General features: G+C 35.6%; 64 protein-coding genes and 3 pseudogenes (1 of these 67 only partly in view). 55 read left to right on the top strand and 12 right to left on the bottom strand.

All coding sequences use genetic code 11. The features are described from left to right. Nucleotides 1–290 (top strand): transposase (locus tag LQ188_RS24065; protein WP_230178613.1); only part of this gene is annotated, 290 nt, incomplete at its 5' end. A 633-nt stretch (nt 291–923) separates the two neighbouring features. On the opposite strand, the gene LQ188_RS24060 is transcribed toward LQ188_RS24065, so the two are convergent. Beyond that, a complete protein-coding gene (locus LQ188_RS24060) occupies nt 924–1,745 on the bottom strand; it encodes an STAS domain-containing protein (protein WP_101226128.1) in 822 nt (273 codons plus the stop codon). Nucleotides 1,746–2,021: 276 nt separating this feature from the next. Here LQ188_RS24060 and LQ188_RS24055 point away from each other — a divergent pair, with 276 nt between their 5' ends. The 7 genes from LQ188_RS24055 (at nt 2,022) to LQ188_RS24025 (ending at nt 9,387) form a co-directional block, all read left to right on the top strand. Beyond that, complete coding sequence (locus LQ188_RS24055) at nt 2,022–2,402, top strand: hypothetical protein (RefSeq protein ID WP_101226127.1); 381 nt, start codon at nt 2,022–2,024, stop codon at nt 2,400–2,402. A 58-nt stretch (nt 2,403–2,460) separates the two neighbouring features. Then, entirely contained in the window at nt 2,461–3,456 is a 996-nt protein-coding gene (locus tag LQ188_RS24050) for a LacI family DNA-binding transcriptional regulator (RefSeq protein WP_222620052.1), read from the top strand. A 193-nt stretch (nt 3,457–3,649) separates the two neighbouring features. Beyond that, complete coding sequence (locus LQ188_RS24045) at nt 3,650–5,098, top strand: sucrose-specific PTS transporter subunit IIBC (RefSeq protein ID WP_057277270.1); 1,449 nt, start codon at nt 3,650–3,652, stop codon at nt 5,096–5,098. A gap of 69 nt (nt 5,099–5,167) precedes the next feature. Further along, nucleotides 5,168–6,640: a sucrose-6-phosphate hydrolase gene (locus tag LQ188_RS24040; RefSeq protein ID WP_063574987.1), complete on the top strand. Its 1,473-nt coding sequence runs from the start codon at nt 5,168–5,170 to the stop codon at nt 6,638–6,640. Between the two features lie 16 nt (nt 6,641–6,656). Further along, nucleotides 6,657–7,631, top strand: a complete 975-nt coding sequence (locus tag LQ188_RS24035; protein WP_063574988.1) for a carbohydrate kinase — start codon at nt 6,657–6,659, stop codon at nt 7,629–7,631. A gap of 220 nt (nt 7,632–7,851) precedes the next feature. Further along, nucleotides 7,852–8,349 (top strand): PTS glucose transporter subunit IIA, encoded by a 498-nt coding sequence (locus LQ188_RS24030; RefSeq protein WP_101226125.1) that lies wholly within the window; start codon nt 7,852–7,854, stop codon nt 8,347–8,349. Nucleotides 8,350–9,156: 807 nt separating this feature from the next. Then, entirely contained in the window at nt 9,157–9,387 is a 231-nt protein-coding gene (locus LQ188_RS24025; protein ID WP_057219378.1) for a hypothetical protein, read from the top strand. A 258-nt stretch (nt 9,388–9,645) separates the two neighbouring features. Here the strand turns inward: LQ188_RS24025 and LQ188_RS24020 are convergent, their stop codons facing one another. Then, the gene (locus LQ188_RS24020) at nt 9,646–9,861 is read right to left on the bottom strand and encodes a DUF3951 domain-containing protein (protein ID WP_230178611.1); all 216 of its coding nucleotides are present in this window, start codon (nt 9,859–9,861) and stop codon (nt 9,646–9,648) included. Nucleotides 9,862–10,149: 288 nt separating this feature from the next. Here LQ188_RS24020 and LQ188_RS24015 point away from each other — a divergent pair, with 288 nt between their 5' ends. From LQ188_RS24015 to LQ188_RS23985, 7 genes are all read left to right on the top strand, one after another. Next, a complete protein-coding gene (locus tag LQ188_RS24015) occupies nt 10,150–10,293 on the top strand; it encodes a MerR family DNA-binding transcriptional regulator (protein ID WP_290370146.1) in 144 nt (47 codons plus the stop codon). Between the two features lie 9 nt (nt 10,294–10,302). After that, the gene (locus LQ188_RS24010; protein ID WP_230178609.1) at nt 10,303–11,004 is read left to right on the top strand and encodes a GyrI-like domain-containing protein; all 702 of its coding nucleotides are present in this window, start codon (nt 10,303–10,305) and stop codon (nt 11,002–11,004) included. Nucleotides 11,005–11,030: 26 nt separating this feature from the next. Then, nucleotides 11,031–11,714, top strand: a complete 684-nt coding sequence (locus tag LQ188_RS24005; protein WP_034314427.1) for a DUF554 domain-containing protein — start codon at nt 11,031–11,033, stop codon at nt 11,712–11,714. 466 nt (nt 11,715–12,180) lie between these two features. Then, nucleotides 12,181–12,756, top strand: a complete 576-nt coding sequence (locus tag LQ188_RS24000; protein WP_101226031.1) for a TetR/AcrR family transcriptional regulator — start codon at nt 12,181–12,183, stop codon at nt 12,754–12,756. 110 nt (nt 12,757–12,866) lie between these two features. Beyond that, on the top strand, nt 12,867–13,733 hold the full coding sequence (locus tag LQ188_RS23995) for an alpha/beta hydrolase (protein ID WP_230178607.1): 867 nt from the start codon (nt 12,867–12,869) through the stop codon (nt 13,731–13,733). Next, nucleotides 13,730–14,788, top strand: a complete 1,059-nt coding sequence (locus tag LQ188_RS23990) for an alkene reductase (protein ID WP_230178605.1) — start codon at nt 13,730–13,732, stop codon at nt 14,786–14,788. The genes LQ188_RS23995 and LQ188_RS23990 overlap by 4 nt, the downstream gene beginning before the upstream one ends. Before the next feature lie 103 nt (nt 14,789–14,891). After that, nucleotides 14,892–15,884 carry an NADP-dependent oxidoreductase gene (locus LQ188_RS23985; protein ID WP_230178603.1) on the top strand — a complete coding sequence of 331 codons (993 nt, stop codon included), beginning with the start codon at nt 14,892–14,894 and terminating at the stop codon, nt 15,882–15,884. 141 nt (nt 15,885–16,025) lie between these two features. Here LQ188_RS23985 and LQ188_RS23980 read toward each other — a convergent pair whose 3' ends face one another. Then, on the bottom strand, nt 16,026–16,376 hold the full coding sequence (locus LQ188_RS23980; protein WP_230178601.1) for a helix-turn-helix domain-containing protein: 351 nt from the start codon (nt 16,374–16,376) through the stop codon (nt 16,026–16,028). Nucleotides 16,377–16,523: 147 nt separating this feature from the next. Between LQ188_RS23980 and LQ188_RS23975 the strand changes: the two genes are divergently transcribed. The 8 genes and pseudogenes from LQ188_RS23975 to LQ188_RS23940 all read left to right on the top strand — a co-directional run bounded on the left by LQ188_RS23975 (nt 16,524) and on the right by LQ188_RS23940 (nt 22,815). Further along, nucleotides 16,524–17,108 carry an NAD(P)H-dependent oxidoreductase gene (locus LQ188_RS23975; RefSeq protein WP_101226026.1) on the top strand — a complete coding sequence of 195 codons (585 nt, stop codon included), beginning with the start codon at nt 16,524–16,526 and terminating at the stop codon, nt 17,106–17,108. 213 nt (nt 17,109–17,321) lie between these two features. After that, nucleotides 17,322–17,765 (top strand): annotated as a pseudogene (locus LQ188_RS23970) (PhzF family phenazine biosynthesis isomerase); the annotation flags it as partial. 426 nt (nt 17,766–18,191) lie between these two features. Next, nucleotides 18,192–18,425, top strand: a complete 234-nt coding sequence (locus LQ188_RS23965; RefSeq protein WP_101226025.1) for a cyclase — start codon at nt 18,192–18,194, stop codon at nt 18,423–18,425. 245 nt (nt 18,426–18,670) lie between these two features. Then, a complete protein-coding gene (locus LQ188_RS23960) occupies nt 18,671–19,057 on the top strand; it encodes a DUF192 domain-containing protein (RefSeq protein WP_230178599.1) in 387 nt (128 codons plus the stop codon). A gap of 337 nt (nt 19,058–19,394) precedes the next feature. Continuing rightward, on the top strand, nt 19,395–20,153 hold the full coding sequence (locus LQ188_RS27050) for a type II CAAX endopeptidase family protein (RefSeq protein ID WP_363320616.1): 759 nt from the start codon (nt 19,395–19,397) through the stop codon (nt 20,151–20,153). A gap of 229 nt (nt 20,154–20,382) precedes the next feature. Then, entirely contained in the window at nt 20,383–20,592 is a 210-nt protein-coding gene (locus tag LQ188_RS23950; RefSeq protein ID WP_063235826.1) for a hypothetical protein, read from the top strand. 196 nt (nt 20,593–20,788) lie between these two features. Continuing rightward, nucleotides 20,789–21,517, top strand: a pseudogene (locus LQ188_RS23945) (DUF4272 domain-containing protein). Between the two features lie 500 nt (nt 21,518–22,017). Next, a complete protein-coding gene (locus LQ188_RS23940) occupies nt 22,018–22,815 on the top strand; it encodes a fumarylacetoacetate hydrolase family protein (protein ID WP_101226022.1) in 798 nt (265 codons plus the stop codon). 355 nt (nt 22,816–23,170) lie between these two features. Here the strand turns inward: LQ188_RS23940 and LQ188_RS23935 are convergent, their stop codons facing one another. Both LQ188_RS23935 and LQ188_RS23930 read right to left on the bottom strand, forming a co-directional pair. Continuing rightward, nucleotides 23,171–23,359, bottom strand: a complete 189-nt coding sequence (locus LQ188_RS23935) for a TetR-like C-terminal domain-containing protein (RefSeq protein WP_157831179.1) — start codon at nt 23,357–23,359, stop codon at nt 23,171–23,173. Between the two features lie 161 nt (nt 23,360–23,520). After that, nucleotides 23,521–24,517: pseudogene (locus tag LQ188_RS23930) on the bottom strand (zinc-dependent alcohol dehydrogenase family protein). Nucleotides 24,518–24,848: 331 nt separating this feature from the next. Between LQ188_RS23930 and LQ188_RS23925 the strand changes: the two are divergent. The 7 genes from LQ188_RS23925 to LQ188_RS23895 all read left to right on the top strand — a co-directional run bounded on the left by LQ188_RS23925 (nt 24,849) and on the right by LQ188_RS23895 (nt 28,903). Continuing rightward, nucleotides 24,849–25,388, top strand: a complete 540-nt coding sequence (locus LQ188_RS23925) for an N-acetyltransferase (RefSeq protein ID WP_230178597.1) — start codon at nt 24,849–24,851, stop codon at nt 25,386–25,388. Nucleotides 25,389–25,597: 209 nt separating this feature from the next. Then, nucleotides 25,598–25,855 (top strand): hypothetical protein, encoded by a 258-nt coding sequence (locus LQ188_RS23920; RefSeq protein WP_230178595.1) that lies wholly within the window; start codon nt 25,598–25,600, stop codon nt 25,853–25,855. A 64-nt stretch (nt 25,856–25,919) separates the two neighbouring features. Beyond that, nucleotides 25,920–26,402, top strand: a complete 483-nt coding sequence (locus tag LQ188_RS23915; RefSeq protein WP_230178593.1) for a GNAT family N-acetyltransferase — start codon at nt 25,920–25,922, stop codon at nt 26,400–26,402. 334 nt (nt 26,403–26,736) lie between these two features. Further along, nucleotides 26,737–27,180, top strand: coding sequence for a GNAT family N-acetyltransferase (locus LQ188_RS23910; protein WP_230178591.1), 444 nt, complete (start codon nt 26,737–26,739; stop codon nt 27,178–27,180). A 23-nt stretch (nt 27,181–27,203) separates the two neighbouring features. Then, nucleotides 27,204–27,734, top strand: a complete 531-nt coding sequence (locus LQ188_RS23905) for a PepSY-associated TM helix domain-containing protein (protein WP_230178589.1) — start codon at nt 27,204–27,206, stop codon at nt 27,732–27,734. Between the two features lie 14 nt (nt 27,735–27,748). Then, nucleotides 27,749–28,171 carry a FosM family fosfomycin resistance protein gene (gene fosM, locus LQ188_RS23900; protein ID WP_101226015.1) on the top strand — a complete coding sequence of 141 codons (423 nt, stop codon included), beginning with the start codon at nt 27,749–27,751 and terminating at the stop codon, nt 28,169–28,171. A gap of 36 nt (nt 28,172–28,207) precedes the next feature. Beyond that, nucleotides 28,208–28,903 carry an amino acid racemase gene (locus LQ188_RS23895; RefSeq protein WP_230178587.1) on the top strand — a complete coding sequence of 232 codons (696 nt, stop codon included), beginning with the start codon at nt 28,208–28,210 and terminating at the stop codon, nt 28,901–28,903. 181 nt (nt 28,904–29,084) lie between these two features. On the opposite strand, the gene LQ188_RS23890 is transcribed toward LQ188_RS23895, so the two are convergent. Then, entirely contained in the window at nt 29,085–29,801 is a 717-nt protein-coding gene (locus tag LQ188_RS23890; RefSeq protein WP_101226013.1) for a DUF4386 domain-containing protein, read from the bottom strand. Between the two features lie 534 nt (nt 29,802–30,335). On the opposite strand from LQ188_RS23890, the gene LQ188_RS23885 reads away from it, so the two are divergent. The 5 genes from LQ188_RS23885 (at nt 30,336) to LQ188_RS23865 (ending at nt 34,461) form a co-directional block, all read left to right on the top strand. Beyond that, nucleotides 30,336–30,950: an undecaprenyl-diphosphatase gene (locus LQ188_RS23885; protein WP_230178585.1), complete on the top strand. Its 615-nt coding sequence runs from the start codon at nt 30,336–30,338 to the stop codon at nt 30,948–30,950. Between the two features lie 450 nt (nt 30,951–31,400). Next, entirely contained in the window at nt 31,401–31,910 is a 510-nt protein-coding gene (locus LQ188_RS23880) for a DinB family protein (protein ID WP_230178584.1), read from the top strand. Between the two features lie 333 nt (nt 31,911–32,243). Then, complete coding sequence (locus LQ188_RS23875) at nt 32,244–32,417, top strand: hypothetical protein (protein WP_169803995.1); 174 nt, start codon at nt 32,244–32,246, stop codon at nt 32,415–32,417. 381 nt (nt 32,418–32,798) lie between these two features. After that, nucleotides 32,799–33,326: an RNA polymerase sigma factor gene (locus LQ188_RS23870; protein WP_230178583.1), complete on the top strand. Its 528-nt coding sequence runs from the start codon at nt 32,799–32,801 to the stop codon at nt 33,324–33,326. Next, complete coding sequence (locus LQ188_RS23865; RefSeq protein ID WP_230178582.1) at nt 33,310–34,461, top strand: DUF4179 domain-containing protein; 1,152 nt, start codon at nt 33,310–33,312, stop codon at nt 34,459–34,461. The genes LQ188_RS23870 and LQ188_RS23865 overlap by 17 nt, the downstream gene beginning before the upstream one ends. Before the next feature lie 354 nt (nt 34,462–34,815). On the opposite strand, the gene LQ188_RS23860 is transcribed toward LQ188_RS23865, so the two are convergent. The 4 genes from LQ188_RS23860 to LQ188_RS23845 all read right to left on the bottom strand — a co-directional run bounded on the left by LQ188_RS23860 (nt 34,816) and on the right by LQ188_RS23845 (nt 37,413). Then, nucleotides 34,816–35,355 (bottom strand): hypothetical protein, encoded by a 540-nt coding sequence (locus LQ188_RS23860; RefSeq protein ID WP_230178581.1) that lies wholly within the window; start codon nt 35,353–35,355, stop codon nt 34,816–34,818. 90 nt (nt 35,356–35,445) lie between these two features. Continuing rightward, the gene (locus tag LQ188_RS23855; protein ID WP_230178580.1) at nt 35,446–35,856 is read right to left on the bottom strand and encodes a cupin domain-containing protein; all 411 of its coding nucleotides are present in this window, start codon (nt 35,854–35,856) and stop codon (nt 35,446–35,448) included. Between the two features lie 33 nt (nt 35,857–35,889). After that, nucleotides 35,890–36,636 (bottom strand): SDR family oxidoreductase, encoded by a 747-nt coding sequence (locus LQ188_RS23850; RefSeq protein ID WP_101226007.1) that lies wholly within the window; start codon nt 36,634–36,636, stop codon nt 35,890–35,892. A gap of 18 nt (nt 36,637–36,654) precedes the next feature. Continuing rightward, a complete protein-coding gene (locus LQ188_RS23845; protein WP_101226006.1) occupies nt 36,655–37,413 on the bottom strand; it encodes a carboxymuconolactone decarboxylase family protein in 759 nt (252 codons plus the stop codon). A gap of 222 nt (nt 37,414–37,635) precedes the next feature. Here LQ188_RS23845 and LQ188_RS23840 point away from each other — a divergent pair, with 222 nt between their 5' ends. The 6 genes from LQ188_RS23840 (at nt 37,636) to LQ188_RS23815 (ending at nt 42,085) form a co-directional block, all read left to right on the top strand. Next, entirely contained in the window at nt 37,636–38,181 is a 546-nt protein-coding gene (locus LQ188_RS23840) for a TetR/AcrR family transcriptional regulator (protein ID WP_230178579.1), read from the top strand. Nucleotides 38,182–38,828: 647 nt separating this feature from the next. Beyond that, complete coding sequence (locus LQ188_RS23835) at nt 38,829–39,473, top strand: hypothetical protein (RefSeq protein WP_101226004.1); 645 nt, start codon at nt 38,829–38,831, stop codon at nt 39,471–39,473. Between the two features lie 169 nt (nt 39,474–39,642). Continuing rightward, nucleotides 39,643–39,873 carry a hypothetical protein gene (locus LQ188_RS23830; protein WP_230178578.1) on the top strand — a complete coding sequence of 77 codons (231 nt, stop codon included), beginning with the start codon at nt 39,643–39,645 and terminating at the stop codon, nt 39,871–39,873. Between the two features lie 313 nt (nt 39,874–40,186). Next, on the top strand, nt 40,187–40,927 hold the full coding sequence (gene map, locus LQ188_RS23825) for a type I methionyl aminopeptidase (RefSeq protein WP_101226155.1): 741 nt from the start codon (nt 40,187–40,189) through the stop codon (nt 40,925–40,927). A gap of 202 nt (nt 40,928–41,129) precedes the next feature. Then, nucleotides 41,130–41,390, top strand: coding sequence for a CPCC family cysteine-rich protein (locus LQ188_RS23820; protein WP_101225720.1), 261 nt, complete (start codon nt 41,130–41,132; stop codon nt 41,388–41,390). A gap of 254 nt (nt 41,391–41,644) precedes the next feature. Further along, on the top strand, nt 41,645–42,085 hold the full coding sequence (locus LQ188_RS23815) for an SRPBCC family protein (RefSeq protein ID WP_089364937.1): 441 nt from the start codon (nt 41,645–41,647) through the stop codon (nt 42,083–42,085). A gap of 377 nt (nt 42,086–42,462) precedes the next feature. Here LQ188_RS23815 and LQ188_RS23810 read toward each other — a convergent pair whose 3' ends face one another. Together LQ188_RS23810 and LQ188_RS23805 are read right to left on the bottom strand one after the other, a co-directional pair. Next, a complete protein-coding gene (locus LQ188_RS23810) occupies nt 42,463–42,666 on the bottom strand; it encodes an alpha/beta-type small acid-soluble spore protein (protein WP_034304517.1) in 204 nt (67 codons plus the stop codon). Nucleotides 42,667–43,638: 972 nt separating this feature from the next. Then, entirely contained in the window at nt 43,639–43,989 is a 351-nt protein-coding gene (locus LQ188_RS23805) for a cytochrome c (protein ID WP_101225722.1), read from the bottom strand. 540 nt (nt 43,990–44,529) lie between these two features. Here LQ188_RS23805 and LQ188_RS23800 point away from each other — a divergent pair. The 14 genes from LQ188_RS23800 to LQ188_RS23735 form a co-directional block, all read left to right on the top strand. Next, nucleotides 44,530–44,748, top strand: a complete 219-nt coding sequence (locus LQ188_RS23800) for a twin-arginine translocase TatA/TatE family subunit (RefSeq protein WP_034312681.1) — start codon at nt 44,530–44,532, stop codon at nt 44,746–44,748. A 54-nt stretch (nt 44,749–44,802) separates the two neighbouring features. Continuing rightward, a complete protein-coding gene (gene tatC / locus LQ188_RS23795; RefSeq protein WP_101225723.1) occupies nt 44,803–45,525 on the top strand; it encodes a twin-arginine translocase subunit TatC in 723 nt (240 codons plus the stop codon). Nucleotides 45,526–45,568: 43 nt separating this feature from the next. Further along, the gene (locus tag LQ188_RS23790) at nt 45,569–46,339 is read left to right on the top strand and encodes a gluconate 2-dehydrogenase subunit 3 family protein (RefSeq protein ID WP_101225724.1); all 771 of its coding nucleotides are present in this window, start codon (nt 45,569–45,571) and stop codon (nt 46,337–46,339) included. A gap of 18 nt (nt 46,340–46,357) precedes the next feature. Continuing rightward, nucleotides 46,358–48,073, top strand: coding sequence for a GMC family oxidoreductase (locus LQ188_RS23785; RefSeq protein WP_230178576.1), 1,716 nt, complete (start codon nt 46,358–46,360; stop codon nt 48,071–48,073). Nucleotides 48,074–48,249: 176 nt separating this feature from the next. Continuing rightward, on the top strand, nt 48,250–48,510 hold the full coding sequence (locus LQ188_RS23780; protein WP_230178574.1) for a hypothetical protein: 261 nt from the start codon (nt 48,250–48,252) through the stop codon (nt 48,508–48,510). Nucleotides 48,511–48,708: 198 nt separating this feature from the next. Continuing rightward, a complete protein-coding gene (locus LQ188_RS23775) occupies nt 48,709–50,109 on the top strand; it encodes an MFS transporter (protein WP_230178572.1) in 1,401 nt (466 codons plus the stop codon). Nucleotides 50,110–50,254: 145 nt separating this feature from the next. Beyond that, nucleotides 50,255–50,419: a hypothetical protein gene (locus LQ188_RS23770; RefSeq protein ID WP_230178570.1), complete on the top strand. Its 165-nt coding sequence runs from the start codon at nt 50,255–50,257 to the stop codon at nt 50,417–50,419. Nucleotides 50,420–50,455: 36 nt separating this feature from the next. Beyond that, the gene (locus tag LQ188_RS23765) at nt 50,456–50,800 is read left to right on the top strand and encodes a DUF4181 domain-containing protein (RefSeq protein ID WP_230178568.1); all 345 of its coding nucleotides are present in this window, start codon (nt 50,456–50,458) and stop codon (nt 50,798–50,800) included. A gap of 240 nt (nt 50,801–51,040) precedes the next feature. Further along, nucleotides 51,041–51,439: a hypothetical protein gene (locus LQ188_RS23760; protein ID WP_101225729.1), complete on the top strand. Its 399-nt coding sequence runs from the start codon at nt 51,041–51,043 to the stop codon at nt 51,437–51,439. 413 nt (nt 51,440–51,852) lie between these two features. Beyond that, on the top strand, nt 51,853–53,235 hold the full coding sequence (locus LQ188_RS23755; protein ID WP_157831166.1) for a PLP-dependent aminotransferase family protein: 1,383 nt from the start codon (nt 51,853–51,855) through the stop codon (nt 53,233–53,235). 217 nt (nt 53,236–53,452) lie between these two features. Further along, nucleotides 53,453–54,655: a PLP-dependent aminotransferase family protein gene (locus LQ188_RS23750; RefSeq protein WP_101225731.1), complete on the top strand. Its 1,203-nt coding sequence runs from the start codon at nt 53,453–53,455 to the stop codon at nt 54,653–54,655. Between the two features lie 312 nt (nt 54,656–54,967). Then, a complete protein-coding gene (locus LQ188_RS23745) occupies nt 54,968–55,861 on the top strand; it encodes a DMT family transporter (protein ID WP_101225732.1) in 894 nt (297 codons plus the stop codon). A gap of 376 nt (nt 55,862–56,237) precedes the next feature. Further along, nucleotides 56,238–56,774, top strand: coding sequence for a sigma-70 family RNA polymerase sigma factor (locus LQ188_RS23740; RefSeq protein WP_230178619.1), 537 nt, complete (start codon nt 56,238–56,240; stop codon nt 56,772–56,774). After that, nucleotides 56,767–57,206, top strand: partial view of a DUF4179 domain-containing protein gene (locus LQ188_RS23735; RefSeq protein ID WP_202190657.1) — the 5' portion only. The gene runs 976 nt beyond the window's last position; the window shows 440 of its 1,416 coding nt (coding positions 1–440); the start codon lies at nt 56,767–56,769; its stop codon lies off the right edge, out of view. Before LQ188_RS23740 ends, LQ188_RS23735 begins: the two co-directional genes overlap by 8 nt.

Here is a 57,206-nt window from a genome sequence, read left to right as displayed (position 1 = left end):
AACTAGTTGCCTTCGCTGGAGTAGATCCAACTGTTCACTCATCAGGTAAGTTTACGGCAACCATTAATCGTATTACTAAAAGAGGTTCGAGCAGACTACGTCATTCTCTGTATCTTGCCGTACTATGTGGCATAAGAAGTTCAAGGAACAAAAAGCTTAAAGCCTTCTATGATAAGAAAAAATCAGAAGGAAAACCGGCCAAAGTGTCAATCGTTGCCTGTATAAATAAGTTACTTCATTGGATTTACGCTCTATTAAAGAGAAAAGAAACGTTCCTAGATTTAGCCTGATTAACGGTTTTGTGAAACAGAGAAAAATCCTTCCAAAAGGGTTTTGGAGGGTTATTTGGCATGGCCCAAAAAAGTATATCATAATGGAAATGAAATTTTTAGAGAAAGATATTGACATCCTATTAGCTGGTTTAGTTGCATAAGGAACACAAAAATGATCAATCTTATTTATAAAAGAATAATCCAATTAAATATTATAAGGGCATGTTTTGATTAATCTTTTTTCAAAACATGCTTTTTCTATTTATTCATTTATCAAAGTTTCTTGAATTAATTTGATCAAACTTTGTTTCAAATCTACATTAGTTAAGAAGGTTAGACCTAAATTTTGATTTAACTTTATAAAACAAAAAAGCCCCTCTCGATTATGAGAAGGTCCTTTTAAGTTGGAATAGTGGAATAGCTGGGTAATATTATTGTCTTCCAACCAAATACATTTTATACCAATTCAATAACGGGGCAGTTTAGTTGAAGAAGAAAACGAATTGATTGGTGTTGAATTAAATACCTAACTATATTTTTTTTACAAAGATGTAACTGCTAGGCAGAAAATAATAATTAGACAGTTGGTCAGAATATATTGAATAAGGAAAAAGAGTCGGCAAAGCGACCCTCTTCTAAGATTCTCCGTATTTAACTTATTAAGTATTTATTCAACGCTTGTTGTAAAGTTCCTAATGTTTGTGCTTTTTCATTTAATCTCATTCCTAAGCGTATCATATTGCTAGCGACTTCAGCTCTTAACCCGGTAATCACAGTGGTACATCCCATTAATGAAGTGCCGTCAATAATCTTCATTAAATGATCAATTACCTCAGTCTCCATTTTCATAATTCCAGATAAGTCCATAATCAATGTTTGAATACCTAATTTTCCAATCTCTATTAAAACTTTTTCCTCTAGAATATTCGTTCGGTAAAGATCAACCGCACCAATTAAAGGCAAAATACATATAGTGGGTGTTATTGGGATTATTGGCACAGAAAGATTTTCGACCAATTCTTTTTGAGCCATTATCAATGAATCTTTGTATTGAGAATATGTGATAAAAAAAACATTTAAAAACCTGTCTACTTCATTATTTATTTGTTTTTCTACCGAAAAAAATTCTTCATTTATAACGTGATTCGTTACCTCGTTATATTCTTGTAAGAACTTCCACAAAGTTCTTCGAATGGCTTGCACCCACTCTAATTTGAAAGTTAATGGTATTTCGTGTGTCGCCCAAGCTATACCTTCTTGTTTAGCAAATGATTGAAGCTCTTGTTCTTCACCCTCAATAATGTATCGAACCAGCTTACGGGCATTATTTATCAGGTCAATATTACCGATCATTAATATTTCTTCAATTTTGTCTTTCACATTAGATGCTTCGTTTAATAATGAATCTTCAAAATCCTCGTTATTTTCTTCGATGAATTTCATTAATTTATCTATATCAAGTGACGAAACCATAATTTAATCTCCTTTTTTTATTTATGCCCAAACATAAATGCCCTATTTTTATAATCACTAAACCCATTTACAAAAAAACTTCTAATTTAAAGGAAAATGGATGATATTTATGTTAATTAATATTGTGAAGATTTCTACTTAAACTATCGGGTGCGTTAGCTGAAGATCGGAGCTGTCTTTAAGGCAGCTTTTTCTTTATTACACCATCGGAGCAGGTTAGAACAATAAGTCCTATGGTATAATTCTGCTAATAGTTGAGTTTTCGGGGGTAAGTCAATGAATAATCAAGATTATTTTAATGATGAAAACTATACTGGTAATCACCTTCATGTAGATAATTGGAAATATGAGTTCACTCCATATATAGAAGCAATTGCTTGGGTAAGAAAAGACAGTTCAATGGACTTGTTTTTTAATGATTTCGCAGATGATAAGGAGTTTCAAGCGTTATTTAGTGATAAAGAATACTATTATAATGAACTTATGGGTGTATTTCTTGGAAGAGAGCTAAATAGAAAAGAAAGGATTTTTTCTCTCTTAATGGTTAGTTCTATTTATCATTGTATAAATGAAACCTCTTTACTAATTTCCATATTTCACACCCCCTACTTGGACGTGAATGCGTTTACACTTGAATTTGCAATGATAACGTTGTAATTTACTAAACATATTGGTGTATAATAAATAAATCCATATAAAGACGGAGATGAATGCTTTGGTTACAATTACTGATATCGCGAAGCTTGCCGGAGTTGCTAAGAGTACAGTTTCACGTTATCTAAATAATGGTTCTGTTAGTGAGGCAACGAAAAATAAAATCGAACGTGTGATAAATGAAACCAGCTATGCTCCTAATGCCTTCGCTCAAAGTTTAAAAGCAAAGAAAACTAATATAATCGGTACCATCGTACCGAGACTTGATTCGTATGCTTCTTCTCATACGTTAATTGGCATTGATGAACAATTAAGAGAACTAAATTATCAAATGCTGATCTCAAATACCGGTCAGGATTTAGATCGGGAAATTGAAAATATTTACACACTGGCTAAGCAAAAGGTTGCGGGAATGATTTTGCTTCCATCCCAAGTTACAGACGCCCATTTAGAGGCCTTCAAAGAGCTGCACTTGCCCGTTTTACTGGTTGGTCAGCAGCATGAAACAATTCACAGCATCATACACAATGATTATGAAGCAGCATATGATCTCGGAAAACATGTGCTGGAAAAAGGTCACCGTAAGATTGCTTTTTTGGGCGTAACAGGAAAAGATATTGCTGTAGGAGTCATGCGAAAAAAAGGATTTCAGCGGGCGATAGATGAAAAATCAGACTGTGAAGTAAGGTATTATGAAACAAGCTTCAGCATAACAGATGCATTAATCAATGTCCCCTCTATTATTGAGGAATTCACTCCCTCTATTATCGTATGTGCAACTGATAATATAGCAATTGGTGCTTTGAAAGCAGCTTATTTAAGAGGTTTAAAAATCCCAGAAGACTTGTCGATCACTGGATTTGGAGGTTATGAAGTAACAGAGATGATACACCCAGGCATAACTACAGCGAAATTTTACTACAAAGAAGCAGGACAAATGGCAGCTAAAAGTATCGTAAAGCTTGTTAACGGGGAAGAATTACCAAAATTATCTCTATCAAAATATAAAATTATTGAAAGAGAAAGCGTTGACAATCGTTTACTACACCGATTATAATCAAAATGAAATCGGTTACCAAATATTTCTCTTCTAAAATGTAACCGGTTTCTGTGAATCAACTTGTTGATATTATATTTTTTTGGTTTATGCTGGAACCGGTTCCGTTGCTTAATATATTCATATATTTTTTTGAATTCAAACGGAACCGGTTCCAAGTCAGCGTTTATAAACTTTTAAAAGGAGGATCATTATGAATTATAAAGAAGTATCCCAGGAAATATTGGAGGCAATCGGCGGGAAAGAAAATGTGGCAGCTGCAGCACACTGTGCGACTCGGCTCCGCTTAGCTTTACATGATGAAGATAAAGTCGATCAAGCAAAACTAGATGAGATGGATGCAGTAAAGGGAACATATTCAACTGGAGGACAATACCAGATTATTATCGGTGCGGGAACTGTTAATGAAGTATACAAAGAGTTTTCAAAGCTAACTGGACTTACTGAAATGTCGACGAAAGATGTAAAAGATGCTGGTTCGAAGAAAATGAATCCGCTTCAGCGCTTTGTAAAAATGCTTTCTGATATTTTTGTTCCTATTATTCCTGCAATTGTTGCCGGCGGTCTATTGATGGGGATTAACAACTTGCTCACAGCACCTGACTTATTTATCGCAGGGCAATCCATTGTCGAAGCTAACCCGGGATTCGCAGATTTAGCAGCTCTAATTAATACATTTGCCAACGCAGCATTTGTATTCCTTCCAATCTTAATCGGTTTCTCTGCCACACAGCGGTTTGGCGGAAATCCTTATCTGGGTGCTACACTTGGAATGCTAATGGTTCACCCTGACTTATTGAATGGTTGGGGATACGGAGGAGCCTTATTAAGCGGTGAAATTCAGGTCTGGAATATTCTCGGATTTGAAATTGAAAAAATCGGATATCAAGGCACTGTGTTGCCAGTACTTGTTGCTTCCTTTATTTTAGCAAAAATAGAAACGTATTTGCGAAAAGTCATTCCTTCCGCACTAGACAATATTCTAACACCATTATTGACAATTTTTATTACTGGTATCTTAACGTTCACAGTAGTAGGACCGATTACTCGTGCTACAGGGAACTTATTAACAGACGGTCTCATCTTCTTATATGATGGAACTGGTTTTATCGGAGGAGCTATATTTGGACTTCTTTACGCACCAATCGTTATCACAGGTATGCATCATAGCTTTATTGCTGTAGAAACACAATTACTTTCTGATATTTCAAAAACTGGGGGCTCTTTTATTTTCGTAATTGCAGCAATGTCCAATATTGCTCAAGGTGCAGCAACCCTTGCAGTTACTTTCATTACGAAAGATAAAAAAACAAAAGGCACGGCATCTGCAGCGGGTATTTCGGCTCTTTTAGGGATTTCAGAACCTGCAATGTTCGGTGTTAACTTAAAACTGAAGTATCCATTTATTGGAGCAATTATAGGTTCAGGAGTGGCTTCTGCTTTCGTCACCTTCTTCAAAGTAAAGGCGATTGCACTTGGCGCTGCAGGTCTACCAGGGATTATTTCCATAAAAACAGATACAATTATCTTTTATATAATTGGTATGGCCATTTCCTTTGCTGTTGCCTTTATCGCAACATTCAGTTTAGCAAATCGGACAGATAAAAAAGTTGCTGCCCTTTCTCGAAAAGAAGCAGCCTAATTTATTAATATGAAAAGGGCTGTTCGAAACAAGGAACAGTCCTCTGATTTTTTAAAGGAGTCTGATCACATGGGATGGACAAAAGAACAGCGTTATCGCCGCGTTGAAGATGTTAATCAGGTAGAGCTGCAAAATTTGCAAACAAGAGTAAATGAATGCACATGGCGACAAACCTTTCATATACAGCCTTTATCCGGCCTACTTAATGACCCTAATGGCTTCTCTTTTTATCAGGGCGAGTACCATTTATTCTACCAATGGTTTCCACTTGGTCCTGTACATGGGTTGAAGTATTGGTATCATACGAAATCAAAAGATCTTGTTTCTTGGGAAAATGCCGGCATCGGGATCGCACCGGATGATTATTATGACAGCCATGGAGCCTATTCCGGAAGTGCTATTGAATATGAAGGAAAACTATATTTATTTTATACCGGCAACACCCGTGATGAGAATTGGCAAAGACATCCCTATCAATGTATCGCCATCATGGAGAAAACGGGACAAATTGAAAAATTGACCCATCCATTCATTCGGGACGTACCAGAAGGATATACTAATCATTTCCGCGACCCGAAAGTTTGGAGAGAAAATGATACCTTTTATGCAGTAATCGGTGCACAGCGGAAAGACAAAACAGGATGTGTCGTCCTATATCGTTCCTCCAATCTAGTAAACTGGACATTTGAAGGAGAGTTACAAACTGACCTTGGAACTTTTGGATATATGTGGGAATGTCCAGATTATTTTGAACTGCAAAACTATGGTGTACTGATGTTTTCTCCACAAGGTTTGGAGCCCAAGGGAGACCTTTACCACAATATTTATCAATCCGGTTATGTTATTGGCAGCAAGCTAGATACAATAACCCACTCATTATCACATGGCTCTTTTCAGGAGCTTGACAGAGGCTTTGATTTTTATGCGCCGCAAACAATGGTTAATCCTGACGGAAGGCGTATCCTTGTCGGATGGATGGGCTTGCCTGAAATCGACCTACCCACAGACAAAAATGGCTGGGCGCATTGTTTAACACTGCCAAGAGAATTATCTGTTCGAAACGGCAAACTGATTCAGCGGCCAGTGCAGGAACTTCAAGCGCTACGCAGGCAGGAAACTGAAGTAAAAGGTGTTTTGAAGAACACCAAGAACATGTATGAAGAATTCAAAGGAGTATCCTATGAAATGGTATGTGAATTTGAAAACAACGATGCCGTTGAATTTGGTATTGAATTCAGGGCCGGTGATGATGAAAAAACGGTCATTAAATATGATACTGTAGAGAAAAAAGTCATTCTTGACCGCTCTTCTTCAGGTGAGACCGTTGGAGAAGCTTATGGAACAATCCGAAAATGCTTTGTGAATACCAAAAAAATTAAGTTTCATTTATTTGTAGATACCTCTTCTGTTGAGATTTTCATCAATGACGGTGAAGAAGTATTCACGAGCCGGATTTTCCCTCGTGAAAACAGAAATGAAATTCGTTTCTTTGCATTATCTGGAAGCACCACTTTTCAAGCAAAAAAATGGAGTTATGTATGAAAGCGAGAGGTAAGGTATGAGAAATTTATATGCAATCGGTGAAGTATTAATTGATTTTATCCCCCTTCAAAAAGGAATCGCACTAAAAGATGTAATGGAATTCGAGCGTGCTCCAGGAGGCGCTCCAGCGAATGTTGCTGTATCAGTTGCCAGAAATGGCGGCAATGCATCGATAATTACTAAGCTCGGAATGGATTCATTTGGGGACTTTCTTTTAGAACAATTGCAGCAAGCCGGCGTGAAAATAGATAAAATTACGAGAACGAATGAAGCCAACACAGGCCTTGCTTTTGTATCTTTGCTTGAAAATGGTGAACGTGATTTCTCTTTCTACCGCAATCCTTCTGCAGATTTGCTGCTTCATGAGACTGAAATTAACGATAGCTGGTTTGCAAACGGCGACCTCCTCCACTTCTGTTCAGTCGATTTAGTGGAAAGTCCTATGAAGCATGCGCATGTGAAAGCCATTACTTCTGTAAAAGCAAAAGGCGGAATCATCAGCTTTGACCCAAATGTCCGCCTTCCGCTTTGGACTGATCCTGAAGAATGCCGGAAAACGATTTTAGAGTTTGTTCCAATGGTTCATATTGTGAAAATTTCTGATGAAGAGCTTGAGTTTATTACCGGGATTACTGACAAAGGAAAAGCAGTTTCTTCGTTATTTACTGGTGCTGTTAAAGCAGTAATTTATACAAAAGGAGCTCAAGGTGCCGAATTATATGTAAGAGGTAAAAAATACGAATCAACCGGGTATCGCGTCGGCGTACAGGATACAACAGGGGCTGGGGATGCATTTATCGGAGGCTTGCTGTATCAGTTATTAGAAAAAGACGTTCGGCAGGGAAATCTGGAAGAAGTTCTTGAACTTCATCACCAAGAAATCCTAAGCTTTGCAAACGCTAGTGGTGCTCTTACTACGACTGGAAAAGGAGCAATCTCTTCCATTCCGGCCAAAGAAGCGATTTATCAACTGCAGCAAATCGATCAATAATGGCGCCTGCCCTACACGGATAAGTACCGACCGATTGGCTTGCTAAGTTGATAAGGACCGATTAAAAGGCCTTGGAGCTGCGGGCGTTTTGGAGGTAGGAAATAAAATCTAGGCAATTTTTGGACCGAAATCAGACCAGCTAAAAGAACAAATCAAAAAAGTGATTGCTTAAGAATTTTGCTGTTCAGCCAAAATATTAAAAATAATGGGAGGTATTACCTTGTTAAAAAACTTATTTGGAAAAAAAACAAAAAATTCGGAAATAAAATTAGTATCGCCAATTGAAGGAGAAATTTTAAAGCTTGAAGATGTACCGGATCCAGTTTTTTCACAGAAAATGATGGGAGATGGTATTGCTTTCTTTCCTATCGAAGGGAAGGTAGTGTCGCCGGCTGATGCAAAAGTCATCAATGTCTTCCCGACGAAGCATGCCATTGCATTGGAAACGGCAGAAGGGCTGGGAATATTGATTCATATTGGATTGGACACGGTTAACATGAAAGGAGAAGGGTTTTCCGTTTGTGTGGCAGAAGGTGACCAGGTTAAAGCAGGAGACATATTGGTCACCTACAGCCTTGAACTGGTAAAGGAAAAAGCATCAAGTACTATTACACCGATGATCATTACCAATGGAGACATTGTGACACATTTAGAGTATCACTATAGTGGACAATCTGTAGCCGGTAAAACGACCGTTCTGGTAGTTACCTTAAAATAGGAGAAGGAGTAAAATAGAAGAAACTCGTTAAAGAACTAAAGAACATATGACCAAGAGGTGTCCACCCCAGAAATGGGGTGTTTTTATTTTGACTAAGTTGGTATCATAACTTAACGGAATTGTGTTACTTTAGGTGATAATTTGCACTTATTTTAAGTGCTATTTTGCACGTATATGATTACTGCAGTTTTCCGGGGCTGCCATTTGGTGACCTTTTTGCTTAATGAACTAAAGGGGCAGGTTTGTTCAATAAGGGATTTGGGAGTACAATCTGCTAAAATAGTTAGAAATAAGCAGGGAAGGATAAAGTAAATGTGTTGAATCAATTTCATTTTAGCTAACACCTATAAAGAAGCGTATAAGGAAGAAACATATGTAGAATTTGAAGAGGGAATACACTCATATCTTATAAGTAAGGAAAAGGACTCTAATAATGAGTTTGGTTTACTTCTAAATCTTAATATTTATGGTGAAACGATATTGTATAGAGACGAGATTAATGAATTAATAGGTATATGTGATGGCGTAATTAATAAATACACAGGGGAGGACAAAGAACAAAAAGTTAGACGTTTTGCTAAAGAGTTAAAGTTTATTTGCATAGAAGCGTTACAGCGAAAAAAACATATATTTGCCATAGGTGATTAGTTTTAAAAAGTCTTAAACCTGGTGCGTTAGCTCAAGATCGGAGCTGTCTTTAGGCAGCTTTTTCTTATGGAACTAAAGGGGCAGTTTAGTTGAAGAAGACCCGTTTGCGATATGGTATAGTTTATTAAGTTCAGTTTGAAGTTTTATAGGGGGAATTTAATGTCAAATAAGTTTAAATATGCAATGGGATTGTTTTTTGAAAAAAAGATACCTAATAAAAAGAATAATTTATTCTTAATTCTCAATCTTGTAAATTTTATTATACTCACGGTTGATTATTTCACAGATATAGAATTAACTTGGTTATTTTTAGTTGTGACATTAGCAATACTTGTACTTTCTTTTTCTATACATATTGATGAACGAAAGTTAAAGATACAGAAAAGGTAATAAATAATTTCTGTACTTGTACTACTATAAGGTGCTTTACTTCAAAATAAGGTTGCTGAGGCAGTCTTTTCTTAATGAACTAACAGGTGCGTTAGCTGAAGATCAGAGCTGTCTTTAAGGCAGCTTTTTCTTATGGCACTAACGGGGCAGGATAGTTCTACAAGCACAGTGTAGTCGTACTATGCGGTAATAAGAAATATATTTTATTTGATTTAATCAACTCACTCTTCTAATAAACAAGAATAAAAGACAAGACCGTTAAACAGTCTTGTCTTTATCGCTTTTTTCTTCATATTCAATATTATGTTTTGTATCTTGTGTAGGTTGGTCTCTTTTAATATCATCTTTTTTAACCATAATCATATCATCATAAGGTGTATACATGTTAGAAGGAGTTTTCTTTTTGAAAATCATTTTGTAAACCGAAAATCCAATAATACCAACTACAATTAAAATAAATAGGCTAGATACCATACATATCCCCTTAATAAATAATTATATAAATTAACTTATCTATACGATGGAAATTTTTTCTAAAAAATATTCATACCATATCATAACATATGCCAAAAGCTTCTGCCGAATTTCTTATTGGATTCGGGTTGTTGTGCTACACAGTTTGTGTCAACTCTGCGATAAGGTTCATTAACAGGGGTTGCTTCGGCAGCCTTTTTGTTATGGCACTAACGGGGCAGGTTAGTTTGACTTCGTATAATTGTGTATTATAGTGATAATATAAAGTTTTTCTAAAGGAAGATTAAATTGAAGAATAGATTTTCAATTGGAGAAATGGCTAAACTCCATAATACGACCATAAAAACCCTTCGATATTATGATGAAATTGATTTATTAAAACCTATACATACGGATCTAAACAACGGTTATAGATATTATTCAACGGAATAATTTGAAAATTTGAACACTATTCATTATTTAAAGGATTTAGGTTTTTCATTAAAGGAGATCAAGGGAAATCTGGATCACAGGAATATCGATGGTTTTTTGTATCTCTTAGAGGAACAGAAACGATTAACCGAAAAAAAAATGAAAGAACTGGAACGAATTAACCGAAGGTTCCAAAATCGAATCAAAGACATTAAATTAGCACGAGAAATAAAAGAATTGGAAGTGCCATTCATACAGGAGAGGAAAGAGAGAAGGATAGTAAGATTAATGGAAATAATCAGTTCAGAACCTGAGATGGAAGTTTCCTTACGACGATTAGAGAGTCTGTCTAATATGAGTTCTTCTATATTTATTGGGGGAGTAGGTCTTACGATAAGTATTAATAATACATTAAACAACAAGTTCAATGAATATAACTCGATATTTATTTTAGTCGAAGAAGATGATATTCAAAATCCTTTAGTGACAACTCTTCCAGAAGGAATGTATGCCTGCATTTATTATAATGGAAATCACAGCGATTCACCCGAACATTATAGAAGCTTACTCAATTGTATTCAAGATAACGGTTTCCAAATTATCGGGGATTCCATTGAAAGAACAATAATTGACCATTATATCTCCGGTAGTAAAGAAGACTATCTGACAGAAATACAAATACCAATAAAGTGTAGACCCTCCCGTTACAGGAGGGTCTATATTTTTGGGTAGAACAATAATTAAAAGGAGAAATGATTATGTTTGGAACAATCTTTAATACAATGATGATAGTAATCGGAAGCATTATCGGAAGCATCTTTAAAAAGGGGATAAAAGATGAATATCACAACATTCTAATGCAGGCTATGGGGTTAGTTGCGTTGGGGTTAGGAATAAATGCACTAGTGCAACATTTACCTTCCAGCAAATATCCGGTACTTTTTATTGTAAGCTTAGCCGTAGGGGGATTGCTCGGTCAAAGGCTGAATCTAGAATCAAAATTTAATGCTTTAGTTAATAAATATTCCAGAGGTAATTTAGCTGAGGGGTTAGCGACTGCTATCCTATTATTTTGTATTGGAACGTTATCTATTTTAGGTCCTGTAGAGGCAGCGTTAAAGGGAGATTATACGTATCTGCTTGCAAATGGGGTGTTGGATGGGATTACCTCGATTGTGTTAGCATCCACATTTGGTATTGGGATAGCTGTTGCAGGAATTGTTTTATTTATTTGGCAAGGTGCCATTTATTTAATTGCTATTTTAATGGAGAACTCCATAAATAATGATCTTCTGAACGAAGTGACGATTGTAGGAGGTATATTGATAATCGCATCTGGTTTAAATATTTTGGGGATTAAGAAATTTAATACTTTAAATCTTCTACCATCAATAATAATTCCTCCTATTGTATTTTTAGTTATTCATTTTTCTCATTTATAATATTTGTGAAATATTACACTTAAACTAACGGGTGCGTTAGCTGAAGATGGGAGCTGTCTTTAAGGCAGCTTTTTTCTTATGGCACTAACGGGGCAGTTTGGTTGAGTAAGGACTCAGATGTTTTTTTCTAATTGCTGTTTCTTGTTTATTTGGTATGAGTGCACCTGTAAAAGAGTTTGATCCATTAATTGTACAGTGGAAGAAAACAATCCTGAAGAAACTAAACTAATAAAGAAATGCTTGGCGGTACCCCTAGGTGAAAGTTAAAGGATACATTGTGATATGTAGCAAATGTGTTGGAGATTATTGGGTAGTTATAATTATTTACTAATCGTTCTAAAAAGGGTATTATTTAATCATGGTTTGAAATTCATATATGTTTATTTTAGAACGTTCATTCTACATTAGATTATGACGTTTGTTTTTGTTAGTATTGGTTCATGGATTTTTTTTAAGGAGAAATAAAATGGCTAGAAGTAAAGAGTTTGACGAAAAAGCAGTATTAAGAAAAGCAATGGAGCTTTTCTGGGCACAGGGTTATGAAAAAACATCCATGCAAGATTTGGTGGATCATATGGGGATACACCGCAGGAGTATATATGATACATTTGGTGACAAGCGTTCATTGTTTTTAGCTTCCCTTAATCACTATGAAGAGCTCATCGTCAATGAGATGGAAAGCATAATTAGTAGCACTTCATCCATTAAACAGACGATACGTGATGTTTTTATTTTCGTACTGAATTCCATTGAACAATACCCAAAAGGTTGTCTATCAGTAAATGCAGCCATAGAATTATCTTTGCTGGACAAAGAAATTGGACGCATAGTTACTAAAATGTTTAACCGTACTGAAGATATGTTTAATAACCTTATAAAACGGGGCCAGACTAGTGGAGAGCTATCAAAAGAAATCGATTCTGATAACACATCTCGTTTCTTACACAACAATTTGGTAGGTATAAGGGTACTAATAAAAACTAATTACAATAAAAAAGAATTAGAAGGCATCATCACTCTAGCACTTTCAGTGTTGGACTAGCTTTCTTTTTTTACCCTTTTTAGAACGTTCATTCTAAAAAAAGCATGAAACAAACCATCATAATGATACTTATAAAATCGTTTTTTTTTTTTCTAAGGAGGAACACAAAAATGACAAACTTTAAAATACCAACAGAATCAGAATTTATTGAAGCAGATGGAACTCGTTACGCATATAGAAAATTTGGTACACAAGATGGTATACCAGTAGTATTTCTTGTTCACTTTAGAGGAACGATGGAAAACTGGGATCCAAACATGCTTGAACCTATTGCAAATACACGCCCAGTAATCTTATTTGACAATAAAGGGGTTGGTGAGACCGATGGACTAACGCCTACTACAATTGCTGATATGGCAAAAGATACAGCAACATTTATAAAAACTCTTGGATTAGAACAAGTTGACATTCTTGGTTTTTCCATTGGTGGCATGGTTGCACAAGAGCTAGCTTTACAAGAGGAAGATTTAGTAAGAAAAATTATTATGGCAGGTACTTCGCCTGAATCTGGTATTAATCCAAATCCAGAGATTTTTGAAAGAATGAATCGTCACGGCGGAACGGAAGAAGATGGAATAAATGATTTTATGTTCTTTTTCTACGGACAAACCGAAACAAGTAAATCTGCAGGAATGGCTTCACTACAAAGAATTTTTAATCAGAAAAAAGTAAACAGTTCAGAACAAGTAAAAGAGGCTCAATTACAAGCCATTGCAAAATGGGCTAAACAAAAATCCAATCATGATTATGAATGGTTACAAAACATCAAACACCCTGTACTTGTTACTAATGGTGTTAATGATGTGATGGTACCGACTAAAAACAGTTATATCTTAACAGAGAAATTACCCAAAGCACAGCTGATTATATATCCTGATTCTGGTCACGGACACCTGTTTCAATTTCCAGAACTATTTGCAGAACACGTAAATTCATTCCTTGATTCTAATTCTTATCAAAAAGGAGTATTCATATGAGCAGATTATTTGAAAAAGTTCGTATCGGAAACATTGACCTGAAAAATCGTATAGGAATGGCTCCGATGACTAGAAGTAGAGCTTTACCAGATGGTACGCCGAGCGATTTAGTAGCAGAGTACTATGGTCAGCGTGCTTCAGTCGGTTTAATTATAAGCGAAGGAACCCAACCTTCAGATGATGGGCAAGGTTACACTAATACACCTGGTATTTATACAGAAAATCATATTAAAGGGTGGAAAAAAGTAACTTCTAAAGTTCATAGTGAAGGCGGTCATATTTTTGTTCAGCTTATGCATGTGGGACGTGTATCACACCCTGATAACACACCTCACCACCGCCAAGCAGTTGCACCGTCAGCTATTGCACCTGGTGTAGAAATTTTTACGGCAGAAGGAATGAAAGATATTCCAACACCAAGAGAATTGAGTGAGCTTGAGATAAAAGATGTTATCTATGAGTTTCGTTTAGCAGCACGTTCAGCAATTGAAGCTGGTGCAGACGGAGTTGAAATTCACGGAGCGAATGGTTATCTTATCCAACAATTCCTTAGCGAAAACTCCAATCATCGTCAAGATGCATACGGTGGTACGATTGAGGGTCGTTCTCGATTCGCTATTGAAGTAGCTAAAGCAGTTGTTGATGAAATAGGAGCAGAAAGAACAGGCATCCGTTTTTCTCCTCAAGGAACACTGCAAGGCATTGATGAGGGGGAAAATAGCCTTGAGATGTATCGTTATTTAATAAGTGAATTAAATAAGCTTAACCTTGCATATCTGCATTTAATGCACTTTGGAAACGAGCAATTCCTAAAAGATGTGCGTCAACTTTGGGATCAATCACTTCTTGTTAACCGTCCAGGTCGTCCTCTAGATCAACTTTCGTCTGATGTAGATAATAATCTTGCAGATGTAGTCACAGTAGGCACTTGGGTACTAGCTAATCCAGACTTTGTAGAACGGATTCAATCAGGGGCTCCCCTAAACGAACCTGATAAAAACACGCTCTATGCAGGAGGAAAAGAAGGTTATACAGATTATCCTTTCTTAAAATAATTTATTTAATATGAATATCCTATCTAGGGATATTCATAATCTTTTTTCTTAGGTTCGTTATGAAAAGATACATGTGCGTTAAATAAAAATGTGGAGGATTGTAATGAAAGCTTTAGCAATTGAAACCTACGGTAAAAATCCAAATTTTTTAGACTTCCCTATGCCCAAAATAAATAATGACGAGGTCTTAGTTGAGATATATGCGGCAAGTATAAATCCTCTTGATACAAAAATTCGAAAAGGTGAATTAAAATTATTATTGAAATACAAAATGCCGTTAATTTTAGGAAACGATTTTTCTGGAAAAATTGTCGAAGTAGGTACTAGTGTCACGAAGTTTAAAGTCGGTGATGAGGTATATGGTCGACCTAGAGCAAATAAAATGGGAACTTTTACTGAATATATCTCTGTCAACCAAGAAGATATTGCATTAAAACCTAAAAATTTAAGTTTTGAAGAAGCCGCCTCCATCCCTCTAGTCGGATTGACATCCTACCAAGCTTTACATGATATTCTGCGAATTGAAAAAGGACATAAAATATTAATACATGCAGGATCAGGGGGAGTAGGAACATTTGCTATCCAACTTGCAAAACATATGGGTGCTTTTGTCGCAACTACAGCTAGTGATGGTAGTGATTTGGTAAAATCTCTTGGCGCTGACGAAGTTATTAATTACAAGACAGAAAAGTTCGAACATTCTATTCGTGACTACAACGCAGTTCTTGATACCATTGGGGGGGCGACGTTAGAGAAATCATTTGTAACATTAAAAAAAGGAGGAAAGATTGTTTCGATATCTGGAATCCCGAATGGTCGCTTTGCTAAAGAAAACGGATTTAGCTCATTAAAACAAACCTTATTTTCCATTGCAAGTTATAAACTTACGAAGCTAGAAAAAAAATATAATGTCCAATACACGTTTCTTTTTATGAAGCATAGTGGAGAACAGTTGAAAATTTTAACAGAAATGTTAGAGTCAGAAGTAATTAAGCCTATACTTGATAAAATTTTTATTTTCGAAGATGCCCAAAAAGCATTGGAGTATGCAGAGACTGGAAGAGCAAAGGGGAAAATAATACTTAAATTGAAATAATCAGTCTTATCTAACAAACCTGTAGAAAGTGTTTGTTTTTTTAACTTATCGAGGTTGCTAATAGAACTAACGGGGCAGGTTAGTTTAAGATAAACCATGCAAACATAATTAAAAAGAAAAAGCTAAAGATCAGTATAGGCTTTAGCTTTTTCTTAATTCCTTATATTTTTTCCCCCACTCGCCCATACTCTCAAGTATAGGAATAAAACTTTTCCCTAAAGATGTTAGCGAATATTCTACCTTTGGAGGAACTTCTTTATATACTTCTCTGTGAACCATTTGGTCTTCTTCCAATTCTCTCAACTGACGTGTCAGTATTCCTTTTGAAATATCAGGTATAAGCCTTTGGAGTTCATTAAATCTTCTTGTCTGTCTGCTTAAATGCCATAAGATAATTATTTTCCATTTTCCTGCAATTATGTCTTGAGTTTCTGTAACTGGACAAACCTCTATTTGGTCCTCTGGAGGTTCACCAAACCTACTTCGTGCCATAATCAATACCTCTCTTTCTTGATGGTACTATTTTTGTGACTATGTTATAAAAAAGTGACTACTTTTAAAAAAACGTCTAACACTATAATATTAGATTACGATTAGTAATCAAATAAAAGGTTATTAAATATTTGGAGGTTATTTTAAATGAAACATCTTGTTGTTTATGCACATCCAAACCCTGAAAGCTTAAATCACTCTATCTTGGGAACAACAGTCAATACATTAAAGAAAAATGGTCACGAAGTTGTTGTCCGTGATTTATATGCACTTGATTTTCAACCTGTACTTAAACCAGAAGATACAGCAGCTATGAAAGTAGGAAAAACTCCTGATGATATTAAAATTGAACAAGAATTTATTGCTGAAGCAGACGTAATAACATTTATTTACCCTATTTGGTGGACAGGTCTTCCAGCAATTCTTAAAGGATATGTAGACAGAGTATTTGCATTTGGGTTTGCTTATTCTGCTGGACCAGAAGGTGTAATTAAGTTATTAGAAGGTAAAAAAGGTTTTATCATCAATACACATGGTACTCCTAATGAGCTTTACGATGAAATCGGTATGACAGCAGGTTTGAAAGTCACTTCTGATATTGGAATATGGGATTTTACTGGAATTGAACCTGTGGACCATTTACTGTTCGGAAGTATTGGATACCTAGATGAAGAAGCATATAAAGGTATGTTAAAGAAAGTTGAAGATACAATTAATTCCCATTTCGCATAAACACATACAAAAATAATAAAAGACTACTCATAATTGGGTAGTCTTTTATTATTTTTGAAAGGGTTCTTATTTCACTTATGGGTGCGTTAGTTCTTTAAGAGCTGTGACGATCACTCTTTTTCTTGTGGAGCTAACGGGGTAATATTTAATATAATAAGAATTATAGATAGTATAAAGGACCGGAAATTCACTATATTAAAGGTGGGAAATGACATTGCAAGAAAGTACCGATTATATCAAATTGATTCATTTACGAAAGAAAAGTTATCGGGTAATCCTGCTGGCGTAATTACAAATGCAGAAGGTCTATCTTCGGGTGAGATGCAAAGGATTGCTAGAGAGCTTAACAATTCGGAAACGGCATGTATATTTAAATCAGACAATAGCGAATCTGATGTACATATTCGTTTTTTTACGCCAACTCATGAGGTGCCCATCTGTGGACATGCGACGATTGCTGCCCACTATGCTCGTGCAGTTGAAAATAGTTTAAATACAGGTAAAGTTTATCATAGAACTGGTGCCGGCATTTTACCAGTCGATGTGATTAATGAAGATAATGATTACAAAATTATAATGACGCAGGGTAGTATAAGTTTTGGTGCGGTGATTGACGGTCTAGCTTTAGAAAACATATTTACAGCTTTCAATATTGCGGGAAATGCTGTAATCGTATTTAAGTCCGAGTTATTACTTGAATAGCCATTCAACGTGCGTTAGCTTGAGAGCGAAGCTGTCTTGTCTTAAGGCAGCTTTTTAATGGTTCAGATTAGCTTAACCTGGACCATATAAACATTATTGTGGCGTATTTAGATTTTGTGCCCTTAATAAGCTTACAACTAACTCGAGGTTGAGTGAATAATTTCTTGTTACAAATACTATTAGTTTTCTTCTTTCAATAAGGAAGGTTGTTGAAGCAGCCTTTTTCTATAGCACTATCGGGGCAGCTTAGTTGAAGAAGGTAATTGTCTTTTTCGTCTAGAATATGTCTATTGAGAACTGTGGAGTAAAAAAACCTGTTTTGCCAAAAGGCTAATTTATCAATGCAATTGCAGTATCAATCAATATTTAGGAGGGGTTCAAATGGATAAAAGAGTTCAATTTGACTTTGAAATAGAGTTTACTAATGGCGGTGGGCTTCAAGGGCAGGAATTCCGCCTTGATATTGATGGAGATGACATTACTGACCAAGAGTTAGCTAAGTATATTGTAGAGGATATGAGGTTACTAATGGTTGGGGAAGTTAAGATATTTAATAAAAAAATAATTAATGAAAAACATAAACGAAAACCTGTTGATGAGAACTCTGAAAAGTAATCGACTTCTTCAGCTAACAAGTGCGTTAGCTAAGATTGGAGCTGCCTTTAAGGCAGCTTTTTCTTATGCAATAAACGAGGTTGTTGAACAAACCTACATATATATTGTTGCAGTGTTTATTGAAAACGAAGAATTAAATTTAAAACCATAGAATAAGTATTAGATGGTAAAAGGGATTTCCTTAGTTATTTTTTCTTCTTTTGAATTTCTTTCCTGCTTATAAAACTACCCTAAGGTGAGTGAACATGAAAAATAGAATAAAAACAAAAATGATAAAAATACTCAGCGGAAACAGGGAAACTAGAATAACCGTTCAAGTTGCAGATACTCAAAGAAAAAGAGATAAGGGCTTAATGTTTGTTGGGAAATTACCCGAAAACGAGGGGATGTTATTTGTGTTTCCAGTAAAAATATATGGTGGCTTTTGGATGAAAAACACATTAATTCCTTTATCTATTGCTTTTCTTGATTCAGATGGGGAAATTCTAAAAATACTACATATGGAGCCTTGTAAAGAAGATATATGTCCTACCTATGATCCAGAAATTTCTTATCACTATGCAATTGAAGTGAATCTTGGCTGGTTTGAAAAGAATCAAATTAAAGAAGGGGATTATGTAAGATTTTATTGAAATTCATCTCACCTTACCTCTAGTTTTAGTAGTGAGGTGATTTTTTAGGTAAAATTACTGAAAAAAGGGTGCATTGGCTGAAGGTAGGAGCTGTCTTTAAGGCAGCTCTTTCTTATGCTGCTATTGGTCAGTTTATAGGAGTGCCATTTGATCTTTGTTCAAAGCTCTTTTCATAATGCTTATTGATTTTAAGTAACATGAGGGGTAATTTACTTTTTATGGTATTGTAAATACAGGGACTTATTCAGCTAAAGAGCAGTTATTACAAACGTTTATCTGAAACGATTGAATTGTGCTTTCTTAAGGGGGGATTAGCATAAATCGCTCACGGACCAATATGTTTCTCTTATTTTTGGCAATCCTATTTTTCGCAGGTATTATTCTTTTTTCATATAGGTTGTTTGTTTGGGGATTATTGCCACTCATATTCTTGCTTATTCTCTACATCTCACCTAATAAATACCGTTCATCAGTTTCTCTGTTCATTTTCTTCTTATTAGGTACATTGGTGTATCAACTCGGAAGCAGCTATATCAATGAATGGAACATATCCAAAGAAATGAAAATCATAATAAACAGATGTTTACTTATGTTCATTATGATTGGAACAATGATTTCACTATTGTTGTCTAAGCAGAAGATATTTTTCTACACACTATTACCAGATTGGCACAGGCGTATCACAATGCCGTTTCATACAATTAAATTACCGTATTTTTTACTTATTGGGCTAATGGTATCGAGCACATTACTTATACCATTATTTAGTCAAGAAATGAGCGATTTAAAAACAGTATTACTTTTCGGTATATTGTTTGCCATCATAAACGCTACACTTGAAGAAGTAATTTGGAGAGGTATTATGTTATCTAGTTTAAAAAGAAATGTTTCCACCTTTTATGCTGTCGTAATAACCAGTATCGGGTTCGGGCTACTACATATATCAATTGGAATTCCTGTATTAATAAGCTTACTTTTTTCTTTTGGGGGGCTTTTTTATGCAATCGTAGTTTTAAAGAGCGATAGTATATATCCATCCATAGTTTTTCACATTGTTATCAACTTGGGTATGGTTTTCAATGGATGGATAATTTGAACTTATCCCATACCGGGTTCTTAATGAACTACCGGGTGCTTTAGCTGAAAAATCGGAGCTGTCTTTAAGGCAGCTTTTCCTTTTTGCAACTTCGGGGCAGATTAAGATATATCCATCTGTTTAATTGAGTGCCAGCTCATGTTATAATGAATAGCTTACGATAATTACTGTTTCTGAACGGATGCCAGAAAAGCCTCCGCATAGCGATAAAATATGGAGGTGTAAGAGAATGAATAAACAATGGACGATTGGTAAAATTAAAGAATTTGTTGAGAACAATTCGGAAAGTAAGTTGCTGACGACGGAATATCACGGTTTTTCTCAAAAGTTACTATTTAAATGTACATGTGGCAGCAACTTTGAAAAAACATTCAAGAAATTCAAAAATAATAACCAACGTAAATGTGATGTGTGCCAACCGCCTAAAGCGGCACGATAACATATAGTGAATAAACCGAAGTGCTAATTTCTATTAAAGAGAAGTTGGCACTATTTTTATTTTGAGAAATAAAAGTGGATTTCACTAAAGGGGAGTTTAGACGAATAATCCTTCTGGAACTACCGGGTGCTTTAACGGAAGATCGGAGCTGAAGCTTTTTCTTTGTGCAACTAAATACCCAGGAAAGTTGAGTAGCATGTTACAAATAAAAGACGGTTTGCGGAAATTTTTTCAAATAATAATTTTAAAGAAGCGGGATCAGCTAATAGTGAGGTGCGGAATGAAAAGTTCGAAAAAGAGAAAAAAACAATCCGAAAAAATATTAAAGACCCTAAAGGTACCAATAAATAAACATTTACCCTTAACGGAAAATGAAGAAGAAGTTTCCCTTAGAACAAAGGAAGAAATTATAAACAGAATTATTTCATTAGCAATAGTCTCAGCAAAAGCCATGGAGGCTCCGCCAGAAAAAATTGAGGAATTTATTGAAAGGTATAATGCTAATGAATTATTCACAGAAGAGGAACAAAATTTTTAAAAGAAAAAACAACCTAATCAGAACGAGCTGATCCAATACTCTTGGAAGTTAGAATGTATTTGGCTTCTGCTTTGGTCTGTAAATCTAATATCAGATATAGATGTCCCAGCCGATACGTGCAATGCTGAATATGTTTTTGAGAAGGTTTTTTCTCTTCATTCTAAACAAGAGCTGCTTGGTGAATCCACTTTAAAACCAACCAGTGATATATTAGATAGTCTTGATTTTATATATAGGGCACATTGGGCGGTACGAGAAGCCCAAATAAATCATTTGGAAGTTGCATCATCTCTAGATGAAGGCGTTGTATATGAAAGGCACTACACTCTTAATTGGCTAGTGAATTATATGGATCAAGAATGGGAGGAAATAAGTACAGATACATAAAAGCTGCAATACATACTTTTTTGCTCCTATATCAGGGTTAAATGTGAAGTTATCCACTTAATCTAACAGGTAGGAAGGTTGCTCAGGCAGCCTTTTTCTTATGGCACTACGGAGGCAGGCTAGCTGAATAAGGGACGAATTACCAGTACAAAAGTTTTGATATTTTGAGATAATCAATAAGCACCAAGACTTTGATTTGTGCTTGGTTTTAGGTATGTATAAAATTAAGTGAACATTTCATGGGGAATGTATACTAGGTCTATCAATCGGAATATTTATGGCCTAAGGCAATACACAGATAAAATTACATATAAATTGTAGGTTCCATAAAATAAATAGTTAAATAACTTAAGCTTAATTAACTAAAGGTCGGTTTAGTTGAAGAGTGAGTCGCGACGAGAGCTCTTTTTTCACGTAAAAGAACAGGCATGTTATAGTATAGGAGAACCGGATTTTATATGATCTGTGGTAATCTTAATCATCAAAGGAGTTTATTCATAATGCATGTGCTACAAAAAACACAAAAAATAGTTCGCTATCAGAATCAACAGGGCAAAATACATTACGGTATTGTTGAGGATGACATGATATTACAACTGTCTAGCAGTTTTGCTGAACTTGTCAACAAGGAAATAAAGTATGACGGGGTCGAGCTGAAATATAGTGACGTGAAAATCTTGGAACCTGTAAAACCATCGAAAGTGGTTAATTTCGGCTGGACATATGCAGGTCATGCGAAGGAAACGGGTGGAGAGGCAAACCTTGTTGAACCATTTTTATTTTTAAAGCCATTATCTTCACTTATTGCAGACAAGGAGAATATTATCCTTCCTCCAAACGAGCTATCCAATCAAGTGGAACTTGAAGGGGAAGTGGCCCTTGTCATTGGAAAGCGCGGAAAAAACATCAAAGAAGAAGATGCGCTTGATTATGTATTTGGATGCACGATATTTAATGACGTCACAGCAAGAGATCTAACAAAAAAAGATCCGCAGTTTACGCGGGGCAAAGGATTTGATACATTCGGACCTTTGGGACCGTGCATCGTTACCGGGGTGGATCCTACAAATTTAAGGATTGTGACCACTTTAAACGGCCGTGTTGTCCAAGACGGAAATACCAATGAAATGTCACTAAGCATTCCTTTTCTAATCAGTTGGCTTTCACAGGTAATGACACTGGAGCCCGGTGACATTTTGGCTACGGGTTCACCATCTGGCAGCTGCACGATCAAGTCGGGGGATGAAGTCGTTGTTGAAGTCGAGAATATCGGTCGGTTATGTAATGGTGTCCAGTAAGATTTGCTGGATTTCCTAATAAGTTAACAAAGATCAGAGCTGCCTTTAAGGCAGCTTTTTCTTATGCATCGGGGCAGGTTAGTTGAAGAAGAAAGTTTGTTGCAAGGGAGAAAAAAATGATGAAAATAAAGAAAAAAACCGTTCAGTTTTCTGAACGTAAACACATTTTAGGTTTGTTAGAAAAATTAATATAAATTACGGTTTTTATACCAAAACCCACTAAAAATAAGCCGGTTAATTTTGGAAAATCTTCTGGGATTTTTTTACCCATTTTTTACGTACTCTAATAGATATACAAGAGTTAGTAACCATGATGCAGAGAGCAAAGGTTTAGTTGCATTTTATAAATGATTTATTAACTTTCTGCATTTAGCCCCCTATGGTGAAGCAAAGAGAATTGTTTCGCTAGAAAAGTTGGTGTATATGGCATATCATTTTGGAGCCACGAAACGATTGTACCTATTAAAGCTGAAGTTTCATACCATATCAATATATCTTCTTTTACGATTTCAGTTACATGGGATCGTCTCCCGCTTTCATCTATCCTAGTAACTAGGAACTAATTGAATTTTTCTTGAAGTATAGATCAGTGGAATGTTGAACTAGTGGATGTTTTACGGTAATAAAAAATAAAAGCAGACGAAACAGAGAGATCTATAGAAATTCTCTCTGTACCTCTGCTTTTGAATGAACATTAAAATAAAATCACCAATTATTTCTCAAAATAATTTTTCCCATCGCCTTGCCTGACTCCAAGTACTCATGGGCTTTTGAGACTTCTTCAAACGTAAACTTGTTTGGATCCACAAGCGGGCGCAGCTTACCTTCCTCAACCACACTGGCAACCTGCTTCAAAATTTCTCCATATTGCTTATGCATGTCCTTGTTTAATATCTTCAACAACATAAAGGTAACATGTAGGGAGAGCCCTTTTGAATGCACGGGGGAGAGGTCATGAGTGGAACGGGCAGCAATGGCTGCTACTGTTCCATGTACCGCGGCTGCCTCAAAAGAGCGATCAAGGTTTTCTCCGCCTACCGTGTCAAAAACAACGTCAAAACCTTTTCCGTCTGTATATTTTTGTACATAATTTGTGAACGCTTTCTTCTCGATAATTAATAGTTACATCTGCACCAAGACGCGTGCCAATCTCCAGTTTCTCTTGCGAAGAGGCAGTTGTATAGACTGTTGCGCCTCCCCATTTGGCTAGCTGAATGGCAATGTGTCCTACACCCCCGGTGGCTGCATGGATCAGTATATTTTGTCCAGGGACAAGATTTGCCCGATTAAATAAAGCTTCCCATGCTGTAATGGAAACTAGTGGTAAAGCAGCGGCTTCTTCCATCGTCAAGTTTTTCGGCTTGTGAGCAAGTAAATCAGCATCTGCAAGCATGAACTCTGCAAGTGCACCGCCAGTCCCTTTAAAACCACCCGCGCATCCAAACACTTCATCGCCAACTTTAAACTCAGTCACTCCTTCACCCACTGCAGATACCAAACCTGCGACATCACCATGTAAAACGGCTGGGAACTCGGGGGAAACGGCTGGAACTGCACCAGCACGGACTTTCGTATCAATAGGATTTACACTTGAAGCCCTGACTTGAATAAGTACATGTCCAGGTTTTAGTTCGGGTTTTGAAATCTCTTCAAGCTGAAATACCGATGGATCACCAAAAGATTGAATAATTTGTGCTTTCACTTTAGTCACTCCTATTTATTTTTATGGGGAATGTTTCATTAATGCATAATGAAAAGTAAGAATATTTAGTCTTTGTTTGTAAAATCAATGATACTGTATCTACTATAAAATTAACAGTTACACACATTATTGTTTAATAGAATAAAATTTGTAATATAGTATACTGACTTTATAATTTGAACAGGTGCTATAAGGGAGTTGCATTGGCAACATAGTTGAAGAGTGCTCTTTGACCTTTATTCAACAATTAGGCCAGATAATTGATAAAGGAATTCTGGAATGATTGTAGAATCTTAGAACAAAGAGGTAGCTGTATAGTGGAGGTGTATTAATGGAGATAAGACCAGTAGAAAAAGAGGAATATAGTTTTATTGAAGACTTTGTATATGAGATATTCAAAAATACCACTTATTCAAATGGATTAGCTGAAAAAGCTTTGGTGAGAGAGATCCGGGAAAAACACTATTATATTCCAGAGCTTGATGTAGTTGTTGAGGAAGAAGGGGCGATTATACGTCACTTTATCCTTTCAAAACTTCCAATTAGCGATAGGTATGAAAATGAAATATTGATGTTATCACCAGTTTCGGTGGCAATTAATAAACAACGTCAGGGTATTGGTACGTATATGTTGCAGGAAGGTATTAGATTAGCTGCTAAAATGGGGTTTAAGGGAATTATTGTTGAAGGAGATGATCGATACTATCAACGCTTTGGATTTAGAACATCAACTGAATTCGGAATCTATGCGTCCAAGAAAAATCCTCCACCTTCTGTTGAGAATTTAATGGCTATGGAGTTGTGTGAAAATGGGTTGGAAAATATTTCAGGTGAAGTAGATTATTCGATATATACTGCATTGACACATTGACAGTCATATCGATACTGTACAAATTCAAGATTTTGAGGAAGTTAAGCCATGAATCGTGGGTTAATCAATCTTTCACTAAAGGGCGATTCTTTAATAAGAATCGTTTTTCTTTATGAACTAACAGGTGCTTACTTCATTACCAGGAGCTGATCAGCAGCTCCTTTTTTGATGCAATAATATGGTAAAATGAGTAAAAAAGGAGGGGCAATATGAAAGTGGTTCTTCAAGCAATTATAGGTTCAATTTCCATTCATATAATCTATGTAGTCATTATGATGTTAGTCGGTTATATAAAAACAAAAAACTATAAACCGGATATTGAGAATGCATGGGGAAAAGTAGAAAACCTCCAAAACCAGGTAGAGTTTGTGAGTGTTACGCCCCCTAATTTTTATGTTTTATCATTTTTAGGAGTTTCAGTAATTTGCGGAATTGTAATTTTATCGTATGAAAAGTTAATGAACTAACGGGGGATGTTAATTATTGAATGAATTTCGTGAAAATGGACTTAATGATTAAAGGGGGAGAAGGATGGAAATTCGTTCAGTGAAAGGGGCAGATTACTATGCCATATCTCCGCTAATCAATGAGTGGTGGGGCGGAAGGCAAATGTCTGATATGCTACCGAAATTATTCTTTGATCATTTTACAAATACAAGTTTCATAGCCGAAAAGGAAGGGGAAATAGTCGGTTTCCTAATAGGGATTCTATCTCAATCTCAACCTGATGAGGCTTATATTCACTTTGTCGGAGTGCATCCCGAATACAGAAAAAATGATATCGGCAGACAGTTATATAATCAATTTTTCGATGTCGTTTATCAAAATGTCCGCAATGTTGTCCGTTGTGTAACGTCTCCGGTCAACAAATCTTCAATCGCCTATCATACTAAGATGGGATTTGAAATGGAAGAGGGAGATACATTCATTGATGGTGTTTCAGTCCACTCTGACTATGACGGACATAAACAAAATAGAGTTTTATTCATGAAACAGTTATCAAATTATTCTTAATGAACTAAGGTCGACCAGTAAAAATCCGGTTGACCTTTTTTATAGAATCCACTAAGGCAGGACTGTCAGCAAAAGCGTTTTTTATTCATTCTTAATGCTGCCTAGAATGCCTTGCAATACCTGCTTTTTGTAATATTTCTCTTTAGAGCCTCATAAATTATCTAATCTGCGCATTGTATGCCCCCTTCATGATTGACTGGTTTTTTTTGTGATTTTCTGCTTCTTAGGCAGCTCTTCTTTTATGGTCCTATAGGGACAGGTTAGTTAAACAAGGATAAGATATAATTTGGATTAATATACAAAATTTTAATGAAAATAGAAGGGAAGCGTGAAAATGACAGAAATGGTACCGCTGACGTCGGAAAATTTGGAGCTATGCATCGAGCTCTACATGAACGTTTTTAATCGTGAACCATGGAATGAAAGGTGGACATATGAAACGGCTAAAGAGAGACTTTCCGACTTATTGCATACGCCTAAATTTCTTGGCTTTTTATTTCATATTGATCACAATCCAGTTGGTTTCATTGCTGGAAATAGTAAGGTGTCTTATCAAGGTTTAACTTATTATTTGGCAGAGCTTTGTGTGAATAATGAAATGCAAGGCAAAGGGCATGGCTCAAAAATGCTTCGTTCTTTAGAAGCTGAACTGCAGAAGAGAGAGATTAAAAGTCTATATTTATTAACGGCTAATGACGGTCTTGCAGAAGCATTTTATCTGAAAAATGATTATGTTGTAAATGAAGATAGGGTGGTTATGAAGAAAATTTTATTTTGAAAAGTAGTCAAGGGGTGATGGATTTGTCGAAATCTGTAAAGCTGTATCAATTAAGCCGAAAAATACATAAATGGACTGGTTTGGTTTTATCTGTTTTTTTTATGTTCATCGCAGTCACAGGCCTAGTACTTGTTTATATGATACCACTCGGAGTGGCTGATGAGTTAAGGACGGGGAAAGAGGCGAGTCCAGATCAAGCGATACCTATGGAGAAGGCCGTGTCCATTGCTACGTCTCAGGATCTTCCAGGTGCGGACTCGGTTGAAGATATATTTAGAATTGAATATAGACCAAGTGCAAATGTGTACCAGGTTCGCTTTAATAACGGACAAGGTGTTCAAATAGATGTAAGTACAGGAAAAGTGTTATCCACAAATCCAGATTACTCGACTTTCCTGATTACTTTGCATGATGGATCCTTCTTTGGCGATTGGTATAGATACAGTATCCTCACAATGACCGGTTTATCCTTAATCCTGCTGTCATTTTCCGGGTATTACATGTTCGGGTATCCTCTCTATAAGCGTCTAATGGCGAATAAAAGGCAATCTTAATATGAGGTGGTTATGTGTCTATAAAAGGTTTGAATCACTTTTTATTTTCAGTTTCTGATTTAGAGAGTTCCATAGAATTTTATCAAAAAGTTTTTGATGCGAAATTATTAGTTAAGGGGAGAAACACTGCCTATTTTGATTTGAATGGAATGTGGCTTGCCCTGAATGCAGAAAAAGATATTCCCCGTAATGAAATAAGCCAATCATACACACATATCGCTTTTTCCATAGAAGAAGCTGACTTTATGAACATGTACGAGAAACTAAAGCTATTGAATGTAAATATCCTGTCAGGTCGTCCAAGAGATGAAAAAGATAAGAAATCCATTTATTTCACTGATCCTGATGGTCATAAGTTTGAGTTTCATACAGGTACTTTACAAAATAGAATAGATTACTACAAACAAGAGAAAGCACATATGGAGTTTTTCGACTGATAAGTAAGCTATCTTCAGATGAAAAGGGGAATGTTCATGAAAACTATTGGCCTTATTGGCGGCATGAGCTGGGAGTCATCGTTAGAATATTATCGAATCATTAACGAAGAAGTAAAAGCCAAATTGGGAGGATTGCATTCAGCCAAGTGCATTTTATATAGCGTGGACTTTGAGGAAATCGAACGCTGCCAAGCTGAAGGGGATTGGGAAAGCTCCGGTAAATTATTAGGCGATGTGGCTCTGTCTTTGGAAAAGGCAGGAGCAGAAATGATTGTAATTTGTACAAATACGATGCATAAAGTGATTGAATATATTGAAGAAAAAGTCAGTTTACCGATTTTACACATTGCTGATTCAACGGCAAAACAAATTCAAATGTCCAAAATCAGTACGGTTGGTTTACTTGGCACTAAATATACGATGGAGCAAGACTTTTATAAAACACGAATTAAGTCTAATGGTATCAAGGTTTTGATACCAAACGATGAGGATAGAAAAGTCATCAATAAAGTAATTTATGAAGAATTATGTTTAGGGGAAATTCAACACTCATCAAGGGATTATTACAAAAAGGTAATCAAGGGGTTAGTTGATGATGGAGCGGAAGGAATAATACTAGGCTGCACAGAAATTGGATTACTAATAAAACCAGAGGATTCAGAAGTGCCATTATTTAATACGGCTGTAATACATGCCATTGAAGCCGTTAATATGTCATTAGAAAAATGTTAGACACGGTAATAAGGAAGGTTGCAGCAGCCTTTTTGTTTTGCAACTAAAGGGGCAGAGTATGTAAATATTAGGAAAAAAGACGTTTGGGAATTCTTCCAAACGTCTTTTATTTAATTAGCATTAACTCTAAAGGTAAGAAACGACTCTCCTTTAAGTTCAGATGATTAAATGGTGGTTGCCATCAGCTCTCGTTCGTTTTCTTGTATGCAGACATGGAAGCATACGCAGATTCATTGAACCCTTTAACGATGAGCCAAACTGCTAAAATCATTTCATTAGCTGCTACTGGCAGTGCCAAAATAGCACCCCAAACAGAAATTTGTTGAATTACACCGAACATTACTAACAGGGCACAAATAAAAACAAGAGTTGCCCCGGTCATACCTAAAATCGGGATAAACCTGGGTACGAGCTTGGTTTTATAAAATATATAACTGTACATCATCGTGTTTATACCCAACAGGAAGAGGGGACCAAGCATAAATGTCCAGTCATGTACTGCTTTTAATACTATACCTGAAGTTTGAAAAGATACGGTATCCGGGGCACCTGCTGCTACAAATTCGCGGCTTAAGGTCAACAGGGATAGTACGCTGATTACACCAATAGTGATGACAATCGCTTCAAGAAACCTGAAGCAAACATGCCAAAGAGCTATAGTTTCATTATACCTTCTTAAAATTGGAAACATTGTAGTTGCAGTACCAATCGCTGAAGCGACAAGAATTAATTCCATAAGCGCTCCAAGTGTCACCAGGTTGGCATGGTCAGACCCATTAATCAGATAATCCGGACCATTTAGGATAGGCTTGTATAAAATTAGACCTAATATTGCTGTAACTGCTGCAAGTATGAACAGAACCCCTACAATTATTGCGCTCTTTTTGGTAGTATTCATTTGTTCATCTCCCTTTTTAATGTATGGCGATAAGACTAATAACCGTTGGGTTACAAACAAATTTAATACTTCACTACTTGTTATTTATCATATTACTGAGCTTATTCCAATTATTACTCTATTAGAAAAATAGGCAGCTAATCGTAGCATTTCTGTTTTAACGTCATTACTGTTGTCAAAGTTATCATTTACAAAACCCTTATCTCAACTGTCGGCTACAGCTTAACTCCCAAAAGAAAGTCAATAACATTTGTATGTACATTCTTTAGAAGTGAAAGGAAAAGAAACGCTAATCAAAGCCCCCTTATCGAATAAGGGGTTCTGTTGTCATCAGACAAATGGGAATGAACGATTTTTTTATCTACAAGATGAACCATATTTGTATTTGAGGATTGAAATACATTCATTCTGAAAGTTGATGATGGACTTTCTGTCTGAAAGATGTAAAATATAGGTTTAATTGAAGTTCATCTTATTTACATAATGGATCTTAATAAAGGTTAAAGTGAAAAAACAATCAGGAGGAATTTTTCAATGGCTTTGTCCGAAATGAATAGTAAATTGTTTAGAATGATTAATGATCTAGGTAAACAATACCCCGATTCAAATCCATTTTTTGTATTCATAGCTGAATACATGATTTTTATCTTAGTATTGGCAGTCCTGATGTTTTTGTTTTCTCGAAGAAATAAAAATAGAATCATGGTAATCTGTGCATTTATTACACTAGTTATCTCGGAAATATTGGCCAAAATAGCAGGGCAGTTCCACTCGAATTATCAACCATTTGCTGAGTTGCCCAACGTTAATAAGTTAGTTGAAAAAGCAGTCAATAATTCCTTTCCAAGTGACCATACGATTATATTTTTTTCATTTTGTATAACCTTCTGGTTGTTCAAAAAGGGTTGGGGGTTTTTATGGGGAATTTTGGCTGTCCTTGTAGGTATTTCGCGAATTTGGGTAGGTGTCCATTATCCAGCAGATGTTCTTGTCGGAGCTATCATCAGTATCATTTCAGCCACGATCGTTTACAAAATTGTTCTTAAGTTAAGTCTTACTAAGAAATTTTTAGGAAATCAAGTAGAGGGCGAACAGTCCATTCTATCTGCCCTTTCCAAACAAAAGAAAGGTAAGTCAAAGGACTTTTAAAAAAGAGTTACCTAATATACTATTAAAATCATTACTTCATTACAATTGTTGATATAAATATTATTTCAAGAACCAAACGGAGCAGGGCAGAAAATGATGCATTTATCAAAAGAAAAACATTTTGATGTTCTTCTTGAAATGTATGAATTATTAGACATTAAGTTTTAAATTAACCATTCTTCGACTGATCCGGATAGTTTAACAAAGGGTTGCTGCGGCAACCTTTTTCTTTGGAACTAAAGGGGCAGGTTAGTGGAATAAAAAGTGAATTAATCCATTATTATCTGTATTATGTTAACTGCATAAATCAGTTGTACAGAGATAACAAAGTTGTTTAATTTGCAATTATTTTGCGGTAATGAAATTAAATATCAAATAAAGGAAATATCTTCCTAATAGTCGAATATTAGCCTAGAACCATAATTAACTATTCCGATGAGGAGGATTCTTGTGCGTCCACGACCATTATCTATTGAAAATCCAGAGTATGATAGGTATGTTAGTCTTGTGCCAGATGGAGATATTGAAGAAATACTTAGTAAGCAACGAACTAAGACCATTACCTTCTTGAGCAGCATATCAGAGGAGTCAGCAAGGAAGGCGTACGCACCAGGGAAATGGACTTTAAAAGAAGTGATTGGGCATTTGGCCGACGTGGAACGTGTGATGTCGTATCGAATGCTTGCCATTGCACGAAATGAAAGTGCACCACTCCCAGCAATGGATCAGGATCAATACGTTTCTGCGGCAAACTTCAACAAATTATCCTGGGAGCAGCTACTAGCTGGTTTAGACATGGTACGCTCCAACACGTTAAGTCTTATTTCAACCATTGATGATGCAGCGTGGGATCGTTATGGAACTGTAATGAACAGCCCAGTTTCGATAGGTACCTTTGCGTATGGCATTGTCGGGCACGAGTTACACCATATGAAAGTGATTAGTGATAAATACTTATAAGTCTTTTTCTATTAATGAAAAAACCTAATTTCTCATTTAATGCTGAGAAATTAGGTTTTTTAATATTGAAACTTCCTTAACGTTGTAAATCCGCATTTTCCTGACGCTACTGTACAGAGATAATAAAGTTGTTTAATTTACAATAAAGTCATTTAAAAATAATAATGTTGTTTAAAAACCCTTATGTCACTAACAGGGCAGGTTAGTTGTATACGAACTGTGCATATTCATATTTATTAACTTATCGATTTCCTCTCTTTCAAAAGCTGAATAAAAAGCACTTTCTATTTAACTTTTCTAGAAATATAATGAAACGGAAAGGAGGCAATAAGAATGAAACATAATTCTATGCACCAATGGCATAAAGAGCATAATAAACGGGTAGCAGAATTTCACAAAAAACACGCTGCTCAAGTAGCTAATGGAGAAAACGGAAACGGTTGGTTAGCCAAGCTCGAAACGTCTTTTTTTAATAAAGTACTTGTTCCTCTTAAAGTTGTGAAATAACATCTTTTTTTCTGCTCCTGCTTTTTGAGGAGCAGTATTTTTTGATTTTATATAAATACTTGAGCAGTATTTTTTGATTTTATATAAATACTTTATGACACAGTATGTGTCAACTCTGCAATAAGTCTTATAGAACTAACAGGTGCTTTAGCTGAAGATCGGAGCTGTCTTTAATGGAACTATCGGGACAGGATAGTTCCATAAGGATACTAATATTAGATCTAACGAGGAACTTATTTCTAAAACAACTGATAAACATCAGTTCTATAAAAACAAAAAGATCTCTAATCTAAACTTTTAGAGATTTTTTTATGCAAAAGCACAACTTTTATTTAATTATTACGTCTAAGTATTGAATTTAAGAAAAGGAGGGGTGGAAACTTGTCGGAGTACATAAAAGTAGAAATTGCAGATTGGTATGACCAACATAGTAAATCTATTTTAAGCTTTATTTTATTGATGGTTAAGGATTATCAACAAGCAGAGGATTTGACCCATGATACCTTTGTAAAAGCGTACTTATATTATAATTCATTTAATCAGCATTCCAGTGAAAGAACATGGCTATTCAGTATTGCTCACAACTTAACGGTGGATTTTTTAAGAAAACGTAAACCCAGCAGGTTCTTTAAAGAAGTATTTCTTTTGCAAAAGGATAATAACTCATTGCCTGAAGAAATGATTCGAATAAAAGAGGAATCATCTGAACTATATAAAGCGTTAGGGGAAATCAAAGATACATATCGAAAGGTGATCGTTTTAAGAAAAATCAAAGGTTTTTCTATTGAGGATACAGCAAAGATATTGAGTTGGTCTGAGAGTAAAGTTAAATCGACTCTTTTTAGAGCTATTCCAGCATTAAAAAAACAACTAATAAAGGAGGGGTATTTGGATGAAAAAACAATATGAAGATACTGATTTAGATATCTCCTTAAAGAAGTTAAATGCCGATCTACTGTGGAAAACAAAGAAAAAACAAAAACTGAAAAAACGAATCATTTCTGATATTGAAAAGTTGGAGTCCCGAGAGAGAAGTAAAATTCCCCTCCTATCAACTAGTATCAAAAAAGTAAGTTTGATAAGGAAAATTACATACTCTGGTATCGCGTTGATCATATTATTGGGTTTATTTATTGGCTCAGCTTTTATTTCTCCTGCAATGGCAGAGGTTGTATCAAAAGTCTCTTTCATAAATCAAATTGTGCAAAGCTTGAAGGAAACGGATGACAGGAAAGGAAAGCTAGATGCTTTATATGACGAGATATCTAAAAAGTTAAACGAGAATAAGGAGTATAAAGGAAAAGTAGAAGTTGGAATGTCATGGCTTTTTTCCTCTGAGCCCCCTTCATTCACTGTTTGGGTAGAGGATGAAGATTTTAAACAAGAACATGGGGATGAAATTAAAGATATTATTTTTAAATGCGCTAAGTCTTATAAAATTGATGAAGTTGAGATTGTATTAGAAGTACGGGATAAAGTTGAACCAAGTGAAAAAAATATAGAATTAGAGAAACTTACCGATGAAATACTTACAATAACGCAAGAGGTTGTAGAAGAAAAGGGTTATACCATTTTAGCTAGTGGAGTAACTACGAACCCCAAAAAGGTTTCCGTTAAAGTGGGGATTGAAGGAACAGAGCAACATTACAAAGAAGTGAAGAATCAAATAGAAAAACATGTACATGATGTCATATATGCAAAAAAGCATGAGAAGTTTGAAGTTGAAGTCAAAAGAGAAAGTGAAGACGAAATTAAGGGTCAGAATTGGCAGCCTATTTTTACAGCAGTCATGGAAGAAACACATAAAAAGTTTAAAGAAACAAATGGTTTTGCCTACTCCTTTCATCCAAAACCTCTTGAAATCATTTTAAAGACTTCATTATCCAAAGGAGAGGAGACTGAAGAGCAAGCTGAAAGAATTGAAGAGTATGCAAGACAGGTAGTTGAAGTAAAAAGGAAGGAATTATCCGTTGAAGCAATACCATATAAAATCATTATACGTGATAAAGACCATAAGAAATTGTATGAGAAATTGCACAATTAAAATATATTGCTTCTTCAACTAACAGGTACTTTATTTCTCTATGGAGCTGGAAACAGCTCCATAGAGAAATAAAGGGGCAGGATAGTTTAAGTATATTTTTTAACAATGTTACTAAAAAAGCCCTGTTTAACAGGGCAATTCTTGACTAACTATTATTTAATTTGTTTTATTCCTCATCTATTGTTTTGTAACATAATTCATCCAAAACCCGCCATCATTCAATTTTTCTATTTCTTTTAAATAAAAATTTAATGGTCCTGCCTTTGGGAGATGAGAGCTAGATTCAAAAAGTGTCAAAGAGTTAGTTGAACCATCAGCTATTGGGACTAAGACCAAACTTAACTCATCAAACCCTCATTTAGAAACGCTCCGTTTAAAACGCCCCCGCCTTCCAACATTTTTGTCGATTGAAAATAATTTTTTAAACTTTTGAACTACTGCCATAAAATCTAATTGTTCTTTTCCACCGAAAATATACGAAATACCTATTTTTTGTAAATAAGCAAGATAAGCATCAGAGACTAGCTCTGTAAGAACTTCTACTATATGATCTTCTGTCCTATTCTCGCTCCATTCTGAAATGTAGTTTTTTGTCCATCCTAATTTCCCAGAAGCGTCTACTGCAATTGCATACGTTTTAGCATCTGTAGTTGCTACATAATCAGTTCTTGGTATTGACGGAATGTTTTCATGTGTTAAATCTAATTTATGTCCAAAGGTAAAGTTTTCCTCCATGGTAATCCTGCCACACATCCATGCTTTGCATCCGTAACGTTCATGAATTTTTTCATACTCGTCAATAAAATATTGGGTGCGTTCTTCTTCCAAATAATCCCCAATTATTTTCCCATCCAATGATGTCAGCATGTGGCATATTATATATGGCCTTTCCAAAGTATTCCTCCTTTCTATAAGAACACATCTTAATCCTAGGATTGATATAAAAAATGCCCTAAATAACAGGGCATTTTTTATCCTCAACTATTATTTTACTTTACTGTATTCCTCATCTGTTACTGGTTCCAACCATTCCGGTGTACCTGCAGTGATTGCAATGTGTTCAAACCAGCTATCTTTTGTAGCACCATGCCAGTGTTTTACACCATCGTGGGTGACAATAACATCTCCAGCTTTTAAGAATTGAGCAGGTTTACCTTCTTCTTGGTACCAACCTTCGCCACCAGTTACTAATAAAAGTTGGAATCCATCACGATGAATATGCCAGTTATTTCTGCATCCTGGTTCAAAGGTCACATTCCCTACACCAACACTCACTTTAGGGTCAGCAATTAATGATTTAAGATAACTTTGTCCCACGAAATATTCTGCATATGCTTCATTTTTCTCACCCACTGGGAAAATGAAGCCATTTTTTACTTCTTCATGTTTTGCCATTTTAACTCCTCCATGAAACTATATTTTTTATTATTAACCTACTTGAACTGTGGGGCGTATAATCATTTCATTAATTCCTACATCAGATGGTTGTTCAATGGCAAAGGCTATTGCACGAGCGATACGGTCAGAATCGATGGCAGCTTTGTAAAATTCATCTAATCCTGCTTTCATTGCTGGGTCTGTTGTAGTTTCTAACAATTCGCTTGTAACAGCTCCAGGAGAGATATTTGTTACACGGATATTCGTGCCACTCATTGCTTCTTCTTGGCGTAAACCTTCAGAAATGGCTTTTACAGCAAATTTAGTACCACAATATACCGTTCCACCAGGGTAGATGTTATGTCCAGCTACAGAAGAAAGATTAATAACGTGACCTGATTTGCGTTCTCTCATAGATGGAACGATAGCAGCGATAGCATACAATACACCTTTGACGTTAACATCAATCATCATATCCCATTCATCAACTTTATTTTCTGCAAGAAAAGCTTGTGGCATGATTCCAGCATTGTTGACTAGCACATCAATTTTTCCAAACTCATTAAGAGCATACGCAGCGAGTTCTTCCATCTGTTGACGAGAAGTAACATCTGTTACTTTATAAATAGCTTGTCCACCATTGTTTTTAATTTCATCTTGTAATTTCTTTAAACGATCTTCACGACGAGCTGCAAGTACCAACTTTGCACCTTTAGAGGCAAGTTCTTTTGCAGTAGCTTCTCCAATCCCAGAAGAAGCACCTGTAATAATGACAACTTTATCTTGAATATTTGACATAATAAATAACACCCTTTCTTAATTTTCAGGAATAATTTCGTTCACACATGTTAATGCATTCAATGTCCTTGGAAAACCTATATATGGAAGGCAGTGGGTGATTGCGGTGATTAAAATTTCCTTATCATTGTCCACATTTTTGTTGCCCTGCACATGTGCTTTTACTTGACCTTCAGCACCACCTAAAGCAGTTATGATACAGAGTGTTAACAACTCTCGTGTTTTCAAATCAAGTCCGCTCCGGGTGTAGAAGTCTCCGAAGCAAAAAGAGGAGAGATAATCCTGTATGTGCTTTTGATTTTCTGGTGCGCCTTCTCTCACTTTTGCAATGACATCACCAAAAATCTCTACCTGTACTGAAAGTCCCTTGTCAAAACGATTATCTTCAATAACATTCTTTTGGCTTTCAATTGGTAACGCAATATTCTTGGATTTGAAAACCTCATTGACTTCATTGATAGCATTTAACGTTTTCGGGAATCCAATGTACGGAGCACATTGGTAAACAGCCTCTTTGATCTCTACAGCTGTTAGCCCCACATTCAGTGCAGCACTAACATGTGCTTTTAGTTGGGGCAATGTTTGATTGGTCGCAAGAACCACCAGGGTAATCAACTCACGCATTTTATCGTCAAGGTTACCTTGACGATAAAATACTTCCCCGAAAATGAAATGGCTTAGAATGTCCTGAAAATCAGGATCAGTAGCATGTGCGGCAGTTACTCCCTCACCAAATAGCTGTTTGAACTTTTCCTGGCTCTTTTCAACACGGTCCATAACTAAACCCCCTCTTTGGATTTAATTAACTCTTCTATTATTCCAAGGTAGTAAAATTTGATGTGTTAGTAAATCATATATTGATGCGGTATCGCACATCTGTATATAATGTAAAATGAAAAGAGGATGTCTGCAACAATCAAAACGCCAGGATTTGTGCGTTATTGCACAAGTTAATTGAAATTGTGCGATAATTTTTAAGAAAGTTTGGTGAAAACTACAATGTCAAGGGTAGATAGAAGAGTACAAAAATCCCAAGAAGCAATAAAAAATGCTTTTATTGAACTAATGTCTGAAAAAAGCTTTGATCATATTACGATACAGGATATTTCCGACAGAGCAAATGTCGGTCGCAGAACGATTTATGACCATTACATGGATAAATTTGATTTACTGGATAAGCTTATTGAAGAACATATTAACGAACTAAGGATACTGTGCGAATCGGCATCTGAATTGAATTTTGTCGAGGGAAATCTGATTTGGTTTGAATACTTTGAACTTAATAGTTCATTCTTTTCAACAATGTTAGGGAGTAAAGGAGCCCCTGCTTTTCGTAGTCATTTCCTGGAATTTGTAATCCAAGAGTTAGAGGGTGAAGTAGATGTAACTGAAGGGAAAAATCAAGGTTTAAGTAAGGATTTAATTCTTAAATTCTTTGGAGCAGCTATAGTAGAAATAGTAGAAGCGTGTTTCACTAATGGATTATCAGAACCGACTCAAGTCGTGGCAGAACAAGTGGGGCTTTTGTTAGATAGGAATTTATAGTTAAAGGATAGTTTCTCAGCAGCGTCGATTTAAAGTAGAAGTGTAAAATTAAAAGGCTGACAGTTTTTAAAAAATCACTGCTTGAATAGGTGCGGTGAACCGTATCATAAATAAATGACAATGCCATTTGGTACCAAGGTTTTATATTCGTTCTTCAGTAATCGGGCGCGATTCTTGAATAGACTTTATAGTGGGTAATTAAAGATGCACAACTGACTGGGAAAACAATCTTTACTAATGACTTCTTATTTTCTTCAAGTAATTTTATTCATTTTGATGTACCAAGAATTTTGCTAAATGTTTTTTATAAAAATAATTTGGACCAAATACAAATGTTTACTAGATCCCGAAGGGTGGACTGACTATTTTTCTTAAAGTAACGTGTTAAATTGTTTTGCGATTTGAGCCATAGTTACTAATTATTTTTCCAATTTGTAACCCTCCTATCTAGGGAATGGAATATTATATTAACTTCTCCGGCAGTTCTGCAAAAACCTACCACCTTAAGGAACTTCTTTATATACTTCACTGTTAATCATTTGGTAACAACTTTTGATTTGGATAGATCATCTTGGGTTCATTTAATCTTGTTCATTTAACCTTCTTAATCTATAGTAGATGGATATATAAGGTGTAGAGGTGAAGAGATGGCATTGCGGCTATTACGGTATTTTATTTTTTTTCTTGGATTAACTTTCTTTGGATTAGGGAATGCGATTGCGGTGAATGTTCAATCCTTGGGGCTGCATCCTTGGGAGGTTTTAAACGTCGCCCTGTTCGAGCGGTTCGGGTTCACAATTGGTACGTGGAGTGTCATGTGTGGTTTAGTACTTGTGTTGATCACCTTTGTCGTGGATAGGAAGTATATTAATATTGGTACCTTTCTAAATGCCTTGTCAATCGGCCCGATCATGGATTTCTTTTTGCATCTCGACATTCTTCCTCATGAAACTGGGCATTGGTGGTTGAATATACTCATCTTGTTGATGGGTATCATCATAACCGGAATTGGCGGAGGAATTTATGTGGCTGCGGGAATTGGGGCTGGTCCTAGGGATGGTTTCATGCTTTCCGTTTCGGAAAAAACCGGGTTATCGGTCAGTTGGGCAAGAATCGTTGTCGAGAGCCTCATCTTGATTATCGGGTTCATCCTTGGAGGTCCAGTGTTTATTATGACGTTTGCATATACCTTTATTCAAAGCCCGATCTTTCAGTTTTCCATGAAGCTGATGCGCTCCTTTATCGTTAGTTTGGAGCAGAAGAGAAAGGGACAATTTGAGATTCCGTTATAATTGGAAGGAGGATGTCCTTTGGTCACCTCCTTTCGTGCTCTTATTCCACTAACGGGTGCTTTACTTCATTATCAGGAGCTGATCAGCAGCTCCTTTTCTTATGCAACTATCGGGTCAGGTTAGTTTAATAAGAGGTATAATTTTATAAAAGCTCACAGGTGGTGGGAAGATGACTTTAAAAGAGTTTATTGAGTTCCAAGAAGGTATAGAAATCGGGGAAGAATACTCATTTATATATCAAAATGAAGAATATTGGATAAGCCAAAATCCAGGTGCATATTATCTTACGCGAGTCAGAGGTGCCTATACTCAAGAGTTTGAAACTTCTGAGGCTCTTTTTAAATACGGAACAATCGAAGAAAAACTACTTTCAGAAATTTATATGGATTTTGAGTGGTAAAATAAATGTTGATATATTCTTGTTGAACCAACGGGTGCGTTAGCTGAAGATCGGAGCTGTCTTTAAGGCAGCTTTTTCTTATGGAACTAACGGGGCAGTTTAACTCTATAAAAAATTGGAAGGTAAATCCAATTAATAGTATAGTCATATGTAACAGCTCCTTTTTGTGGTCTTTTTCTTGATCGAAGAAAAATTCAGCTGAGGGGTATTGTACCAAATAATTTACATTGCTTTTATTTTTTGAGAAAGTAAAGGTACAATTAGTACTTATATAGTTTTATGATGATAAAAGATAATGAGGTAGGTAAAAAAAATGATTGCAAAAACAGAAGAAGATTTTAATGGTTTGAAGGAAATTGGCAAAATTATTGCCTCAATTAGAGATGAATTGGTACAAAGAACAATTCCTGGCATAACGACCAAAGAACTTGATGATATAGCCGGAGAACTTTTAGAAAAAGCAGGTGCAGTTTCAGCTCCAAAAGGTGAATATGATTTTCCTGGCTACACTTGCATTAGTCTTAATGAAGAAGTGGCACATGGTATTCCGGGTCATCGGGTTATTCATGAAGGGGATCTAGTAAATATAGATGTATCTGCTTCAAAGAACGGTTATTTCGCAGATACAGGAATCTCATTTGTAGTAGGAGAAGGAGAAGAAGTATTAACGAGATTATGCGACGTTGCTAAAAAGGCATTTGAAGCAGGTCTTAAGAAAGCAAAACCCGGTTCCAAAAAAAGTAGAATCGGAAAAGCAGTATTCGAAACTGCGAGACAGCATGGATTCACTGTTATCAAAAACCTTACAGGACATGGTGTTGGTCGTAGAATACACGAAGCACCTGACCATATTTTAAATTATAATGATCCATGGGATAATGAAATATTAAAGGAAGGGATGGTTATCGCATTCGAACCATTCATTTCAACCTTTGAAGAAGAAGTATTCCAAAAAGAAGACGATTGGACCTATGCTACAGAAAAAAGCTATGTAGCTCAATTAGAACATACGATTATTCTTACTAAAAATGGTCCGATTATTGTCACACTTTAATTTAAACAATGAAGTATCTAAAATTATAAGCCTTATTTAGACTTTATGATTGTAAATAAATGTACTTAAACTAACGGGTGCGTTAGCTGAAGGTCGGAGCTGTCATTAAGGCAGCTTTTTCTTATGGAACTAAAGGGGCAGGTTAGTTGAAGAATTATGTTTAACTATATAAAAGAAAAACAAACAACTAAGAGGTGATTGTATGAAATATACTTGTCCTTGCTGTGGATATAAAACATTAGATGAGGAACCTCCAGGAACGTATGATATTTGTGAAATCTGTTTTTGGGAAGATGATGGTTACCAATATGAACATCCAGATGAGGATGGTGCAAATAAAATTTCTTTTAGAGAGTCACAACAAAACTTTATAAAATTTGGCGTTAGCGATTTAGATTTTTCGGAAAACGTAAGAAAACCAAATAATTCCGATATAAAGGATCCAAATTGGAAACCGATATGAGTTTATATAGGGAATTATTAAACTAACGAGTGCATTAACTTAAGATTAGAGCTGTCTTTAAGGCAGCCTTTTCTTTATGGAACTAAAGGGCCGGATTGTGGAGGATTGGAAAATTTTGATTCTACAAAAAAATTGGGGGATTGGAAGAAGGAAAGCTATGTATAATTAGTGATGTAAGTTTATGCTTTTTATGTAATAATTATTTTGTAGAGATGTAAAGTTACAATTCATACATAGTGAAGGTGGGGATCATAATGGCAACGGGAACGCATACTGTAGTAGTTCCAGTAGATGTACAAGCAGTTTGGGATTATGTCAGTGATCTCGAAAAATGGGCAACGACAGTACCAGCCTATAAAGAACATGAAATCATAAATGACAAGCAATCTATTTGGACGTTTGAAGGTAGTGTGAAAGGTATTAAAAAAACAATACAAGCACAGGTAGATATTACCGAATGGAATGAACCTTCAAATATTAAGTTTGAATTAAAAGGTTTATCAGATAATTTTACAGGAAGCGGTCACTTTACTGCAGAAGATGTTAATGGTGAAACAATAATGACTTGTACGGTGGAAATACATGCAGGCGGATTATCTGGTGCGGTGTTAACACCAATTATTAAATGGGCTGTTCCAAAAGTAGCATCTCGTTTAACAGAATCTATCGCACGTAAAATTGCAGTATTCTCATAGTTTTCAAAGATTGAAAGCCAATTCATTTTGGAGATACCTTCTCTGAAGTATAGATGGTAACATTCTGAAGTGACCAATATAATTATATCGAGAAATTTTATAATTAGCGGAAGGGGGGCTGTCCAAAAAGGATGGCCTCTTTTTTTCAATATTCCAGAATCGCTTTTCTTAATGAACTAACATGAGCGTTAGCTGAAGATCGAGCTGTCTTTAAGGCAGCTTTTTCTTTATGGAACTATCGGGGCAGGTTAGTTGAATAAGCGTAGTGTATTCCTAATGCGACATAGCAAAATATTGTTTCTGTTTCTTTTTAAAATTTGTAAAATTATAAATAGGGATAGTCCAATCACTATCCCTAACATTACATATGATTTCGATTAACGAGTTCTTCCGCCTAATTGTTGTTCAGCCATTTGCACTAAACGTTTTGTAATTTCTCCACCAACAGATCCGTTCGCACGGGATGTTGTATCAGCGCCAAGTGTAACACCGAATTCACTAGCGATTTCGTATTTCATTTGTTCTAGAGCTTGCTCTGCACCATTAACTACTAATTGATTACTGTTGTTATTTCTAGCCATGTTGTCAGCTCCTATGAATGTAATGTGTTGCTAGTCATAGGTTTTGATATTGTTAAGAGTTATATGCATAGAATTTAAAATAAATCAAGGCAGTGATTAAGTGAAATTAAACTCATCTGTAGCTCTAGAAGGGAAGAGTTACAGGAAAACATTGAAGCCACCGGCAAGGTAAGGGTTTCAGAAGCTCCGAAAAGCAAATAATCTGATGTAGAGGTTTTCTCCCCCTATTGCACAGTTTATGTCATAGCCGAAGTTAAGGTAAAGAAAAGGCGATAATAAACGGGATATTAATTAATAATCAGAGCTGTTCTTAGACGGCTTTTTATTTTTGAATAGAAGGTACAGATTAGTGTGAGGAGGCACTGCCTTCTGTTAACAACGGAAGGCCTCCCTTATGCCGGCGGTCTCGGTTAGAATCAAAGGCTAAGAAGTTATAACATTAATTTGGAGCCGGTGTTTTAGCACTGATGATAACACCTGTAACGATTGAATAAATAGACTATTGTCTTTTATAAATCTAAAACGGGCGCCGGCAATTTCGTATAAAAAATTCACCATGAAGTATTATATGAAGATAATATCTATTTCGAAGGAGGAAAAAATTGAGCGATCATATTAAAAGCGAATTATCATTATTCACCGAGTACCTTGTATCATTATTATTCACAGCTTGCCTTGCGGTTTTTCTCACAAAGTTCACTGATTCATTTCCATGGCTTTCCTTTATAGGTGTTTCAATAGGTCTTGCCCTCATGATCTCCTGTTGGGAACAAAAGAAAAACCAATGGTCTCTTTTTATTACAAGCTTATTATTGAACACTGTTGTTTGGTCTATTGTTTTGAATTGGTCCTCATTTTTTTAAATATATTTATTCCTGAAAAATACAAAACAGCCTGATCCATATTGATTGGATTTGGCTGTTTTATTTTAAGTTTAATTAAGGCCATCACTATTTTTGAAAAATTGCCTACTCACTTTTTCTGTGATAACCACTCTGCCACGATTGCAGCTTCTTCATTTGAAATAACGCCTGCTGGCATCCCATTTTTACCATTATTAATAATATCCTCTATATCACTTTGTGAATATTTTGAACCAATTTTATTTAAAGCTGGACCAGCTCCTCCTTGTAAATTTTCTCCGTGACAAGATATACAACTATTACTCACAATTTCTTCAGGATTACCAGCTGAAGTATCCTGTGTTCCCCCATTTGAATCTGGGGAAGGTGAGGGTTGATGGCCTCTGTAAAAAAACAGTAAAAATATTAAACATCCTGCAAGAACAATACTGACTCCAGAAGTAAACCAAATTTTTTTCATAAATACCTCCGTATTTAATGTAGATTGGAGTAAAAATCTTTTTTGATAAAAGAACAAAGAAAGTTTCTAATTTATCTTCTAATAGAATCCGTGGAAAATACATAAACCTCTAAGTTTTTATTTACTCTTCCAAAGTACTTAAGCATTATTATTTAATTCATATCTTTCCCCAAAGTTATTTTTGCATGAATACATTTTTACAAAAAGGTGAGGTTCTTTTAATCTAATCTCGGGTACCAAAAATTCCTTTATAACATTTCCAACTTTCTGCATGGTATTTAATAAAAGTTAATACATATGGTCGAATTACTGAAAAACTAATATGAACTATTAGAAAGATGAGAAATTTGAATATTGAACTGTAAACAAAAGGCATGTATAAATATAAGCTAGGTATATAATTGAGCAGTTTTGTGAATATATTATAAGGAATAAAAAAGGCAACTTACCACCCTTTGGTGTAAATAATAACGTTTACTGGAAAGGTTACAAACGGTTTTTAGTAAATGTAACTGATGTTTTTTATGGAGGATTGACGTGATGTTTCAGAATATTGGGATTCCAGGCTTGGTCGTAATTCTTATCATTGCACTTGTTATTTTCGGTCCGAAAAAACTACCTGAAATTGGTCGGGCATTTGGACGGACATTAACGGAATTCAAGGGTGCAACAAATGGATTAATTTCTGATGAGGATAAACAGGAAGAGAAAAAACATGAGTTATCGACTGCTGAAAAGAAGATGCTGGATAAACAGTAGAGTCCATAGTGGATATGAAGGTGGGCATTTTTCATATAACAGGAGGAGGCCACCATGGAAAACAAAGATTCACATCTCATTGAACATCTTGATGAACTTCGGCAACGAATGATTAAAACTTTGATAGCCTTCGTTATCTTTTTCGTTGGTGCGTTAGTTTTTGTTGAAGACATCTATAGTTGGGTAATTAGTGATCTTGGGAGGGATTTAGCTATCCTAGGACCAAGTGATATTTTATGGGTGTATATGATTATTTCGTGTGTTTTTGCCATTGCAGCTACGATTCCTGTAGTTGCCTATCAGACTTGGAAATTTATAGCACCTGCCCTGACAAAAGAAGAACGCAAAGTGACTCTAAGGTTTATCCCAGGATTATTCATTTTGTTTATTATCGGAATCTCTTTTGGATACTTTTTGTTATTTCCCATTGTGCTAGGATTTTTAACAAATATGTCAGCGGGGCAGTTTGAAATGATGTTTACAGCAGATAAATATTTTCGGTTCATGATTAATTTGATTTTACCGTTTGGCATTCTATTTGAAATGCCATTGGTAGTGATGTTTTTAACAAGATTAGGAATTCTCAATCCAGAAAGGTTGGCAAAAACGAGGAAGGTATCCTATTTTTTTCTGGTAGTCGTATCTATTATGATTACCCCTCCAGATTTCATATCGGATATGCTGGTCATTATTCCTTTACTGGTTCTTTACGAATTGAGTGTCACTATATCCAGGATTGTGTATAAGAAAAAGATAGTAAGCGATGCATTAATGTGATAAGGGAATTCACACCTTTTTTTTAAAAATAGGAGGGTTTTTTTTGTCGGATAAAGAGAAAAGTCAAATTGAAAAACAAGGTAGTACGAGACGTACCTTTTTAAAGAACTCTGGATTAGCTGTTGGAGGCCTCATTTTAGGTGGAGCAGTTGGAAGCATGTTTGATAGAAATTCGGAAAGTGGTGTGACAACAGAACGGAAAGGTCAAACTCAAACTCAAGCTAATAATCCGAATGAAGCCCTGATGTTTTTTTATCCAGAAGAATATCAGACGACAGCGGCAGCGGCAGAACGTATTTTCCCAAAGGACGATCTTGGACCAGGGGCTATGGAATTAAATGCGGCGATTTATATTGACCATCAACTTAACAGTGGGTGGGGAGTAAATGAAAAGGATTATAAACTTGGACCCTATTATAAGCCAGAAATAACACAAGGTGAACAGAATAAGCTTTACCGAAAAGATTTGTTTCGGCTAGGCTTAAAAGAATTGAATACATATAGTAACAAAAACTATAAAAAGAAATTTACAGAATTAGAGGCTAATGAACAGGATGAAGTTTTAGCTGCGTTTGAGAAAGGTAAAGCAAGTTCACTTTCTGGTGCATCTTCTTCGGCATTTTTCCAATTGTTAAGAACTTTGACCATTGAAGGTGTTTATGCCGACCCATTGTACGGAGGAAATAAGGAAATGCTAGGCTGGCAGATGCGAAAGTATCCTGGTTCTCGAATGAGTTATACAAAAGAAATCCAAAGTAAAGAATTTTTAAAGCTAGATCCAAATAGCCTTCAAAGTCATATGAAACATTCATGATAGAAAGGGATGAAAAACATGGCAAAAAAACTACCTAAGGTACCCGTCGTTGTTGTCGGGATGGGCTGGGCTGGAGGTATTATTGCCTCGGAATTAACAAAGGCAGGAATCAAAGTCGTTGGACTAGAGCGCGGGAAAGAACGGGATATGAGTGATTATTTAATGGTGCATGACGAACTGCGTTTCCAACATCGTGAAGAGTTAATGCAAGATTTATCAAAAGAAACTATTACTCATCGTAATAACCAAAAAATGAGAGCACTCCCTATGCGTAATTATGGAACTTTTATCGTAGGTGAAGGTCTTGGGGGAGCTGGTAGTCACTGGAATGGACAAACCTACCGTTTTCTTCCTTATGATTTTGAAATTAAATCTCTAACTGAAAAAAGGTATGGTAAAAATAAAATTAAATCAGACTATCCGATTCAAGACTGGGGCATTACATATGACCAAATAGAACCATATTATGATACATTTGAAAAAATGGCAGGAATATCTGGTGAAACTGTTAAGTTATATGGAAAACGCTCAAATCCTTATCCAACAGGACCGATGATAAAAACACCTGTTTTAGCGGAATTCGAACAAGCAGCGAAGAAGCTTGGCTACAAACCATATATGATCCCATCTGCAAATCTATCAGAGAATTACGAAAACCCTGATGGTATTTCACGTTCAGCCTGTCAATATTGTGCGTTTTGTGAAAACTTCGGTTGTGAGTATGGTGCAAAAGCAGATCCAGTTGTTACGGTCATTCCTGTTGCAAAAAAAACTGGTAACCTTGACCTGCGCACATACTCAAATGTCACCCGTATTTTAAATGATGGTACGAAAGCGACAGGTGTTATTTATGTGGACACCTTCACGGGTGAAGAATTCGAACAACCGGCAGAAGTAGTGGTCTTAGCGAGTTATGTATTCAATAATGTTAGACTTTTACTTAATTCAAATCTTGGAACACCCTATGATCCAAAAACCAGAAATGGGGTAATTGGTAAAAACTATTGTTACCAAGTGAGTTCAGGATATTCAAGCCTTTATTATAATGACCGTGAGTTCAATATATATGGAGGTGCAGGTGCATTAGGGATTGAGATTGCAGAATTCACAGGTGATAATTTTGATCATTCGGATGTAAACTTCCTTCACGGAGCAGGAATTCGTACAACCCAATATGGGAATAGACCTATAGCAAATAATAACTCACCGATAGGGACACCTTCTTGGGGTGCAGAATTCAAAAAGCAATCAATCAAATATGCCAATAGCATCCTGCAAGTCAAGTCACAAGGTGCAAGCATGCCACACATACAAAAATACCTTGATCTGGATCCTACTTATAAAGATGTATATGGTATGCCTTTATTACGGATGACATATGATTATACTTCCCAAGACCGTGAGTTAGTAAAATACATGGCGAAGGTAACAAGATCGATTGCTAAAAAAATGAGTCCAGATCATATTGATACGGTCGCAGAACAAGCAGATTTTAACGTAAACACAGATACGAATACGCATAACACAGGAGGCGTCATCATGGGGGCTGATCCTAAAGATTCCGCAGTCAACACTTACCTGCAAATGTGGGATGCTGAAAATGTATTTGTTGCTGGTTCTTCGGCATTTCCTCATAACAGTTCGTTTAACCCAACTGGTACATTAGGTGCTTTTTCATATAGAGCGGCAGAGGGAATTGTAAAATATCTTAAAAAAGGGGGTTCTCTCGTATAAGCCCTTTTCTTTGACCTAAAAATAACATGACCTGCTCCCACAATAATTGGGGGCAGTTTTTTAATTTTAGGATGCTAAAAAAAAACAAACATGCATGCTCCATTTAAGACTAAGGGTATCGTTTAAGGTACATATTAAAATTAATACCAAAAACTTAAGATACGGGGGGTTATAAAATGAAAGGCAAATGGAAAATCACTATTTTATTCGCATTACTTTCGGTAAGTATTCTGTCAGCATGTAACGCTGGTAATAACGACTTTAATGATCAAGAGGAAGTAGATTATCGTCCTGTTCGAAATGACACTGACACGAATCCAAATAATAATGATGATAATAATCGATCATTTAAGCATGATGAAAACCCTGATCAAACAGATAAACAAATGGAAAAAGGCGATAACCTTGAATTTAATAAAACGAGAGGCGATTTATAGAACCCTAATAACTAATGTCCAAAGGCTTTTCGATTCGATTTCTGGTGAAGTTAGTCTAATGTTGTTGGAACTGTTTCCATAAGAAGACAAAATTTTATTTGGGATACCATTGGAAAAACTCCCAAAACCCGCTTATCCTCCAGTTTGACTTTATTTCTCATTCTTGCACAAATGTATTCCATGGAGTTGACATGATAAATGAAATTTAACAAGAAAAAAATCAACGTTGTAGATATTAAAAAAGCGAAGAAAAGTGTGTTTGCTACAGGGGTAGGAAATGCTATGGAGTGGTTTGATTTTGGCTTATATTCCTATTTAGCTGTTATCATTAGTCAAAACTTTTTTAGTGCTGTTGAAAATGATGAGCTAAAATTAGTGTTCACCTTTGCAACATTTGCGATTGCCTTTTTAATGCGCCCAGTAGGCGGTATCATATTTGGTAAAATCGGAGATAAATTAGGAAGAAAAGTCGTTTTAACAACCACGATTATTTTGATGGCTTTTTCAACATTACTAATTGGTTTATTACCTACATATGATCAAATCGGTATATGGGCACCTATACTCTTATTAATAGCTAGAATTATTCAGGGTTTTTCAACTGGTGGCGAATACGCTGGTGCAATGGTCTATATTGCAGAGTCTTCTCCAGACAATAAACGTAATATGCTTGGAAGTGGATTGGAAATTGGTACGCTCATTGGTTATATATTAGCTTCACTACTTGCCAGTACACTCTTTATCACTCTATCTGATCAACAGATGACCTCATGGGGTTGGAGAATACCGTTTCTACTTGGCTTACCTTTAGGGCTTATTGGGTTGTACTTAAGAAAAAGTTTAGAAGAATCACCGATTTTTGAAAATGAACTTTCTGATGATGAAGCCCAAGAGGAAAGCTTTCTATCTATTTTTAAAAATCACAAAAAGGATATTCTTGTATGTTTTGTAGCTGTTGCATTCTTTAATATTACAAGCTATATGCTATTATCATACATGCCTTCTTATTTAGATGAGATTATTGGATTATCTAGTACAGTAGGAACCCTATTAATTACGATTCTAATGATCATTATGGTGCCACTTACTTTAATGTTTGGAAAGCTCAGTGATAAAATTGGAAATAAGACTGTTTTCTTAATCGGTTTAGGCGGTTTAAGTCTATTATCTGCCTTTGCTTTTTATTTAATAAACTTGAATGCTTTAGTATTTATTTCGTTAGGTGTTCTAATTCTAGGTGTTCTGCTTTCAATTTATGAAGGCACAATGCCTGGATCGTTACCAACCATGTTCTATACTGATATTCGATATCGAACATTATCAGTGACATTTAATGTTTCGGTTTCAATATTTGGTGGAACTACCCCTTTAGTTTCCACATGGTTAGTTCACCAAACTGGGAATAACTTAGCACCTGGTTTCTATCTAACAGCCGTGAATATTATCGGATTTTTAGTGATATTATTCTTGTTCAATAGTACTTCAGGAAAATCCCTAAAAGGTTCTTACCCAACAGTTGCTTCTAAATCTGAATATCAAGAAGCTGTTGAAAATCCAAAAGATTCCCTATGGTGGAAAACGGAAAAAAGAGAAAAATAAATGGAATTAAAAAGCACCCATTCAATGGGATGACTACTCGAAATACAGACACTCAAACATGAGTGTCTGTATTTCGGGTTTTTGTTTTACTTATTGAGGTCTCGCCAGCTATTTAACATTATCTATAAAAGGGTGGTGAGGAATTATGAAAAAGAATTATACGGTTTTCTTTTTACTTTTGTTTATTGAAGCTATTTCTAGTGGTATGCCACTTAAAAATTATTTCGACTATTCTATGATTATTGGAATTGGTTTAGCGACAGTATATTCGCTTGGAAAAAAGATCAGGGTAAATAATTCACATCATTAAATGGTTTATAATTGGTAGTCAGGGCAGGTGAGTTTTTTGTTAAATTACATCATTTTTATTATAACTTTTTTTATTATTGCAATAGTGTTTGAACGTTGGTTGAAGAAGAAATTGAAGATTGATAAAAGTAAGGGGGCATTTTATAAAGGTGTCAATCCATTTCAGAGGTGGACTGAAATAGCTATGATAATAGCATTTCTTTTATTAATATGGTTTGTTGATAATCCTATTTCCTGGCTTATTGGCTACTTTCTTATTTCATTAAGTTTTCGTGCTTTCATGGAATGGAAATATAAAAGGGAAGAAAAAGAATACATCTTAACTTTATACTCTATGTTTATTTACCTTTTTGTTTTGGTCATAGGCTTTTATTTAATTTAATATTATCTAAATAAAAACAGCCCCAATAAGGGACTTTTTTTACTGTGTCCTTAATGAACTAACGGGTGCTTTAGCTGAAGATCGGAGCTGTCTTTAAGGCAGCTCTTTCTTTATCCAATTAACGGTGCAGGTTAGTTTGTTTAATAAGCGTAGTATGTTCGTACTGTGTAAAAACAAACACGAGCATTTTATGGAAAAAATTACATTAATTAGTTAAAATGTTTACGAGGTGATTTTGTTTTGGGATACACAGGTTTGTTCGTAATGCTGGCAATTATCTTTTTAATAGTAATTTCCAATAGGCATTTATTTTGGTGGATAAAAGCCACAATAGCAGTCTATTATTTTGTAATTTCTTATATCTTTATCACTACTAAAAACAAAATTGATAAACAATATGAGAATATACTTCCTGTACCAGATGCATATTGGGATATGAATTCAGGATGGGTTAATACAATGGTTGGTTATTATTTCTGGCCTTTGGCTGTAATTCTCCTTTTTATTTACTACAAATGGTATAGAAGTGTACAAAGCAGGATAGCAAAAGGATGGATTGTTGTTAGTTTCATTCCAGCAACTGCTATTTTTTTAATTATTACTTTTTTCTTTGGATTCGGATACGGGTACAGACCATAAGGTTTGTACTTTATTTTTATTGCATAGTTTGTGTCAACTCTACACTAAGCCTTTTAGAACTAATGGTGCTTTACTTCAATAAGGCAAGCCTTTTTCTTATAGAACTATCGGGGGAGAGGGCTGTTTGATCTTTAATTGGGCCATATTCTGGAGTAACTGATTGTGCAAATGACTAAAATTAGAAAAGAAACTGGTGGATAAAAAAGGTAATATGAAGACTGCAAGTAACTCCATAGTTCTTTCCCCCACTAATGGGTTCCTTTCCGGAATATCCATGCTGCGTGAATATTCCAGGGCACGAGCGTTCCGCACACTACTAGTAAAAAATTTAAAAAGAATTTATGGATTTGAATTTGTTGCAATACAATTTTATAATTGTATGATTAATGATTGTATGAAAAAGGATGAGGAATGTGCCGATTAATTCGTTTGAGGATTATCCAATGACATGGAAGCCGACAATAAATCGAGAAGACAGACCGATTTATCAGGCATTAGCTAAGCAGTTAGAATATGACATTATAGAGGGGCGCTTAGTGCCTGGCACGAAACTTCCACCACAAAGGGAGTTAGCGGATTACTTAGAGGTGAATCTAAGTACGATTTCGAAAGCTTTTAAAGTATCTGAGTTAAAAGGACTGGTCAGTGCGACCATAGGTAGCGGCACTTATGTTTCGTATGATGCGATTTCGAACGCTTATTTGCTTGCAGAAGAAAAGCCAAAGCATTTAATTGAAATGGGAGCAATTTTACCAGATCGTGTGTCGTATGGGCCTTTATTTGACTTATTGCAATCGATGTTACAAGAATCAGATTGTGCGAGATGGTTTGGATACAGTCGACCAGGCGATTCGATTTGGCAAAAAGATGCAGGCGTCAAATTATTGAAATTTGCCGGTTTTGAAACGACCAGAGAACATATCTTACTTGCTAATGGCGGACAAAACGCCATCACAGCAACACTTGCAAGCCTTTGTCAGCATGGAGATCGAATTGGAGTAGATCACCATACATATCCAGGCTTAAAGACAGCAGCCGCGATGCTGGGGATTCAGCTTGTACCGATTCGTTCAGAGTCTGATGAAATGAGTCCGGAAGCACTTCTTTATGCATGTAAAAATGAAAATATTAAAGGATTATATATTATCCCAGATTATCAGAATCCGATGACATATACGATGAGCGTTGAAACTCGTAAGGCTATTGCTGAGATTGCTGTAAAGTATAATTTATTTATTATTGAAGATGGAGCGTACCATTTAATCCAAGAAAAAGTCTTGCCGGCTGTAGCGACATATGCCCCTGAGCATACGATTTATATAGCGAGTTTATCGAAATCGATGGCACCTGGACTCCGTCTTGCTTATGTGGCAGTTCCTTTAAAATACCTGAATTCTACTCGAAAGGCTCTTTATAATTTAAATATTTCCGTATCGCCACTACTTGCAGAGTTAGCATCACGAGTAATTGTATCGAATCAGTTTGAAAACATTGTTGCATTTCATAAAGAGGAAACAAAAGCTCGCAATCAGTTGGTTAATCAATATTTAGGTAAAGAGAACTGTTTAGGTGAAGAAACAGGGATTTTTCATTGGTTACATCTGCCGCATCAGTATACAGGTGACCAATTTGAACAACTAGCTGCAGCACAAGGTGTACAGGTATATAGTGGACGGCGATTTGCGGTAGGTAATGTCGCTCCAGCAAATGCCGTACGTGTGGGGGTTTGTGCTCCAGAAACGAGAGAGGAACTTGAAAAAGCTCTTATTATACTTAGAAAAATAATTGAAATGTAAAATAAATATTGTTTGCCATACAATAATTATATTGTATGGCTTTTTTTTTACGTGTTATGATAATTCAAACTTAGTTGGGGGATGAAAGGCAATATTAATTTTGGTGTCATAAGCTTATCATTGGAATATGTTTATTATAAAAAATCTGAATATTCCAATAAAACCGGAATTGGGTAGGTAAAAAAAATTGAAATGTTAAAGGAAGGAAGGTTTACAAATGGATAATAAATTTGCTGAGAGGGCCCGTCTAGTTAATTCGTCTGAGACCCGTGAAATATTAAAAGTAACAGAAAGGCCAGAAGTCATTTCTTTTGCGGGAGGACTTCCAGCTCCGGAGCTGTTTCCTGTTGAAGCCCTTAAAGTTGCTTGCAATGTTGTATTGAATGAAGAGGGCGCGACTTCTCTTCAATATAGTACCACTGAAGGCTATGGTCCTTTGAGAGAAGCTATTTGTCAAAGGATGAAAGCCATTGGGATTAACTCTGCTATTAACAATGTTCTTATCACTTCAGGGTCCCAGCAAGCGATAGATCTTACTGGAAGACTATTTATTAACGAAGGAGATACTATTATTTGTGAAAGCCCAACCTATCTTGCAGCAATTAATGCATTTAAATCATACAATGCAAACTTTGTGGAAGTTGCTATGGACAATGATGGGATGATAATGGAAGAGCTGGAGAGGAAACTGCAAGAGCATCCAAGCGCAAAATTCATCTATACTATTCCCGATTTCCAGAACCCTACAGGTCGTACATTAACACTTCAAAGACGTAAAAGAATGATCGAACTTGCTAATCAATACGATGTACTGATTGTAGAAGATAATCCCTATGGAGCTATAAGGTTTGCTGGAGAGGGGATACCGCCGGTGAAACGTTTTGACACAGAGAACAGAGTAATTTATATGAGCACGTTCTCTAAAATTTTCACTCCAGGCATGCGAATTGGATGGATTTGTGCAGATCAATCGTTTATTGATAAGTACGTGGCTTTCAAGCAAACAGCTGATTTACATACTGACAGCTTTGCTCAAAGGATAACAGCAAAGTATATGGAACTTTACGATATGGAAGAGCATATTAAAAAAATCAAAGCAGTTTATAAAGCAAGATGTACAATAATGTTAAAATGCATAAAAGAATTCTTTCCGGAAGATTTGTCTTACAGTAAGCCAGAAGGTGGATTGTTTATTTGGATTGAGCTCCCAATGGGGGTTGATTCCAAACATATATTTTCAGAGTGCTTGAAAAATAATGTTGCTTGTGTTCCTGGTGTTCCATTCTTTCCAAATGGCACACAGAAGAACACTTTACGTTTAAATTACTCGAATATGCCTGAAGAGCAAATCATTGAAGGCATGAAGCGTATGGGTGATGTATTACATCGTGAACTAAATAAAGAGACAATATGTTTGTAACTAAAGGAAACAAAATATAATTAAATCAAACACCAAAACCATTAATAAATACCTTCTAAATGTTTAATGAAAGCACTAATCTTAAAAATATCCAATTCAAAAAATAAGATTTTAATTATATTTTTTTATAAATCTTACATTTGAATAATCAGGAGGCTTATTATGCCAATATCATTTATAAATCCATATATTACAAAGTCCGTTTCGACATCACCACCACCACCGTTTACTCCTTTATATACGCTTATATATAAAACAGATTAAGAATCTGCGAAATATATAAGCTGTTTCGCAGATTCGAAGGAGTAAACGATGAAATCTAAAATTCAGTTTATATTATCAATGATTATTTTCGGTACAATGGGTTTAGTTGTGAAATACATCGATTTATCTTCGAGTGAAACAGCTTTTCTAAGCAGTTCAATTGGGTGTCTATTTTTAATGTTTGTATTTTTCATTATGAAGAAATCCATTCCATGGAATTTAGTGAAAGTTAATGCTTCTGCCCTTTTTCTTTCTGCGATTGCATTAGGAGGGAATTGGATTTTTCTTTATCAATCCTACGATCATACAACACTTGCTAATGCAACACTGGGGTATTATTTTGCGCCAGTGTTTGTCATGGTTCTCTCGCCATTTGTACTTAAGGAGCTTTTACCAATTAAAAAAATTGTTTGTATTGGTGTAGCGATATTAGGTATGTTATTGATTATTGGAAACGGCATTAGCGCCTCTGGTAAAGATGATCTACTTGGAATCCTTTTCGGATTAGTTGCGGCTGCATTTTACGCAGCCTTAATGTTATTAAATAAATTCATTCAAAACATGGGCATGTTAGAGATTACAATCATTCAACTTGGAACAACTGCTTTACTTCTCTTTCCCTATGTATTATTCACTGAGGGATTTGGTATCTTGGAAGTCTCAAGATCTTCCATTCCTTTTATAATACTATTAGGCGTTGTTAACACTGGTATTGGCTTTTGGTTATTTTTTTCTGGTATGCTAAAGTTAAAGGGACAAAGCATTGCTATGCTAAGCTATGTAGATCCTTTTGTAGCTATACTGATTTCTGCTGTAATCTTACAAGAAAAAATGACAATTGTTCAAATTATAGGTGGCACACTCCTTTTAGGTTCAACTTTTATTAGTGAAAATAATTCAATTAATTTTCGAAAACGACATACGAAGATTTTAACAAAATAAAGAAATGGGGCAGTGAGGGGAAATCCCGCACTGCCTTTTATTATGTTCAAGTAAAAAGACTAAGCTTTATTAATCACCTTACTTCCACCAAACTACTTCTTTATTTAACTTACGCAGAGTTTGTGTCACTCTACAATAAGTCTTAATGAGCAAACGGGGCAGGATAGTTCAATAAGATGTCGCAGCACACACTAAAAGAATGGTACAGCTTTCAAGAAAAATAGAAAGCGGAAACCAAAAATGGTTTCCGTTTGTTTATTTTGAACTTAGGATTTTAATTGCATGATATGCTTTTCTTGGAAAATACTTAAACTTTTTGAAACTTTTCTTGTTTATAGATTCCACTAATTAGTAAAGGGGGTCAAATAAGATGGAAATAGAAAGCCACCGGCTAGTTAAAAAAGCAATCAAAGGTAATAAAAGCGCCTTTGAAAAGTTAGTTCAACAACATTATGAAAGAATCTACCGTACTGCCTATCTTTATGTACATAACGAAGAAGATGCGTTGGATGTTGTCCAAGAAGCAACCTATCAGGCCTTTACATCTATCCATTCGTTAAAAAATCCGGAGTACTTTATGACCTGGCTCACCAGGATTGTCATACGATGTTCGGGACATGTCCTAAAGAGAAAAAGCAATGTCGTTCCTTTGAATGATGAGATATTGTCAAACCTACCGGGTCAAGTAAATCCAAACATTGAAGAATCATTACTGCTGATTGATGCAATTCAGCAGCTGAAAGAGAATTACCGTACTGTTATTATTCTATTTTACTATTACGACTACTCGATAAAAACGATTAGCAGTGTCATGGAAATTCCAGAGAATACCGTAAAAACTTATTTAAGCAGAGGGAAAGCGGAGTTAAAAAAGTCCTATAAAAATGAGGAGGAGGACAAATGCCATGGATAAGAAGGAACTCAAAGAAGCAATAGAACAAATAGCTGTACCGAAAGAAAAAGTATTTAGTGCCATTTCCAAAGGGATAAACAAGGAAGGTAATAGTGGAAAGGCAAAGAAAAAAAAGGTTCTTGCAGGTGTGGCGACTGCTGCTGCTCTTCTTGGAATCACCGTAGCCTCAGGATTTGTTAATCCTACAATGAATAGAGTATTAGCTAATACCCCTTTAATAGGCGGGATTTTTCAAGAATTTAATGATTCAACAGGCGTGGAATTAGCTAACCAGGATGCAGTTACAGAATTAAACCAATCAATTACAAAAAATGGGGTAACTGTAAGACTGACCAGCGCTTACTTTGATGGCAATGTAGTATCAATTACAGGATTTGTAGATGAAGATGTTGAAAAGGGGCATAACGAAAAAGGAGAAGTAAGCTTTGATGT

Source organism: Peribacillus sp. Bi134, from assembly GCF_918698065.1.
Lineage (GTDB): Bacteria > Bacillota > Bacilli > Bacillales > DSM-1321 > Peribacillus.
The sequence above is the reverse complement of the archived record's forward strand: the minus strand, read 5'-3'. Positions and strand labels throughout refer to the sequence as shown.

Coding starts and splice junctions, on each gene's coding strand:
- LQ188_RS24060 (WP_101226128.1), bottom strand. CDS start 1,745: ATGGTTTCGTCACTTGATATAGATAAATTAATGAAATTCATCGAAGAA.
- LQ188_RS24055 (WP_101226127.1), top strand. CDS start 2,022: ATGAATAATCAAGATTATTTTAATGATGAAAACTATACTGGTAATCAC.
- LQ188_RS24045 (WP_057277270.1), top strand. CDS start 3,650: ATGAATTATAAAGAAGTATCCCAGGAAATATTGGAGGCAATCGGCGGG.
- LQ188_RS24040 (WP_063574987.1), top strand. CDS start 5,168: ATGGGATGGACAAAAGAACAGCGTTATCGCCGCGTTGAAGATGTTAAT.
- LQ188_RS24035 (WP_063574988.1), top strand. CDS start 6,657: ATGAGAAATTTATATGCAATCGGTGAAGTATTAATTGATTTTATCCCC.
- LQ188_RS24025 (WP_057219378.1), top strand. CDS start 9,157: ATGTCAAATAAGTTTAAATATGCAATGGGATTGTTTTTTGAAAAAAAG.
- LQ188_RS24020 (WP_230178611.1), bottom strand. CDS start 9,861: ATGGTATCTAGCCTATTTATTTTAATTGTAGTTGGTATTATTGGATTT.
- LQ188_RS24005 (WP_034314427.1), top strand. CDS start 11,031: ATGTTTGGAACAATCTTTAATACAATGATGATAGTAATCGGAAGCATT.
- LQ188_RS24000 (WP_101226031.1), top strand. CDS start 12,181: ATGGCTAGAAGTAAAGAGTTTGACGAAAAAGCAGTATTAAGAAAAGCA.
- LQ188_RS23995 (WP_230178607.1), top strand. CDS start 12,867: ATGACAAACTTTAAAATACCAACAGAATCAGAATTTATTGAAGCAGAT.
- LQ188_RS23990 (WP_230178605.1), top strand. CDS start 13,730: ATGAGCAGATTATTTGAAAAAGTTCGTATCGGAAACATTGACCTGAAA.
- LQ188_RS23985 (WP_230178603.1), top strand. CDS start 14,892: ATGAAAGCTTTAGCAATTGAAACCTACGGTAAAAATCCAAATTTTTTA.
- LQ188_RS23980 (WP_230178601.1), bottom strand. CDS start 16,376: ATGGCACGAAGTAGGTTTGGTGAACCTCCAGAGGACCAAATAGAGGTT.
- LQ188_RS23975 (WP_101226026.1), top strand. CDS start 16,524: ATGAAACATCTTGTTGTTTATGCACATCCAAACCCTGAAAGCTTAAAT.
- LQ188_RS23965 (WP_101226025.1), top strand. CDS start 18,192: ATGGATAAAAGAGTTCAATTTGACTTTGAAATAGAGTTTACTAATGGC.
- LQ188_RS23960 (WP_230178599.1), top strand. CDS start 18,671: ATGAAAAATAGAATAAAAACAAAAATGATAAAAATACTCAGCGGAAAC.
- LQ188_RS27050 (WP_363320616.1), top strand. CDS start 19,395: ATGTTTCTCTTATTTTTGGCAATCCTATTTTTCGCAGGTATTATTCTT.
- LQ188_RS23950 (WP_063235826.1), top strand. CDS start 20,383: ATGAATAAACAATGGACGATTGGTAAAATTAAAGAATTTGTTGAGAAC.
- LQ188_RS23940 (WP_101226022.1), top strand. CDS start 22,018: ATGCATGTGCTACAAAAAACACAAAAAATAGTTCGCTATCAGAATCAA.
- LQ188_RS23925 (WP_230178597.1), top strand. CDS start 24,849: ATGGAGATAAGACCAGTAGAAAAAGAGGAATATAGTTTTATTGAAGAC.
- LQ188_RS23920 (WP_230178595.1), top strand. CDS start 25,598: ATGAAAGTGGTTCTTCAAGCAATTATAGGTTCAATTTCCATTCATATA.
- LQ188_RS23915 (WP_230178593.1), top strand. CDS start 25,920: ATGGAAATTCGTTCAGTGAAAGGGGCAGATTACTATGCCATATCTCCG.
- LQ188_RS23910 (WP_230178591.1), top strand. CDS start 26,737: ATGACAGAAATGGTACCGCTGACGTCGGAAAATTTGGAGCTATGCATC.
- LQ188_RS23895 (WP_230178587.1), top strand. CDS start 28,208: ATGAAAACTATTGGCCTTATTGGCGGCATGAGCTGGGAGTCATCGTTA.
- LQ188_RS23890 (WP_101226013.1), bottom strand. CDS start 29,801: ATGAATACTACCAAAAAGAGCGCAATAATTGTAGGGGTTCTGTTCATA.
- LQ188_RS23885 (WP_230178585.1), top strand. CDS start 30,336: ATGGCTTTGTCCGAAATGAATAGTAAATTGTTTAGAATGATTAATGAT.
- LQ188_RS23875 (WP_169803995.1), top strand. CDS start 32,244: ATGAAACATAATTCTATGCACCAATGGCATAAAGAGCATAATAAACGG.
- LQ188_RS23865 (WP_230178582.1), top strand. CDS start 33,310: ATGAAAAAACAATATGAAGATACTGATTTAGATATCTCCTTAAAGAAG.
- LQ188_RS23855 (WP_230178580.1), bottom strand. CDS start 35,856: ATGGCAAAACATGAAGAAGTAAAAAATGGCTTCATTTTCCCAGTGGGT.
- LQ188_RS23850 (WP_101226007.1), bottom strand. CDS start 36,636: ATGTCAAATATTCAAGATAAAGTTGTCATTATTACAGGTGCTTCTTCT.
- LQ188_RS23845 (WP_101226006.1), bottom strand. CDS start 37,413: ATGGACCGTGTTGAAAAGAGCCAGGAAAAGTTCAAACAGCTATTTGGT.
- LQ188_RS23840 (WP_230178579.1), top strand. CDS start 37,636: ATGTCAAGGGTAGATAGAAGAGTACAAAAATCCCAAGAAGCAATAAAA.
- LQ188_RS23835 (WP_101226004.1), top strand. CDS start 38,829: ATGGCATTGCGGCTATTACGGTATTTTATTTTTTTTCTTGGATTAACT.
- LQ188_RS23830 (WP_230178578.1), top strand. CDS start 39,643: ATGACTTTAAAAGAGTTTATTGAGTTCCAAGAAGGTATAGAAATCGGG.
- map (WP_101226155.1), top strand. CDS start 40,187: ATGATTGCAAAAACAGAAGAAGATTTTAATGGTTTGAAGGAAATTGGC.
- LQ188_RS23820 (WP_101225720.1), top strand. CDS start 41,130: ATGAAATATACTTGTCCTTGCTGTGGATATAAAACATTAGATGAGGAA.
- LQ188_RS23815 (WP_089364937.1), top strand. CDS start 41,645: ATGGCAACGGGAACGCATACTGTAGTAGTTCCAGTAGATGTACAAGCA.
- LQ188_RS23810 (WP_034304517.1), bottom strand. CDS start 42,666: ATGGCTAGAAATAACAACAGTAATCAATTAGTAGTTAATGGTGCAGAG.
- LQ188_RS23805 (WP_101225722.1), bottom strand. CDS start 43,989: ATGAAAAAAATTTGGTTTACTTCTGGAGTCAGTATTGTTCTTGCAGGA.
- LQ188_RS23800 (WP_034312681.1), top strand. CDS start 44,530: ATGTTTCAGAATATTGGGATTCCAGGCTTGGTCGTAATTCTTATCATT.
- tatC (WP_101225723.1), top strand. CDS start 44,803: ATGGAAAACAAAGATTCACATCTCATTGAACATCTTGATGAACTTCGG.
- LQ188_RS23785 (WP_230178576.1), top strand. CDS start 46,358: ATGGCAAAAAAACTACCTAAGGTACCCGTCGTTGTTGTCGGGATGGGC.
- LQ188_RS23780 (WP_230178574.1), top strand. CDS start 48,250: ATGAAAGGCAAATGGAAAATCACTATTTTATTCGCATTACTTTCGGTA.
- LQ188_RS23775 (WP_230178572.1), top strand. CDS start 48,709: ATGAAATTTAACAAGAAAAAAATCAACGTTGTAGATATTAAAAAAGCG.
- LQ188_RS23770 (WP_230178570.1), top strand. CDS start 50,255: ATGAAAAAGAATTATACGGTTTTCTTTTTACTTTTGTTTATTGAAGCT.
- LQ188_RS23750 (WP_101225731.1), top strand. CDS start 53,453: ATGGATAATAAATTTGCTGAGAGGGCCCGTCTAGTTAATTCGTCTGAG.
- LQ188_RS23745 (WP_101225732.1), top strand. CDS start 54,968: ATGAAATCTAAAATTCAGTTTATATTATCAATGATTATTTTCGGTACA.